General features: G+C 72.8%; 57 protein-coding genes and 2 pseudogenes (2 of these 59 cut by a window edge). 24 read left to right on the top strand and 35 right to left on the bottom strand.

From position 1 onward, the window contains the following. Positions 1 to 976: the 3' portion of an LOG family protein gene (locus GA0074694_RS07480; RefSeq protein ID WP_176737812.1), read on the top strand. The gene continues 242 nt to the left of window position 1, outside the view; 976 of the gene's 1,218 nt are visible here — the last part of the coding sequence; its start codon lies beyond the left edge, outside the window; it ends in the stop codon at positions 974 to 976. A 73-nt stretch (positions 977 to 1,049) separates the two neighbouring features. Here the strand turns inward: GA0074694_RS07480 and fbaA are convergent, their stop codons facing one another. Then, positions 1,050 to 2,075: a class II fructose-bisphosphate aldolase gene (gene fbaA / locus GA0074694_RS07475; RefSeq protein ID WP_091454505.1), complete on the bottom strand. Its 1,026-nt coding sequence runs from the start codon at positions 2,073 to 2,075 to the stop codon at positions 1,050 to 1,052. Between the two features lie 636 nt (positions 2,076 to 2,711). On the opposite strand from fbaA, the gene GA0074694_RS07465 reads away from it, so the two are divergent. From GA0074694_RS07465 to GA0074694_RS32180, 3 genes and pseudogenes are all read left to right on the top strand, one after another. Then, positions 2,712 to 2,924 carry a hypothetical protein gene (locus GA0074694_RS07465; protein WP_091454499.1) on the top strand — a complete coding sequence of 71 codons (213 nt, stop codon included), beginning with the start codon at positions 2,712 to 2,714 and terminating at the stop codon, positions 2,922 to 2,924. Between the two features lie 248 nt (positions 2,925 to 3,172). After that, on the top strand, positions 3,173 to 3,484 hold the full coding sequence (locus GA0074694_RS07460; protein WP_091454495.1) for an LPXTG cell wall anchor domain-containing protein: 312 nt from the start codon (positions 3,173 to 3,175) through the stop codon (positions 3,482 to 3,484). Positions 3,485 to 3,685: 201 nt separating this feature from the next. Continuing rightward, positions 3,686 to 4,387: pseudogene (locus GA0074694_RS32180) on the top strand (DedA family protein); the annotation flags it as partial. 793 nt (positions 4,388 to 5,180) lie between these two features. Here GA0074694_RS32180 and GA0074694_RS07450 read toward each other — a convergent pair. The 15 genes from GA0074694_RS07450 to GA0074694_RS07380 form a co-directional block, all read right to left on the bottom strand. Then, complete coding sequence (locus GA0074694_RS07450) at positions 5,181 to 5,558, bottom strand: ArsR/SmtB family transcription factor (protein ID WP_076468717.1); 378 nt, start codon at positions 5,556 to 5,558, stop codon at positions 5,181 to 5,183. Positions 5,559 to 5,614: 56 nt separating this feature from the next. Next, positions 5,615 to 6,154 (bottom strand): orotate phosphoribosyltransferase, encoded by a 540-nt coding sequence (gene pyrE / locus GA0074694_RS07445; protein WP_091454486.1) that lies wholly within the window; start codon positions 6,152 to 6,154, stop codon positions 5,615 to 5,617. Positions 6,155 to 6,320: 166 nt separating this feature from the next. After that, on the bottom strand, positions 6,321 to 7,145 hold the full coding sequence (locus GA0074694_RS07440; RefSeq protein WP_245714581.1) for an SDR family NAD(P)-dependent oxidoreductase: 825 nt from the start codon (positions 7,143 to 7,145) through the stop codon (positions 6,321 to 6,323). A gap of 10 nt (positions 7,146 to 7,155) precedes the next feature. Then, positions 7,156 to 7,767: a hypothetical protein gene (locus tag GA0074694_RS07435; RefSeq protein ID WP_091454480.1), complete on the bottom strand. Its 612-nt coding sequence runs from the start codon at positions 7,765 to 7,767 to the stop codon at positions 7,156 to 7,158. A gap of 74 nt (positions 7,768 to 7,841) precedes the next feature. After that, on the bottom strand, positions 7,842 to 8,699 hold the full coding sequence (locus tag GA0074694_RS07430) for a hypothetical protein (protein ID WP_091454476.1): 858 nt from the start codon (positions 8,697 to 8,699) through the stop codon (positions 7,842 to 7,844). Positions 8,700 to 8,829: 130 nt separating this feature from the next. Next, a complete protein-coding gene (locus GA0074694_RS07425) occupies positions 8,830 to 10,398 on the bottom strand; it encodes a polyamine aminopropyltransferase (protein ID WP_091454473.1) in 1,569 nt (522 codons plus the stop codon). Further along, positions 10,395 to 11,159 carry a hypothetical protein gene (locus tag GA0074694_RS07420; RefSeq protein WP_245714580.1) on the bottom strand — a complete coding sequence of 255 codons (765 nt, stop codon included), beginning with the start codon at positions 11,157 to 11,159 and terminating at the stop codon, positions 10,395 to 10,397. Before GA0074694_RS07420 ends, GA0074694_RS07425 begins: the two co-directional genes overlap by 4 nt. Then, complete coding sequence (locus GA0074694_RS07415; protein ID WP_091454469.1) at positions 11,159 to 11,581, bottom strand: DUF350 domain-containing protein; 423 nt, start codon at positions 11,579 to 11,581, stop codon at positions 11,159 to 11,161. The genes GA0074694_RS07420 and GA0074694_RS07415 overlap by 1 nt, the downstream gene beginning before the upstream one ends. Before the next feature lie 50 nt (positions 11,582 to 11,631). Next, on the bottom strand, positions 11,632 to 12,057 hold the full coding sequence (locus tag GA0074694_RS07410; protein WP_091454466.1) for a DUF4247 domain-containing protein: 426 nt from the start codon (positions 12,055 to 12,057) through the stop codon (positions 11,632 to 11,634). After that, positions 12,054 to 12,578, bottom strand: coding sequence for a DUF2617 family protein (locus tag GA0074694_RS07405; RefSeq protein ID WP_091454463.1), 525 nt, complete (start codon positions 12,576 to 12,578; stop codon positions 12,054 to 12,056). The genes GA0074694_RS07410 and GA0074694_RS07405 overlap by 4 nt, the downstream gene beginning before the upstream one ends. Position 12,579: 1 nt before the next feature. Further along, on the bottom strand, positions 12,580 to 13,218 hold the full coding sequence (locus tag GA0074694_RS07400; protein ID WP_091454459.1) for a DUF4178 domain-containing protein: 639 nt from the start codon (positions 13,216 to 13,218) through the stop codon (positions 12,580 to 12,582). An 83-nt stretch (positions 13,219 to 13,301) separates the two neighbouring features. After that, complete coding sequence (locus GA0074694_RS07395; protein ID WP_091454456.1) at positions 13,302 to 13,496, bottom strand: hypothetical protein; 195 nt, start codon at positions 13,494 to 13,496, stop codon at positions 13,302 to 13,304. Positions 13,497 to 13,560: 64 nt separating this feature from the next. Then, complete coding sequence (locus GA0074694_RS07390) at positions 13,561 to 13,932, bottom strand: hypothetical protein (RefSeq protein WP_091454453.1); 372 nt, start codon at positions 13,930 to 13,932, stop codon at positions 13,561 to 13,563. Positions 13,933 to 14,035: 103 nt separating this feature from the next. Beyond that, a complete protein-coding gene (clpB, locus tag GA0074694_RS07385; RefSeq protein WP_091454450.1) occupies positions 14,036 to 16,627 on the bottom strand; it encodes an ATP-dependent chaperone ClpB in 2,592 nt (863 codons plus the stop codon). Between the two features lie 86 nt (positions 16,628 to 16,713). Beyond that, on the bottom strand, positions 16,714 to 17,775 hold the full coding sequence (locus GA0074694_RS07380) for a beta propeller repeat protein (RefSeq protein WP_141713991.1): 1,062 nt from the start codon (positions 17,773 to 17,775) through the stop codon (positions 16,714 to 16,716). 78 nt (positions 17,776 to 17,853) lie between these two features. On the opposite strand from GA0074694_RS07380, the gene GA0074694_RS07375 reads away from it, so the two are divergent. The 3 genes from GA0074694_RS07375 to GA0074694_RS07365 all read left to right on the top strand — a co-directional run bounded on the left by GA0074694_RS07375 (position 17,854) and on the right by GA0074694_RS07365 (position 20,175). Further along, on the top strand, positions 17,854 to 18,354 hold the full coding sequence (locus GA0074694_RS07375; RefSeq protein ID WP_091458796.1) for a cation:proton antiporter regulatory subunit: 501 nt from the start codon (positions 17,854 to 17,856) through the stop codon (positions 18,352 to 18,354). A gap of 7 nt (positions 18,355 to 18,361) precedes the next feature. Next, positions 18,362 to 19,567 (top strand): cation:proton antiporter, encoded by a 1,206-nt coding sequence (locus GA0074694_RS07370; RefSeq protein WP_091454444.1) that lies wholly within the window; start codon positions 18,362 to 18,364, stop codon positions 19,565 to 19,567. Between the two features lie 182 nt (positions 19,568 to 19,749). After that, complete coding sequence (locus GA0074694_RS07365) at positions 19,750 to 20,175, top strand: hypothetical protein (RefSeq protein ID WP_091454441.1); 426 nt, start codon at positions 19,750 to 19,752, stop codon at positions 20,173 to 20,175. Between the two features lie 41 nt (positions 20,176 to 20,216). On the opposite strand, the gene GA0074694_RS07360 is transcribed toward GA0074694_RS07365, so the two are convergent. From GA0074694_RS07360 to dnaK, 5 genes are all read right to left on the bottom strand, one after another. Next, complete coding sequence (locus tag GA0074694_RS07360; RefSeq protein ID WP_091454437.1) at positions 20,217 to 20,447, bottom strand: hypothetical protein; 231 nt, start codon at positions 20,445 to 20,447, stop codon at positions 20,217 to 20,219. Positions 20,448 to 20,664: 217 nt separating this feature from the next. Beyond that, entirely contained in the window at positions 20,665 to 21,105 is a 441-nt protein-coding gene (locus GA0074694_RS07355) for a heat shock protein transcriptional repressor HspR (protein ID WP_091454432.1), read from the bottom strand. Between the two features lie 71 nt (positions 21,106 to 21,176). After that, positions 21,177 to 22,349 carry a molecular chaperone DnaJ gene (gene dnaJ, locus GA0074694_RS07350; RefSeq protein WP_091454428.1) on the bottom strand — a complete coding sequence of 391 codons (1,173 nt, stop codon included), beginning with the start codon at positions 22,347 to 22,349 and terminating at the stop codon, positions 21,177 to 21,179. Positions 22,350 to 22,434: 85 nt separating this feature from the next. Further along, a complete protein-coding gene (gene grpE / locus GA0074694_RS07345) occupies positions 22,435 to 23,106 on the bottom strand; it encodes a nucleotide exchange factor GrpE (RefSeq protein ID WP_091454424.1) in 672 nt (223 codons plus the stop codon). A 47-nt stretch (positions 23,107 to 23,153) separates the two neighbouring features. Beyond that, positions 23,154 to 25,010, bottom strand: a complete 1,857-nt coding sequence (gene dnaK, locus GA0074694_RS07340; RefSeq protein WP_091454422.1) for a molecular chaperone DnaK — start codon at positions 25,008 to 25,010, stop codon at positions 23,154 to 23,156. A gap of 196 nt (positions 25,011 to 25,206) precedes the next feature. Between dnaK and GA0074694_RS07335 the strand changes: the two genes are divergently transcribed. The 3 genes from GA0074694_RS07335 to GA0074694_RS07325 are packed head-to-tail and all read left to right on the top strand — an operon-like array spanning position 25,207 to position 29,952. Then, positions 25,207 to 27,009 carry a GTPase domain-containing protein gene (locus GA0074694_RS07335; RefSeq protein WP_091454356.1) on the top strand — a complete coding sequence of 601 codons (1,803 nt, stop codon included), beginning with the start codon at positions 25,207 to 25,209 and terminating at the stop codon, positions 27,007 to 27,009. Between the two features lie 17 nt (positions 27,010 to 27,026). Continuing rightward, positions 27,027 to 28,694, top strand: coding sequence for a GTPase (locus GA0074694_RS07330; protein WP_091458794.1), 1,668 nt, complete (start codon positions 27,027 to 27,029; stop codon positions 28,692 to 28,694). 46 nt (positions 28,695 to 28,740) lie between these two features. Beyond that, entirely contained in the window at positions 28,741 to 29,952 is a 1,212-nt protein-coding gene (locus tag GA0074694_RS07325; RefSeq protein WP_091454353.1) for a hypothetical protein, read from the top strand. An 18-nt stretch (positions 29,953 to 29,970) separates the two neighbouring features. On the opposite strand, the gene GA0074694_RS07320 is transcribed toward GA0074694_RS07325, so the two are convergent. Both GA0074694_RS07320 and GA0074694_RS07315 read right to left on the bottom strand, forming a co-directional pair. After that, positions 29,971 to 30,888, bottom strand: coding sequence for an NAD(+)/NADH kinase (locus tag GA0074694_RS07320; RefSeq protein WP_091454351.1), 918 nt, complete (start codon positions 30,886 to 30,888; stop codon positions 29,971 to 29,973). After that, complete coding sequence (locus tag GA0074694_RS07315; protein WP_091454349.1) at positions 30,885 to 31,946, bottom strand: SPFH domain-containing protein; 1,062 nt, start codon at positions 31,944 to 31,946, stop codon at positions 30,885 to 30,887. Before GA0074694_RS07315 ends, GA0074694_RS07320 begins: the two co-directional genes overlap by 4 nt. A gap of 73 nt (positions 31,947 to 32,019) precedes the next feature. On the opposite strand from GA0074694_RS07315, the gene GA0074694_RS07310 reads away from it, so the two are divergent. Then, on the top strand, positions 32,020 to 32,712 hold the full coding sequence (locus GA0074694_RS07310; RefSeq protein ID WP_245714579.1) for an NUDIX hydrolase: 693 nt from the start codon (positions 32,020 to 32,022) through the stop codon (positions 32,710 to 32,712). 3 nt (positions 32,713 to 32,715) lie between these two features. On the opposite strand, the gene GA0074694_RS07305 is transcribed toward GA0074694_RS07310, so the two are convergent. Beyond that, positions 32,716 to 33,279, bottom strand: a complete 564-nt coding sequence (locus GA0074694_RS07305; RefSeq protein WP_245714578.1) for a phosphatase PAP2 family protein — start codon at positions 33,277 to 33,279, stop codon at positions 32,716 to 32,718. On the opposite strand from GA0074694_RS07305, the gene GA0074694_RS33560 reads away from it, so the two are divergent. The 6 genes from GA0074694_RS33560 (at position 33,272) to GA0074694_RS07280 (ending at position 41,502) form a co-directional block, all read left to right on the top strand. After that, positions 33,272 to 33,907, top strand: a complete 636-nt coding sequence (locus GA0074694_RS33560) for a hypothetical protein (protein WP_141713990.1) — start codon at positions 33,272 to 33,274, stop codon at positions 33,905 to 33,907. The genes GA0074694_RS07305 and GA0074694_RS33560 overlap by 8 nt on opposite strands. Positions 33,908 to 34,507: 600 nt before the next feature. Beyond that, positions 34,508 to 35,689 (top strand): pyruvate dehydrogenase (acetyl-transferring) E1 component subunit alpha, encoded by a 1,182-nt coding sequence (gene pdhA, locus GA0074694_RS07295; RefSeq protein ID WP_091454341.1) that lies wholly within the window; start codon positions 34,508 to 34,510, stop codon positions 35,687 to 35,689. Then, positions 35,689 to 36,678 carry an alpha-ketoacid dehydrogenase subunit beta gene (locus GA0074694_RS07290; RefSeq protein WP_091454339.1) on the top strand — a complete coding sequence of 330 codons (990 nt, stop codon included), beginning with the start codon at positions 35,689 to 35,691 and terminating at the stop codon, positions 36,676 to 36,678. Before pdhA ends, GA0074694_RS07290 begins: the two co-directional genes overlap by 1 nt. A gap of 5 nt (positions 36,679 to 36,683) precedes the next feature. Next, a complete protein-coding gene (locus tag GA0074694_RS07285; RefSeq protein WP_091454337.1) occupies positions 36,684 to 38,108 on the top strand; it encodes a dihydrolipoamide acetyltransferase family protein in 1,425 nt (474 codons plus the stop codon). A gap of 215 nt (positions 38,109 to 38,323) precedes the next feature. Then, positions 38,324 to 38,467, top strand: a complete 144-nt coding sequence (locus GA0074694_RS31500; protein ID WP_176737811.1) for a hypothetical protein — start codon at positions 38,324 to 38,326, stop codon at positions 38,465 to 38,467. A gap of 344 nt (positions 38,468 to 38,811) precedes the next feature. Then, a complete protein-coding gene (locus GA0074694_RS07280; protein WP_091454335.1) occupies positions 38,812 to 41,502 on the top strand; it encodes an LppU/SCO3897 family protein in 2,691 nt (896 codons plus the stop codon). Positions 41,503 to 42,003: 501 nt separating this feature from the next. Here GA0074694_RS07280 and GA0074694_RS07275 read toward each other — a convergent pair. The 3 genes from GA0074694_RS07275 to GA0074694_RS07265 form a co-directional block, all read right to left on the bottom strand. After that, complete coding sequence (locus GA0074694_RS07275; RefSeq protein WP_091454333.1) at positions 42,004 to 42,198, bottom strand: DUF397 domain-containing protein; 195 nt, start codon at positions 42,196 to 42,198, stop codon at positions 42,004 to 42,006. Beyond that, positions 42,186 to 42,929: a DUF5753 domain-containing protein gene (locus GA0074694_RS07270; RefSeq protein WP_091458792.1), complete on the bottom strand. Its 744-nt coding sequence runs from the start codon at positions 42,927 to 42,929 to the stop codon at positions 42,186 to 42,188. The genes GA0074694_RS07275 and GA0074694_RS07270 overlap by 13 nt, the downstream gene beginning before the upstream one ends. A gap of 258 nt (positions 42,930 to 43,187) precedes the next feature. Continuing rightward, entirely contained in the window at positions 43,188 to 43,373 is a 186-nt protein-coding gene (locus GA0074694_RS07265) for a hypothetical protein (RefSeq protein WP_091454332.1), read from the bottom strand. Positions 43,374 to 43,412: 39 nt separating this feature from the next. Between GA0074694_RS07265 and GA0074694_RS07260 the strand changes: the two genes are divergently transcribed. From GA0074694_RS07260 to GA0074694_RS07245, 3 genes and pseudogenes are all read left to right on the top strand, one after another. After that, entirely contained in the window at positions 43,413 to 43,736 is a 324-nt protein-coding gene (locus tag GA0074694_RS07260; RefSeq protein ID WP_091454329.1) for a hypothetical protein, read from the top strand. Beyond that, on the top strand, positions 43,711 to 43,965 hold the full coding sequence (locus GA0074694_RS07255) for a hypothetical protein (protein WP_091454327.1): 255 nt from the start codon (positions 43,711 to 43,713) through the stop codon (positions 43,963 to 43,965). The genes GA0074694_RS07260 and GA0074694_RS07255 overlap by 26 nt, the downstream gene beginning before the upstream one ends. Positions 43,966 to 44,844: 879 nt before the next feature. Beyond that, positions 44,845 to 46,678, top strand: a pseudogene (locus GA0074694_RS07245) (NHL domain-containing thioredoxin family protein). 52 nt (positions 46,679 to 46,730) lie between these two features. Here the strand turns inward: GA0074694_RS07245 and GA0074694_RS07240 are convergent. After that, on the bottom strand, positions 46,731 to 47,690 hold the full coding sequence (locus GA0074694_RS07240; RefSeq protein WP_091454322.1) for a helix-turn-helix transcriptional regulator: 960 nt from the start codon (positions 47,688 to 47,690) through the stop codon (positions 46,731 to 46,733). Positions 47,691 to 47,751: 61 nt separating this feature from the next. Here GA0074694_RS07240 and GA0074694_RS07235 point away from each other — a divergent pair, with 61 nt between their 5' ends. Next, positions 47,752 to 48,336, top strand: a complete 585-nt coding sequence (locus GA0074694_RS07235; RefSeq protein WP_091454320.1) for a DinB family protein — start codon at positions 47,752 to 47,754, stop codon at positions 48,334 to 48,336. A gap of 1 nt (position 48,337) precedes the next feature. Then, positions 48,338 to 48,775 (top strand): VOC family protein, encoded by a 438-nt coding sequence (locus GA0074694_RS07230; RefSeq protein ID WP_091454315.1) that lies wholly within the window; start codon positions 48,338 to 48,340, stop codon positions 48,773 to 48,775. Between the two features lie 40 nt (positions 48,776 to 48,815). On the opposite strand, the gene GA0074694_RS07225 is transcribed toward GA0074694_RS07230, so the two are convergent. Genes GA0074694_RS07225 through GA0074694_RS07215 form a run of 3 tightly spaced genes read right to left on the bottom strand, consistent with a single transcriptional unit; the run spans position 48,816 to position 51,110 of the window. Next, positions 48,816 to 49,571, bottom strand: a complete 756-nt coding sequence (locus GA0074694_RS07225; RefSeq protein ID WP_091454311.1) for a LamB/YcsF family protein — start codon at positions 49,569 to 49,571, stop codon at positions 48,816 to 48,818. Beyond that, entirely contained in the window at positions 49,555 to 50,403 is an 849-nt protein-coding gene (locus GA0074694_RS07220) for a 5-oxoprolinase subunit C family protein (protein WP_091454307.1), read from the bottom strand. The genes GA0074694_RS07225 and GA0074694_RS07220 overlap by 17 nt, the downstream gene beginning before the upstream one ends. After that, positions 50,400 to 51,110 (bottom strand): 5-oxoprolinase subunit B family protein, encoded by a 711-nt coding sequence (locus GA0074694_RS07215; RefSeq protein ID WP_091454305.1) that lies wholly within the window; start codon positions 51,108 to 51,110, stop codon positions 50,400 to 50,402. Before GA0074694_RS07215 ends, GA0074694_RS07220 begins: the two co-directional genes overlap by 4 nt. Positions 51,111 to 51,259: 149 nt before the next feature. Between GA0074694_RS07215 and trhA the strand changes: the two genes are divergently transcribed. After that, positions 51,260 to 51,883 (top strand): PAQR family membrane homeostasis protein TrhA, encoded by a 624-nt coding sequence (gene trhA, locus GA0074694_RS07210; RefSeq protein ID WP_091458789.1) that lies wholly within the window; start codon positions 51,260 to 51,262, stop codon positions 51,881 to 51,883. 85 nt (positions 51,884 to 51,968) lie between these two features. Here trhA and GA0074694_RS07205 read toward each other — a convergent pair whose 3' ends face one another. After that, a complete protein-coding gene (locus tag GA0074694_RS07205) occupies positions 51,969 to 52,250 on the bottom strand; it encodes a DUF6458 family protein (RefSeq protein ID WP_091458788.1) in 282 nt (93 codons plus the stop codon). 118 nt (positions 52,251 to 52,368) lie between these two features. On the opposite strand from GA0074694_RS07205, the gene GA0074694_RS07200 reads away from it, so the two are divergent. Next, positions 52,369 to 52,926, top strand: a complete 558-nt coding sequence (locus GA0074694_RS07200; protein ID WP_091454302.1) for a SixA phosphatase family protein — start codon at positions 52,369 to 52,371, stop codon at positions 52,924 to 52,926. 39 nt (positions 52,927 to 52,965) lie between these two features. Here the strand turns inward: GA0074694_RS07200 and GA0074694_RS07195 are convergent, their stop codons facing one another. The 3 genes from GA0074694_RS07195 to GA0074694_RS07185 form a co-directional block, all read right to left on the bottom strand. Beyond that, positions 52,966 to 53,235, bottom strand: coding sequence for a DUF6458 family protein (locus GA0074694_RS07195; RefSeq protein WP_091454299.1), 270 nt, complete (start codon positions 53,233 to 53,235; stop codon positions 52,966 to 52,968). Between the two features lie 185 nt (positions 53,236 to 53,420). Beyond that, complete coding sequence (locus tag GA0074694_RS07190) at positions 53,421 to 55,277, bottom strand: acyl-CoA dehydrogenase (RefSeq protein WP_091458786.1); 1,857 nt, start codon at positions 55,275 to 55,277, stop codon at positions 53,421 to 53,423. A gap of 115 nt (positions 55,278 to 55,392) precedes the next feature. Continuing rightward, positions 55,393 to 55,410, bottom strand: the 3' end of a protein-coding gene (locus tag GA0074694_RS07185) for a PP2C family protein-serine/threonine phosphatase (RefSeq protein ID WP_091454297.1). It continues 1,110 nt past the right edge of the window; the window shows 18 of its 1,128 coding nt (coding positions 1,111-1,128); its start codon lies off the right edge, out of view; it ends in the stop codon at positions 55,393 to 55,395.

Raw genomic sequence — 55,410 nt, 5'->3', positions numbered from 1 at the left:
GAACGTGGTCCCGCCCTTCTCCGGGCTGCCCTACCCGACCCAGCCGTCGCACCTCTACACCCCGGAGGAACTGGCCGCCGGCTTCGCCGAGGGTGGCTTCGCCGGCATGTACGACACCCGGGTGTACGAGCACTTCCGGGCGCACGGCGGCGCGCTGCCGGACGTGAAGGAGGCGCTCGGCCAGCGGCTGCACGACCACGGCGTGGACAACGCGCTGGCCGACGCGACCCGCGCCTGGCTCGCCACGCACGGGCCGCAGTCGGTGGTGGGCGTCATGGGCGGACACGCGGTGGCGCGCGGCAGCGTGCCGTACCGGATGGCGGCGATGCTCGGCTGGGAGCTGGCGCGGGTCGACCGGTTGATCGTCACCGGCGGCGGGCCGGGGGTGATGGAAGCGGCGAACCTCGGCGCCTTCCTCGCCTCCCACCCGGCGGAGGCGCTGGCGGCGGCGATCGACCTGCTCGCCACCGCACCGGACTTCACCGACCACGACCGGTACACGGCGGTGGCGCTCGAGGTGCGCCAGCGGTTCGCACCGGCCGAGACGCTGCCCCGCTCACCCGGCGAACTCTCCAGCCTGGACTGGGCCCGCACCGGTGGGCTGGCCATCCCCACCTGGCTGTACGGGCACGAGCCGGCGAACCTCTTCGCCGGGAAGATCGCCAAGTACTTCTCGAACGCGATCCGGGAGGACACCATCCTCCGGCTGGCGCGGGGCGGGATCGTCTTCGCGCCCGGCCGGGCCGGCACCGTGCAGGAGGTCTTCCAGGCGGCGACGAAGACGTTCTACGGCACCGACGGGGCCAGCGGCGCGTACGTCTTCCTGGACCGGGAGTACTGGACCCGGGAGCTGCCGGTGGAGTCGTTGCTGCGTCCGCTGCTGGCCGCGTCGCCGTTCGGGGACCTCTCCGGCACCGTCCACCTCACCGACGACGTCGCCGAGGCGGCGCGCGCGCTGATCGGCGCTCCCGCCTGAGGTGTGAGCAGGGGCCCCTTGTTACTCAAAAATGAGTAACAAGGGGCCCCTGCTACCACCACAACCAGCTGGACTACCTGGCGAGCGTGGTGCCCGTCGAGCGGAGGTGCTCGCAGGCCTCGACCACCCGGGCGGCCATGCCGGCCTCGGCGGCCTTGCCCCAGACCCGCGGGTCGTAGAGCTTCTTGTTGCCGACCTCGCCGTCGACCTTCAGGACGCCGTCGTAGTTGCGGAACATGTGGTCCGCGACCGGGCGGGTGAAGGTGTACTGCGTGTCGGTGTCGATGTTCATCTTGACCACGCCGTAGTCGAGCGCCTCGCGGATCTCCGAGAGCAGCGAGCCGGAGCCACCGTGGAACACCAGGCTGAGCGGCTTCTCCTTGCCGTACTTGGCGCCGACCGCCTCCTGGATGTTCTTCAGCACCTCGGGACGGAGCTTCACGTTGCCCGGCTTGTAGACGCCGTGCACGTTGCCGAAGGTCAGGGCCGCCATGTAGCGGCCCTTCTCGCCGAGGCCGAGCGCCTCGACCATGGCCAGGCCGTCCTCGACGGTGGTGTAGAGCTTGTCGTTGATCGCGTTCTCGACGCCGTCCTCCTCGCCGCCGACCACGCCGACCTCGATCTCCAGGACGATCTTGCCCTCGGCCGCCCGGTCGAGCAGCTCGGCAGCGATCTCCAGGTTCTCCGCGACGGGCACGGCCGAGCCGTCCCACATGTGCGACTGGAACAGCGGGTCCTCGCCCCGGGCAACCCGCTCCTTGGAGATCGCCATCAACGGCCGGACGAACTTGTCCAGCTTCTCCTTGGGGCAGTGATCGGTGTGCAGGGCGATGTTGACCGGGTAGTTCTTCGCCACCTCACGGGCGTACGCGGCGAACGCGGCGGCGCCGGTGACCATGTCCTTGATCGTCGGGCCGGAGAGGTACTCGGCACCACCGGTCGAGACCTGGATGATGCCGTCGCTCTCGGCGTCGGCGAAGCCCTTCAGGGCGGCGTTGAGGGTCTGCGAGGACGTGACGTTGATGGCGGGGTACGCGTACCGCCCGGCCTTCGCGCGGTCCAGCATCTCCGCGTAGACCTCAGGGGAAGCGATGGGCATGTCAAACGCTCCTTAACTACCGCTCTCGGCCGTGCCGGCCGACTGTCTTCCATGGCTGCGAGACCGCGCTGTCCTCCGCGGGCAGTATCCCGTAGAAGCGCCACGCGGGCACAACCGACCCGGAACGCGCCCGGATGGTCGGATCGGCACCGCCCCCGCCGGTCCGTCCACCGCGCCCGGACGACGATGCTGATCAGCCGGCTGACCACCGCCACGACCGATCGCTTTCAGAGGGTTGGTCAGAACCGTCCAACCGGAACGACCGGCCGGACCGGCTGGCGATCCCGTCGGCGGTCCGCCCCGGCCGGCCACCCACCTCGACGCCGGACGCCGCCAGGGTGGCGGCCCGGAGCGCCGTGCTGGTGACCAGGCGGATCCGGGAGCCCACGGTCCCATCCTGGCACCGGGCGTCGGCCCCGGGTGGGCCAATCCGCCGACTCGCCCGCCGGGTCGGCGGCGGCCGGGACGCACGCGCTGGCCGCTCCCGGACGGTCACCGGATGTGTCGCCGGACGGGAGTGGAGCGGCGGGGAATTCGGTCGGGTGTCAGGGACGGGTCGTTTGGGGCCGCTCGCCGGTGGGCAGAAGTGACAAGCCGTACGGTGTGAGAGAGCCGGCACGACGCGAAGGAGGGACGATGGGTCAGCCCGACGAGGAGTTCGCCCCCGGCGACCACCTCACCCCCGACGAGCGGGATCCCGAGGCCACACCCGCCGACGCGGTGGAGCAGGCCACGGCGGTCACCCCGGACGACGGTGACACCGAACCGCACCGTGGCCTGGAGGTCGCCGACTGGGACGCGGTGGAGCAGTCCCGGGTCGTCGCGGTCGACGAGGACGACTACCGCTGAGCCACGCCGGGTCACCGGCGCTCGGCGGGACGTCTCCGGCGCTCGGCGCGACGCCGGGCCGGCCGGAACCTGTCCGGCCACCGTCCCGCGTATCCCGAACAGGGCACCGTGCTCCCGGACCGGCCGGAACGAAGCGGTGAGCTCGTTCGTCCGATTGGCTCGATCCACTCCCGCAGGACTGTGTGGCGCTCCCGTGGGCCCTTAGGCTCCACACGCTCCACCGGTACCCCACGGGAGGAAACCCTCACATGCTCAACCCGCACGCCCGGCGTCTGCTCGCCGGGCTCGGGGTGGTGGCTGCGCTCGTCGCGACCCCCGCCAGCCCCGCGTCGGCCGACCTGTCCGACGTCAAGATCGACTTTTACTTTCCCGACGTGACCGCCACCGTCCTGGTGAACGCAGCCGGCGGCGGAGGCGGCGGTACGGGTGACGGCGACGGCGGCCTGCCCGTCACCGGTGTCCAGACCGGCCTGATCGTCGGCGTCGGCGGGCTCCTGCTCGCACTGGGCGTGGGCGGCTTCGTGCTGTCCCGTCGTCGGCGGACCCGCTTCGTCGCCTGATCTCCCGACGCACCACCGGTGCCCCGCCGACCCGGTCCGGGCCGGCGGGGCACCGTCGTCGTACCGCCTCACGTGTCGGCACCACGACCGGCACGCTGCGACGTCCGGCACCGGGTGCCACGCGCGGCGACCTAGACTTACCGGAGCCGTCGCCGGTGGCGTACCCGCCACCCCCAACTGGCAGATCCCGGAGGTCACCTCGTGCCGACGCCCACCACCACCCTGGCCCTGGGCCCGGAATGGCTCGACCCGGAGTGGTTGATTTCGACGTTCGGGTTGCTCGGCATCCTGGCCATCGTCTTCGCCGAGTCCGGCCTGCTGATCGGGTTCTTCCTACCGGGTGACTCGCTGTTGTTCACCGCCGGCCTGCTCACCGCCGATGGCAAGTACATCACCTATCCACTGTGGCTGGTCTGCCTGTTGATCACCCTCTCGGCCATCGCCGGGGACCAGGTCGGCTACGCCTTCGGGCGCAAGGTGGGGCCGGCGCTGTTCCGTCGCCCCAACTCGAAGCTGTTCAAGCAGGAGAACGTCCTCAAGGCACACGAGTTCTTCGAGAAGTACGGCGCCCGCTCGATCGTGCTGGCCCGGTTCGTGCCGATCGTGCGGACCTTCACCCCGATCGTGGCCGGGGTCAGCCGGATGGACTACCGCACCTTCGTGATCTACAACGTGATCGGGGGCGTCCTCTGGGGCACCGGGGTCACCGTGCTCGGCTACTTCCTCGGGCAGATCCCGTTCGTCAAGGCCCACATCGAGATGATCCTGATCGGCATCGTGGTGGTCTCGGTGGTCCCGATCGCGATCGAGCTGCTGCGGGCGAGAATGGCGGCGAAGCGGGGCACGACGCCGGAGGAGAAGGCCGCCGCCGAGGAGGCGATCCGGGAGACCCGCGAGCACTACGCGGACCAGCAGTCGCCGTACGGCGGACAGCCGTACCCGAACGACGGCGCACAGCCGTACGGTGGCCAACCCCAGCCGGGTGGCGGTCAGGTCTACGGCGGCGGCGCGCAGCAGCACCGGGGCGGTCAGATCTACGGAAGCGGCCAGCAGTACGGCGGCCAGCCGTACCGGGAGGACCCGCAGCCCCACGGCGGTCAGCCGTACCCGGGGAGCGGCCAGCCGTACCCGGGCGGCGGTCAGCAGTCCTACGGCGGCGCGGCCTACGGCGGGCAGGAGCAGTACCAGGACGGCCCGCGGCCCGGGTACGACAGCACCCGACCGGTGTACGGCGGGCAGCAGCCCTACCGCGACGACCAGCCCTACGGCGGTGGACAGCAGCCCTACAGCGGCGGACAGCCCTACGGCAGTGGCCCGGCCCAGGGCCACGGGCAGGAGTACGAGGAGCGGCCGGCACCGCCGCCCTACGGCGGCCAACCCCACCACGGCGGTCAGCAGTACGGGCACCACTGAGGGCCGTACCGGCCGGAGCGGGAAGTCGCCCGACGCGTTCATCCGCGCGTCGGGCACCAGCCCCTCCCGCACGGCGCACGGGAGCCGGCCGCGGGCCGGCCGGGACGTCGGTCCGGGCGGCGCACCCGTGTGTCACGGGTACGCCGGAGACCGTCCCGACCGGCAGCGGGCATTCCGAGGACGGCCGCCAGGTTCGGCGGCCGGTCGGTACCACACCGGTCGAACCCTCCCGGCTGCCTGGCGCGCCTCTCCTAATGGAGCAGCACCAGACGACCGGGAAGGGTCAGCGAGCCTTCTTGGTGGCGCGCTTACGGGGCGGGGTCAGCAGGTCGGCGATCGTGGCGATCGCGGTCGGCACCAGCCGGTAGTACGCCCACACGCCGCGCTTCTCCCGCTCCAGCAAGCCGGCCTCGGTGAGGATACGCAGGTGGTGGCTGACCGTCGGCTGCGAGAGGCCGAGGGGCGCGGTCAGGTCGCAAACGCACGCCTCGCCCTCGGGAGCCGACTGGATCAGGCTGAGCAGCCGCAGCCGGGCGGGGTCGGCGAGGGCCTTGAGGACCCCCGCCAGCCGCTCGGCATCGGCACGTTCGATCGGCTCGCCGGCAAGCGGCGAGATCTGAGGCATAGTCATTTCAGCCAACGCAGTTCCCACGTTTTCCATCCTTCCACCAGCAGCATCGAAACGCCTGCATATCCGCAATCCGAATCGGCAGGCTTTTAGGCCACAAGGCCGAGGTCAGCCAACGTATAGGCCGCCCGGTAGGGCAATCCGGCGGCTCGCACGGCGTCACCGGCGCCTCGATCAACAATAACCGCTACGCCGACGACTTCAGCCCCTGCCTCATGTAACGCTTCAACTGCGGTGAGTACACTCCCACCGGTCGTTGAGGTATCTTCCACCGCCAATACCCGACGCCCGGATACTTCAGGCCCTTCGATGCGGCGTTGCAACCCGTGCGCCTTACCTTCCTTGCGCACGACGAAGGCGTCGAGCGGTCGTCCCGTACCCGCTGCGGCGTGCAGCATCGACAGAGCGACCGGGTCGGCACCGAGGGTCAGGCCACCGACTGCGTCGAACTCCCAGTCGGCGGTGAGATCCACCAGGACGCGCCCCACCAACGGAGCGGCCTGGTGATGGAGCGTGACGCGGCGCAGATCGACGTACCAATCTGCCTCGCGCCCCGAGGAGAGCATCACCCGCCCATGGACCACGGCCAGGTCGGCGATGAATTTACGCAGGTCGTCGCGGTCCCCCATGCCGCACAAGGGTACTGCTCAACTCTGGGAGCCGTGGGTCGGGTCCACCCTTGGTCAGCCCTGTGGGCGACGACGGGTGGTGATGTACGCCTACTCTGCGCGACAGGTCGGTGGGGTTCGGGTGATCACACCCGGCGAGGCCCCGTGGACCGGGGGCCGGACGCGGTCAGCGTCCGTCACGTCCCGCGAGAGTCCTGCCGCGCCGGGTGAGGCGGTGCAGCAGCCGCTGCGGGGTGTGCCGCAGCGCCACGACCGCGAGCTTGTACTTCCAGTCGGGAACGCTTACCAGGCGCCCTTTTCGCAGGTCGCGTAGGCCCTCGTCGATGACCTCGTCGGCGTCGAGCCAGATCCAGCCAGGCATCGACGACGTGTCGATGCCGGCCCGCTGGTGGAACTCGGTACGGGTGAAACCCGGACAGAGAGCCATCACCCGCACGCCATGGGGGCGTGCGGCCTGACCCACCGACTCGCTGAAGTTGGTCACCCAGGCCTTGGTGGCGGAGTACGTCGATCCGGCCTCGACCGCACCGAAACCTGCGACGGAAGAGACATTAATCACTGCCCCCTGTCGCCGGGCGGTCATCGTCGGCAGCACCGCATGGGTCAGTCGCATCACGGACACGACGTTCAGCCGCAGCAGCCGGGCCTCGTCCGCGACGGTGGTCCGCAGGAAGGACCGGGTGAGCGCGATGCCGGCGTTGTTGACCAGCAGGTCGACCGGACGCCCCTCGGTGAGTCGCCGTTCCACGGCGACGCAGCCGTCCTCGGTGGAGAGATCGGCCGGCAGGGTCTCCACCGTGCGGCCGTGCCGTTCGGTCAGCTCTGCGGCGAACCCGCTGAGTCGGGTGGCGTCCCGGGCGACCAGCACGAGGTCGTACCCGTCCCGGGCCAGCCGCCGGGCGAACGCCGCGCCGATGCCGGCTGTCGCTCCGGTGACCACCGCGAGCGGGTCGGTACGGCCGGGGGCAACCGGGTCGGGCGTCGCGGGCACGGGCGGATCCTCACCTGGACGGGACGGAATGGCCGGGGAACTCTCGTGGAGCGGGCCCCGACGCCGGACGTCGCCGGTGATGGGCATCGACCGACGGCAGGGCCAGCAGCACGGCTACCACAAGGTAACCGAGCACCTGACCGACCGAAAGCCCCGCATTGAGCGGGATCCACCCGTCCGGATAGGCGTCGGTGAGGGCGTTCAGCAGTTGGGCGGTGGTGCCTTCGTCGGCGTCCAGCCGGAACGGGACCAACCGCTGCCCGACCAGGAGGGCCAGCGCCCCGCCGCCGGCAAGCAGACCGAGCCCGCAGACGACCCAGGTCGTCACGCGCACCCCGGCGCGACCGGCGAGCAGCCCGACGGCGAGCGCGACGAGCAGCGCCCCGACCGCCACCGCGAGCAGCGCGGTCGACACTGCCGTGGTCCGTACCAGCGTCACCAAACCGTCCACCGCGCCCCGGTCGGGGACGTCCGTGGTGGTGGACCGGAGACGCGCGACCGTGCCGTCCAGTGTCACCAGGGCGGCGACCGCGTACGCGACCCCGGCGGTCGCCATGGTGACGAGCAGCCCGGCGGCGAACCCGACGACGGGTGGCCGTCGGGGCGGAAACTGTTCCGACACGAGACGATCCCTCCGGGTAGGCGTCGCGTTGCAACCTACTCGGAGGGATCGTCGTACGTCCCGCTTATCGGTGGTCAGCCCGCCGAGGGCGGCCGGTCAGCCGGCGGGTTCTGGTCGCCGGAGGGGCCGTCGGAGCCACCGGCCGGAGGCTGCTCCGGCTGGCCGGTCCCGGAGGGCGGCAGATAGCCGGGGGCGGGCGGGTAGCCCGGCTGGCCCTGGATCGGGTAGCCCGGCTGGCCCGACGGCGGCTGCCCCGGGTAGCCCGGGGCCGACGGGTAGCCCGGCTGACCGGTCGTCGGGTAGCCCGGCGTACCGGACGGGTATCCGGGGTAGGCGCCCGGGACCGGGGGCTCCCAGGCCGGCTGCTGCTTGCGGAAGAACTGGTTCGAGGCGGGCAGGGCCAGCAGCACCAGCGCCGCGATCAGCGCGAGCACCGCGAGCACGTTGACCAGCGTGCTGACCGGGGTGTACCAGGACGGAAGGGCCTCCTCCAGCCGGCGAGCGATCTCCTCCTGGCTGGGCATGTCGGCGCTGGAACCACCGACCGGGCCGCTGAACGAGCCGGCCGCCCCGCTGATCAGGCCGCCACCGCTGCAACAGAGGAGGACCCCGCCGAGCACCCAGGTGGTGATCCGGGCACCGTTCTTCCCCCGGTTGTTCAGCACTGCCAGCACCACCAGCCCCACCGCCAGGAGCAGGGTGACGATGCCCGCCCCCACGGCGACGACGGTGGCGAAGTCGGCGACCGCGTCCATCCCGTTGACCGAGCTGTCGCGGTACGCGTCCTCCAGCACCCGACGGGTGTCGCCGATGGTGGCGAGGGTGAGCACCAGGTTGATCACCTGGATGACGGCCACCAGGATCAGCAGATAGCTGGATATCGTCACGCTGCCCGGGCGCGCCCGGGCCGGGGTGCTGTGGGTTTCGGCCACGACTCTCCTTCCCTTGGATCGCCACCACACCGTAGCGGCATTCCGCCAGCCGTACGGGACGGACGGGACGGACCCGCCGGGCGACGCGGGTGCCCTACCCGCTCGCGTGCGGCGGCAACCCCGCAGCAGCTCAGTAGCCGCGCCACTCCGCGCGGGCGTACTTCAGCACCTTCGGTTCGAGCAGGGTGGAGGCGGGCACGTCGACCCGACGCCGGTCGGCGGGGAACGTCCCGGCCGCGGCCAGCGTGCCGGTGTCCAGGAACCGCAGCGACGGCGCGTCGGCGGGCAGTTCCAGCGGGGGCGGGGTGGGGCCGGGGGCGGCCAGCACGAACCCCCAGTCGCCGAACGACGGTACGTCCACGTGGTACGGCCGGGTGGCGAAGCCGGCCGCCCGTACCGATGCCTCGATCGACCAGTACGACCGGGGTGCGAAGTACGGCGAACCGGACTGCACCACCAACCGCCCCGAGTCGGCGAGCGCCGAGCGGACCAACGAGTAGAACTCGACGGTGTAGAGCTTCGCGGTGGCCGTCTCGTCCGGGTCGGGCAGGTCCGCCACCACCACGTCGAATCGTTCCCCGACGGTGCGCAGCCAGCCGAACGCGTCGGCGTGCACCACGCGTACCCGGGGGTCGGCGAAGGCGTCTCCGTTGAGCTGGCGCAGCTGCGCCTCGCTCCGGGCCAGCGCCACCACGGCCGGGTCGAGGTCGACCACGGTCACCCGGCGCACGTCCGGGTAGCGCAGCAGCTCCCGGACGGCCAGCCCGTCCCCGGCCCCGAGCACCAGCACCTCGCCGCGCGGGCCGCGCAGCGCCGGATGCACCAGCGCCTCGTGGTAGCGGTACTCGTCAACCGAGCTGAACTGGAGATCGCCGTTGAGGAAGAGCCGCAGGTCGGTGGCCTGCCGGTCCACCTCGGCCACCGACCGGGTCAGCACGATCTCCTGGTAGCGGCTGCGCTCGGCGTGCACCACCGGATCCCGGTAGAGCTGCTGTCGGGCGGTCACCTCGAAGTCCCGGGCGGTGATCCAGGCGTACGAGAGGCAGAGCGCGACCACGACGGACCCGACGGTGATCGTGACGTGCGCCCGGCGGCTCAGCTCCCGCCGGAACACCGTGACCACCAGGGCCACCCCGGCGACGGCGTTCACCGCGCCGACCACCAGCGCCCCCTTGAGCTGCCCGAAGACCGGGAGCAGCAGGAACGGGAAGGCGAGCCCGCCGAGCAGCGCGCCGACGTAGTCGGCGGCGAACAGGTCGGCCACCGCGCTGCCGGCGGACTGCTCCCGGATCCGTTGCAGCAGCACCATCAGCAGCGGGATCTCCGCGCCGATCAGCAGCCCGAGCACGAACGCTGTGCCGACCAGGGCCGGCCCGTAGAGGTCCAGCCAGGCGAAGGCCGCGTAGAGGCCGAGCACCGAAAGCCCGCCGAGCAGCGCCAGCAGCAGCTCGACCAGGGCGAACGCGGCGGCGGCCCGGGACTGGAGCGGCTTCGCGGCGAGCGCGCCGACACCCATCGCGAAGACCATCACACCGAGCACGATCGACGCCTGACCGACCGTGTCGCCGATCAGGTAACTGCCGAGCGCGACCAGGGCCAGCTCGTAGACCAGGCCGCAGGCCGCGCAGACGAAGACCGCGACCAGGACCGCCGAGCGGGCCAGTCGCCAACGCGGACGTTCCGGTGCCCCGGTGCTCACGGCCTCTGCCGGTCGTGCCGGACGCCCCTGCCCGCCACGCCCTGCGCAGCCGTCCGCCGTTCCTTGCCGCGCCGCACGAAACCGACGGTGAACAGGATCACGGTGACCAGCAGCAGGCCGGCGACGGCGACGAAGTAGCCCCAGCGGTCCCGCCACATGTCGTTGGCCGTGTCCGGCAACGGCGGGGCAGCCGTGTCCGGGGCGGCGGTGGCGACCGGGGCCGGATCGGCCAGGCCCCGCTCGGCCAGCAGCAGCGGCAGGACGACCGCGGCGCGGGTGGTGGCCCAGCCGGGTTCGTCGATGAACACCTCGTCGTCCAGCCCGAACCGCTCCAGGCCCTGCTCGACGACGAAGAGGTCGGTGCGGTCGAAGTCGCTGGAACCCTCGATGCTGACGAGGGCGTAGTCCTTGGACTCGCTGCTCTGCGGCGTCCAGGTGACGTTCGCAACGACCTGGACCCAGCGGAGGCACCGGGAGTCGTCGACCGGAGTGCCGTCGCCGAGGTTCGATCCCACGCTGACCGTGTGGCTGCCCTCCGCCAGCTGCCAGCCGTAGCAGATGCCCTGCGCCTCGGTGGCACGCTCCAGCACCGCCACGGTGTCGGTGCGCTCGGTCGCGGTGGGCGCCGGGACGAGGTCGCTGGTGCCGCCGTTGAAGACGGCGGGCAGCACGCATGCGGCGACCACCACGAAGGTGATCACCACCGTCCAGACGACCGCTGTCGTCGAGGAGGTCTTCCTCGCCGTCGTGGGGCCCGCCATCAGCTGATCGCGGCGGCGATGATGGCGCCGGTGGCGAGGTGGACGACGGCGCTGACCCAGACCGCCGGATGCGGCTCCGGGTCGACCAGGAGTTGACCGAGCTTCCCGGGCGTCGCCACGTCCAGCACCACGAACGCGGCGGCCATGATGACCAGTCCGAGAATCCCGTACGAGGCGGCACCGACGATGCCGAGGACGAAGTCGTCCTCGCTGGCCACGATGGCGGCCACCACGGTGATGCCGACGCTGGCCAGGTTGGAGGCGAGCAGCAGCGCCGCGTTCCGGTTGCGCTGCGTCCAGATCAGTTCGTTGAGCCGGCCGGGGGTGGCCACGTCGACGAGGACGTAGCCGACGGCCATGAGGACGACGCCGACCGCCCCGTAGGCGAGGGTGACCAGCAGATCGTTGACAAGGGTCTGCACGGTGGGACTCCGAGAATGAGGGGTTTGGGTCGGGGATACCGACGGTCAGATCACTTGCCGCTGCCCGGGCCGCCGCCACGGACGGTGCTGCCGCGCCCCCAGCCCCAGCTGTTACCCACCGTCGAGTGGTAGCGCGGGTAGGCGGTGGAGACGCGTTCGAGCAGGATCAGCGACCCGGCCGCCACCGGCAGGATCACCACCGAGTCGTCGTCGTAGCGGAGGTAGACGCCGCTGCTGTCGACGTACTGGTCGGCCGGCTTCCAGGCGTCGGTCACCTCGTCCGCCACCTCGCTCGGCCGCTTGGTGGAGCTGTACGCGAGCGCGTCCCTGCCGATGTCCTGGCTGGCGGCCCGGCTGTACCGGTCCTCGACGTAGCCGCGGGGCGAGAAGTTGCCGTAGAAGATCGCGAAAGCGGCGACCAGTACGCCGACCACGGCGAAGACCGCGCCCACCACGAACCACCGTCGGTACGTCACAGTGTCACCACCGTCTCGGTCAGGACCAGCTCATTGGTCTGCGGGTACGCGTGCCAGGTGCGCCAGCGCACCGAGTCCGATCCGGGGCCCGGGACGACCGCCAGGGCGGTCACCGCGTCCGGGTCACCGGGAAAGACGCCGACCAGGGCGTACGGGTCGTCGGCCAGCTCGCTGCGGAGGGCGGCGACCCGGCTGCTCAGGCCACCCGGCTCCGGCCGGAGCACGGTCGCGGAGAAGGAGTAGCCGTCCGCCGGCTCGTGCACCGTGCTCGGCAGGTCCGGTCGCCGCCCCGGCAGGCAGGCGACCGTCTCGGCCAGCACCACCGGATCGGGCGTGCCGGCCGTCGCGGTCCCACCCAGGAGCACCTGGTGGGACGCGCCGAGCAGGCGCAGCCGGATCGGCCGTCCGCCGGGCAGGTCCAGGTCGAGCACGTACAGGGCGGGTAGCTCCGGGTCGCCGAGCGCCAGGCTGAGGTCGGCGGCGCTGGTGTCGACGTACGGCGCGTCCAGACTGACCAGCACGTCAGCCCACCTTCTCCGGGCCGGCCTGCGGGTAGACCATCACCTCGGGGCGGCGCAGCAGCTCGCCCCGGGCCACCTCCCAGCCGGCGTCGCCGTACTTCTCGAAGGAGAGCCGGGCATCGCCGGAGGCCGTGTAGTCGTGGTACCGGACGCTGCCGGTGGGGGCGAGCCCGGTGGTGCCGGTGGCGGTCCACCGGGCCTGGCCCGACTCGTCGCTGCGGTACCGCCGGCCGTCGAAGTCGACGGTCTGCGGGCCGGGGGTGACCGTGGCATCCGGCTCGGCGGTCCAGAGCACCAGCTCCAGGTCCGGGTCCTCCTCCACGGACAGCCAGCGCTTCGTGCCGTCGGCGGTGTCCAGCAGGTGCTCGTCCCAGCTCCAGCCACCCTCGGTGAGGTGCAGCGAGCCACGCACCGCGTAGGTCACCTGCCGGATCTCGACGAGGTCGCCGGGACGCAGCCGACGCGGGTCGCCCCGCAGGGCGTCGGCGTCGTGGTCGCGGAACGGGTCGGCGGCGGTCGGCGAGGTCGGGACGGGCGGGCGTCGACGGGACCTGGAGAGGGCGACGACGATGACGACCGCCCCGGCCACGCCGACCAGGCAGCCAACCGCCGTCACCAGGTACGCCAGTGTCCCGCTCACCCTCGCCTGCCTCTCGTCGCGCCGGCGCCTGACGGTAACAACCGCGCGCACCTGCGCAAACACCAGTGCCGTTGAGCGACCGGTCAGCTACCGGGAGTTGCCGGGGCGGTGTCCGACGGCTCCTCGGGCTCCGGGGGCGGGGGCAGGTACACCGCGGCGGCGACGGTCAGGCCGACCACCACGAGCAGCACACCGACGGCGGCGAGCTGCCACCAGAAGGCGACGGTCACGGTGGTGGGCCCGGCCGGACATACCGGCCCGTCGACGGTGGCGGTCACCGACGGTACGGGGACGCGGCCACCCGGGGCAGGCCCGTTCAGCCGGTGCCGGCCGTACTGATGATCATTCCGCGGCGAGCTGCTCGGTGGCGTACTCGCGCAGTGTCCGGTGGCCCATGATGCAGCCGGCGAAGGTGACGAACTCCCCGTCGGAGCCGGCGAGCCGCCGCCAGGCGCTGCGGGCCGCCGCCGGGTCGATCTCCTCCAGCAGCGTCGCCGCGTACGCCCGACCGGCCGGCGAGCCGTGCTCCAGCAGCCAGTCGACCCGGACGCGGACCTCGTCCGGGTGCTCCGGCAGGGCCGCCTCCAGCCGGCGGTACGCCTCGGTCTCGGGCAGGATCCGGGCCGCGAACCCGACCCCGGCGAAGGCCACCGTGTCCGTGCCGGCCAGCTGCTCGGCGTCCCGCTCGATCTGCGACCGCTTCCGTCTCCACATACCGGTTCCTTTCCCGGTCGGGCCACCCCGACCGGACGGTCGAGAGTTTCGCGTCCCGGCCCGGTCGGGCCGGGACGCGAACCTCCGGTTCGACGCGGGTGGATCAGGCGGAGGTGACGGTGAGGGCTTCCTTGGTGTCGGCCAGGTCGACCCGGACCGTGTCCCCGTCGCGGATCTGGCCGGCGAGCAGGGCCCTGGCGAGTTGGTCGCCGATGGCGGACTGGACCAGGCGGCGCAGCGGGCGGGCGCCGTAGATCGGGTCGTAGCCGTGCTCGGCGAGCCAGGCACGGGCCGGCTCGGTGATCTCCAGGCCGAGGCGGCGGTCGGCGAGCCGCTTGCGCATCCGCCCCAGCTGGATGTCCACGATGGACCGGAGGTCGTCACCGTGCAGGGCGGCGAAGACCACGATGTCGTCCAGCCGGTTGAGGAACTCCGGCTTGAAGTGCGACCGGACCACCGCGAGCACGCCCTCCCGGCGCTGCTCCTCGGCGAGCGTCAGGTCGCTGATCACCGACGAGCCGAGGTTCGAGGTGAGGATCAGGATGGCGTTGCGGAAGTCGACGGTGCGGCCCTGACCGTCGGTGAGCCGACCGTCGTCGAGCACCTGGAGCAGGATGTCGAAGACGTCCGGGTGGGCCTTCTCCACCTCGTCCAGCAGGATCACCGAGTACGGCCGGCGACGCACCGCCTCGGTGAGCTGGCCGCCCTCCTCGTAGCCGACGTAGCCGGGCGGGGCACCGACGAGCCGGGCCACCGAGTGCTTCTCGCCGTACTCGCTCATGTCGATGCGGACCATGGCCCGCTCGTCGTCGAAGAGGAACTCGGCGAGCGCCTTGGCCAGCTCGGTCTTGCCGACACCGGTCGGGCCGAGGAAGAGGAAGCTGCCAGTGGGGCGGTCCGGGTCGGCGACCCCGGCGCGGGCGCGACGGACCGCGTCGGAGACCGCGCCGACCGCCTCGGACTGGCCGACCACCCGGGCCCGCAGCGACTCCTCCATCCGGAGCAGTTTCGCCGTCTCGCCCTCCAGCAGCCGGCCGGCGGGGATGCCGGTCCAGGAGGCGACCACGGCGGCGATGTCGTCCGCGCCGACCTCCTCCTTGAGCATCGCGCCGTCGGCCTGGAGCCGGGCCAGTTCCTCCTCCGCCTTCGCCAGGTCGGCCTTGAGCGCGGGAATCCGGCCGTACCGCAGCTCGGCGGCGCGTTCCAGCTCACCGTCCCGCTCGGCCCGCTCGGCCTCGCCGCCGAGCCGTTCCAGCTCCTCCTTGGCGGTGGAGAGCTTGGTGATGTGGTCCTTCTCCAGCTTCCAGCGGTCGGAGAGCGCGGTGAGCTGTTCCCGCTTGTCGGCCAACTCCTTGCGCAGCCGTTCGAGGCGTTCGGCGGAGGCCGCGTCCGGCTCCTTGGCCAGCGCCATCTCCTCGATCTCCAGCCGGCGTACCGCCCGCTCGATCTCGTCCACCTCGACCGGCCGGGAGTCGATCTCCATCCGCAGCCGGGAGGCGGACTCGTCGACCAGGTCGATCGCCTTGTCCGGCAGGAACCGGTCGGTGATGTAGCGGTCCGACAGGGAGGCGGCGGCGACGAGGGCGGCGTCGGTGATCCGTACCCCGTGGTGCACCTCGTAGCGCTCCTTGAGGCCGCGCAGGATGCCGATGGTGTCCTCGATGGTCGGTTCGCCGACCAGCACCGGCTGAAAGCGCCGCTCCAGGGCCGGGTCCTTCTCGATGTGCTCGCGGTACTCGTCGAGGGTGGTCGCGCCGACCATCCGCAGCTCACCCCGGGCCAGCATCGGCTTGAGCATGTTGCCGGCGTCCATCGAGCCCTCGCCCTTGCCCGCGCCGACCACGGTGTGCAGCTCGTCGAGGAAGGTGATGACCTGCCCGTTGGAGTTCTTGATCTCCTCCAGGACGGACTTCAGCCGCTCCTCGAACTGGCCCCGGTACTGCGCGCCGGCGACCATCGCGCCGAGGTCGAGCGAGACGAGCTTCTTGTCCCGCAGCGACTCGGGCACGTCACCGGCGACGATCCGCTGGGCCAGGCCTTCGACGATCGCGGTCTTGCCGACGCCGGGCTCGCCGATCAGCACCGGGTTGTTCTTGGTACGCCGGGAGAGCACCTGGATGACGCGACGGATCTCCGAGTCCCGGCCGATGACCGGGTCGATCTTGCCGTCGCGGGCGCTGGCGGTCAGGTCGACGCCGTACTTCCCCAGGGCCTGGTAGGTCTGCTCGGGGTCGGCGGTGGTGACCCGCCGGTCCCCGCCCCGGATCGTCGGGAAGGCGGCGACCAGGTTCTCCTCGGTGGCCCCGGCGGCCTTCAGCGCGTTCGCCACCGCGCCGCCGACCCGGGCCAGCCCGGCGAGGAGGTGTTCGGTGGAGGTGTACTCGTCGCCGAGCGGCCGGGCGATCTGCTCGGCGGCCCCGATGGCGTTGACGAACTCCCGGGACAGGCTCGGCTCGGCGATGCTGGAGCCGCGCGCGGCGGGCAGGCCGTCGATCGCCCGTACGGTGGCCCGGCGCAGCTCGACCGGGTCGGACCCGGCGGCGCGCAGCAGGCCGGCGGCGGTGGAGCCGGCGGTGTCCAGCAGTGCCAGCAGCAGGTGCCAGGGTTCGACGGTGGCGTGCCCGCGCTGGTTGGCGACGGCGACGGCACCGGTGATGACCTCGCGGCTCTTGGTGGTGAGGCGTTCCGTGTTCATGGGCTCCCCCGGAATCGGCGTGTCCACTGAGAGAGACACAACCAGAGTTGAGCCTATTCCACTCAACTTCTAAGGTGTGAGCCGAGTCACACGTAACGGTCAGCCGTGGACGAGAGCGACCCTGGTCCAACGCGGCGCGCCGAAGGAGAAGCTGGCCAGGACGACGTCGTCCGGCCCACGGCGCAGAGCGTCCCGTCGGCGAGCACCATGAGGTGGTGCTCCGCGGTGAGCGGCCAGTTCATCCGGTGGTACCGGCCGCCTGCCACCATCCCGGCCCCGTCCGGCCCGGTCACCACGACCATGCCGCCGCCGACCGGAACCACCGACCGGATCCGCTCCGGCCGGTCCTCGGGTTGCACCAGCTCCCAGCCCGGGCCGCCCTCCCGCCACAACGCCGGGAAGGACGTCCGGTCCGGGCGCTCCCCGACCAGCCAGGCCGTGCCCGTCGCGTCGATCACGGCCCGGAGCACGCCCACCTCGCCGTCGGGCGGGGACACCGCCAGCCGCCACCAGCGCCGACCGCCGTCGGGCGAGACTGCGGCGACCGGCCGGCCGTCGTGCACCCCGGCCACGACGATCCGGTCGTCCCGCGAGGCGACGGTGTTGATGCCGGGTACGTCCGGCTGCTTGGCCAGGGGACGCAACCGGCGGCCGTCCCACTCGGCGACCTTCCCGGTGGACTCCACGATCTGGAACCGCCCCTGTGCCCCGACCCAGAGCGGGGGCGTGGAGCGGGAGTGGGTGAAGGTGGCGCCGCCGTCGGTGGAGGTGTACCAGCCGTGCGGTTCGCTGAGCAGCACGAGCAGGCCGGGGGCGGTGTAGAGCTGCTGGTTGGCGGCGCTCGGGCGGGGATGCCGCAGCTTGCGCCAGGACCGGCCGCCGTCGGCGGTGCCGTAGAGCAGGGCCGGGCAGGCGGGAGCAGCCGGCTTCCCGTCGCACACGGCGAAGAGGGCGTAACCGTCCCGCGCGTCGGCGAACTCGACGTACGGCCGGTCGTACCGTTCGGACACCGCCACCCGCACCCGGCGGACCTCGTCGAAGGAGGCCGGCAGCGGCCCCGGTGCGGTCGTCGCCGGGGCCGACGGGGTCGGCGCGACCGGTGGACGCCTTCGGACGTCGCCGATCGAACACGCCGTCAGAACAGGCACGACCAGCAGCGTGACCAGCGACCGAGAAGATCTTCCGAGCATGGCCCTCCTTGGCGCCGGTGCCGTAGCGTGGCGCGCGTGCGAGTACGTGTCGAACAGACTGCCCTACCGGGGATCGGTGTACGTCACGACCTGTTGACGGAGTCCGGACGCCGGCTCGGCGTGGTCTCCCACCGCAACGGCCGGCGTGACCTCGTCCTCTACGACCCGGACGATCCCGATTCCTGCCAGCACGACATACCGCTGACCGACGACGAGGCGGAGGCGCTGGCCGACATCCTCGGCGCGTCGCTGATGCTCGGGCAGCTCACCGGGCTGCGGGAGCAGGCCGCCGGGCTGCTCACCGAGCAGATCGCCATCCCGGCCGGCTCGAAGTACGTCAACCGACGACTCGGCGACACGAAGGCCCGGACCCGCACCAGCGCCTCCATCGTGGCGGTGCTGCGCGGTGGCGAGGTGATCGCCTCGCCCGGACCCACCTTCCGCTTCTCCGCCGGTGACGTGGTGGTCGTGGTCGGCACCCGCAAGGGGCTCGACGGGGTCACAGCCATCCTGGCCGACAGCGACCCGGACGGCTGAGGCGCGGATGCACGACTCCACCACGCTGCTCGTCGAGGTCGGCGCGCTGCTGTTCCTGCTCGGCCTCCTGGGCCGGCTCAGCCGCCGCATCGGTCTCTCCCCCATTCCGCTCTACCTGCTCGCCGGCCTCGCCGTCGGTCACGGCGGCATCCTGGAGATGCACGCCAGCGAGGAGTTCTTCGCCGTCGGCGCGGAGATCGGCGTCATCCTCCTGCTGGTCATGCTCGGCCTGGAGTACTCGGCGAACGAACTGGTCGGCAACCTGCGCTCGGCGGCCCCGGCGGGTCTGATCGACGCCCTGCTCAACGCGCTGCCGGGCGCGGCCTTCGCGCTGCTGCTCGGCTGGGACTGGATCGCCGCGGCGGTACTCGCCGGCATCACCTGGGTCTCGTCGTCCGGGGTGATCGCCAAGGTCCTCGCCGACCTGGGCCGGGTCGGTAACCGCGAGACGCCGGTGATCCTCTCCGTGCTGGTCATCGAGGACCTGGCCATGGCGCTCTACCTGCCGCTGGTCACCGCGCTGCTGGCCGGGGTCGGACTGCTCGGCGGCGGGATCGCCCTGACCATCGCGGTCGGGACGGTGCTGCTGGTGCTGGTCGTGGCGATCCGGTACGGCCATCTCATCTCCACCGCCATGTCCGCGAAGGACCCGGAGGCGCTGCTGCTCGGGGTGCTCGGGATGACCCTGCTGGTCGCCGGGATCGCGGCGAAGCTCCAGGTGTCGGCGGCGGTCGGCGCGTTCCTGGTCGGCATCGCGCTCTCCGGTCCGGTGGCGCACCACGCCACCGAGCTGCTCACCCCGCTGCGGGACCTCTTCGCCGCGGTCTTCTTCGTCTTCTTCGGTTTGGTCACCGACCCCCGGGACATCCCGCCCGTCCTGCTGCCGGCGCTCGCCCTGGCCGTGGTCACGATGGGGACGAAGACGCTCACCGGCTACCTGGCCGCCCGACGGGCCGGCATCGCCGAACCCGGCCGCTGGCGGGCCGGGCTCGCGCTGGTGCCCCGGGGCGAGTTCTCCATCGTCATCGCCGGGCTGGCGGTGGCCAGCGGTGAGGTCCCACCGGGGCTGGCCGCGCTCGCCACCGCGTACGTGCTGATCACCGTGGTGACCGGTCCGATGCTGGCGCGCCTGCCGGATTTCGCCTGGTTCAAGCAGTGGTTGCGACGTCGGGCGGCGGCCCGGCGGCTGGAACCGCTGCCCACCCCGGACTGACTCGCGGTCGGCCGGGTGCGGTCCGCCCGTACGGGGAACCGGCCCGGCCGACGAACGCGATATCCGTCCCGCCGAGGTCTTCCGCCGCCGCGCGGGGCCACGCTACCGTTTCGCCCCAGCACACCAGGTCCCCGCGGACACCCGGTTCGCCCCCGCGGGCGCGAGCGGAAGGCTGCCGGTACGTGCCCGAGTCGACGTTTCCCGGCTTCGCCAACCCCGTCGACCCGTCCCCGGCGGAGCTAGGGGCGTGGGCGTACCAGCCGGACTCGGTTCCGCTGACCGCGATGCCCCCGGACTGGGACCTGCTCGTCGCCGGCGACCACCTGGTCCCGACCCTGTTCGAGCTGGCCATGGACCCGGCGTGCGCGGCCCGGCGGTTCGCCCTGCACTGCCTCTACATCTACGCCGCCGACGGCATCCGCACCCGGTTCCGCGCCCACTCGAAGCGTCGCCTGCGCAAGCTGGTCGAGCAGGCCGAGCTGACCGGGGACCAGCTGGTGCGCACCTGGGCCTACAACACCCGGGTGCTCATGGAGCGGCCCCACCTCTTCGACTACCACGACTGGTGTGAGGGCGGGCTGGTCCGGGAGAACCGCCGGATCGGCTGAGCGGGGCGGGCCGGAACCCCCCGTGGATTCCGGCCCGTGACTCAGGCACGTCCCCCGCGCTTTCGGCCCTTCCGCCGTGGTCCCGGCGGTGGTGCCGTCCGGTCCGGACCGGTCTCGTCACCCCCGTCGGCGTCCCGGCGTTCGACGGCCGGGCCGGGCCTCCCGGCGAACCGGCTTCCGGTGATCGCGTCGAACCGCTCCCGCACCATCCGGGCGACCCGGTCGAAGCGTTCCTCCGCCTGCCGGGCGACCTTCCTCGCCGGTTCCGCCATGACTCCCCCTCGCCGTCACCCGCCGGACCGGGCACGCTCGGCCGCGACGGTGGGCCCGGCTGGTGCGGACGGGACCTGGTTCCGAGGCTAGTCGGCGGGACCGGTCGGCGCGGCGGTTCCACGGAACGTGACCGCCGCCGTGGTTGCAGGGGACCCCTGCTCATCAGAAAGCGGTAACAGGGGACCCCTGCAACCACCACAGCGGCGGGGTTCGAGGTCAGTTGCCGGTGGAGCGGCGGGGCCGCCAGACCACCAGCGCGGTGGAGGTGCGGGTGGTGGGGACGATCTCCCGGCCAGGGAACCGGGCCATCGCCTCCAACTCGGCGATCCGCCGGTACGCGGCGTCCAGCTCCGCCTCCATCTCGGCGAGCCGGGCCTGAGCCTGCTCCAGGAGCTGCTCCAGACCGATGATCCGCTTGATGCCCGCCAGGTTCACCCCGTCGTCCTGGCTGAGCCGCTGCACCTCACGCAGCAGCACCACGTCCCGGACGCTGTAACGGCGACCGCCCCCGGCCGCCCGCCCCGCCTGCACCAGCCCGAGCCGGTCGTACTGCCGCAGCGTCTGCGGGTGCATCCCCGCCATCCGTGCCGCTACCGAGATCATCAGCACCTTGGCGTCGTAGGCAGGGTCACCCGAGCCGACGAACCCGTCCGCCATCCCGCTCACCTCCGCGTGTACTCCACCTGGCCAACCGAAGCGACGCACTGCTAACTGAAGCGACGCAACTGCTAACTGAAGCGACGCACCCGCGCGTCGAGATGTTCCCGAGCCGCCGGCGGGGTGTGCGCGGCCAACGTCTCCAATGCCGTACGGGCCTCGTCGGAGAGCCGGGCCGGGACCACCACGTCCAGGGTGACCAGCAGGTCACCGGCCTGCCCGTCGCGGCGGACCACGCCCTTGCCCCGGGCCCGCAGGACCCGGCCGCTCGGCGTGCCCGGCGGTACGCGTAGGGTCACCGCACCGTCCAGGGTGGGCACCCGGAGGTCGGTACCGAGCGCCGCCTCCGCGAAGGTGATCGGCACGCTCAGGGTCAGGTCGTCCCCGGTCCGTCCGAACAGGTCGTCCGGGCGCACCTTCACGTGTACGAAGAGGTCACCCGCCGGGCCGCCGCGCTCGCCCGGCTCACCCCGGCCGGCCAGCCGGATCCGCTGGCCGTCGGCCACTCCGGCAGGGAAGCGGACATTGAGGGTGCGGGTCTTGGTGACCCCGCCCGTGCCCCGGCACTCGGGGCACTTCTCCTCGACGATCGTGCCGACGCCCTGGCAGTTGCGGCACGGCTCGGCGAAGCTGAACGACCCCTGGTTGCGGGTCACCATCCCGGAGCCGTGGCACTGCGGGCAGGACACCGGCCGGGTGCCGGGCTTGGCCCCGTCCCCGTGGCAGGTGTCGCAGACCCCCGGGGCGCGCAGCGTCAGCGGGATGGTCACCCCACGGACCGCGTCGGAGAAGTCGAGCGCGACCTCCGCCTCGACGTCGCGCCCCCGCGCCGGGCCCCGCCGCGCCGGGCCGGCCCCGCCGCCGCCGGAGAACACCGAACCGAACAGGTCGGAGAAGTTGGCGCCGCCGAACCGGCGGTCACCGCCGCCCGCACCGCCGAACAGGTCGGAGACGTCGAACGGCGCGCCGCCGCCCGCGCCCCGGGCGCTGCGCCGGAACGCGCCCGAGCCGAACAGCGTGCGCATCTCGTCGTACTCCCGGCGGCGCTTGTCGTCGGAGAGCACGTTGTACGCCTCGGAGGCGGCCTTGAACCGCTCCTCCGCCCCGGGGTCGTCCGGGTTGTGGTCCGGGTGGGACTCCCGGGCCAGTTTCCGGTACGCCTTCTTGATGTCGTCCGAGGAGGCGGACTTGTCCACGCCGAGTACGGCGTAGAAGTCCTTCTCCAGCCAGTCCTTGGAACTCACCGGTCCACCCCCTTCCACCCGACGTGCACCGGGCCCCCCGCCCACCCGGTGTCGGTGGACGGGAGGACCCGGTCACGGTCTCGTACTACTCCGGATCGGCGACCGCGACCATCGCGGGCCGCAGCAGACGCTCGCCGAGCTGGTAGCCCCGGCGCATCACCTGGACGCAGGTCGGCTCGCTGACCTCGGCCGAGGTCTGGTGCGCGACCGCCTCGTGCCGGGTCGGGTCGAAGGGGTCGCCCTGCTCGCCGAAGACGGTGAGTCCGAACTTGCCCAGTGCCGTGGTGAGCTGCTCGGCCACCGTGCCGAACGGACCCACCAGGTCGCCGTGCTCGCGTGCCCGGTCGAGGTCGTCGAGGATCGGCAGCAGCGCGGTGAGCACCGCGCCGGTCGCCTGCTCGCCGACCAGGGCCCGGTCCCGCTCGACCCGCTTGCGGTAGTTGGCGTACTCGGCCGAGACCCGTTGCAGGTCCCGGGTGCGTTCCTCCAGCTCCGCCCGGAGCGCCTCCAGCTCGGCCCCGAGCGGGGCGGCCGGACCGCCGTCGGCCGGTCTGGCCGGGGCGTCCACCACCGGCGCGCCGTCCGCTGGGGACTCGGTGACGGTCGAGGAGACCTCGTCGACCATCACCTCGGTCTCCTCCACCAGACCCGCCGCGGACTCGGCACCGTCCCCGGTGGAGTCGGCCGGCGTCCCGGAGGCACCCGCCACCGAACCGGGGGTCTCCTCCGGGTCGACGGCTCGTGGCTTGTCCGTCATGCGGCTACCTCAATCCCTCTGCCGTGGGGTCGTGACGGGGCGGGACGTCACTTCTTCCCGTCCTCGTCGACGATCTCGGCGTCGACCACGTCGTCGGCACCGGCCTGGGCACCGCCCGGCGCGCCACCGGCGGCCCCGGCCGCGCCCGGCTGCTCGCCCTGCTCACCCTGCTGCTGGGCGTAGAGCAGCGAACCGGCCTGCTGGGAGACCTGCGCGAGCCGCTCGTGGGCCGACTTGATCTTCTCGAGGTCCTGGCCGCCGAGCGCGCCGCGCAGCTCGCCGAGCGCCTCGTTGATCTGGTCGCGGGACTCACCGGGCAGCTTGTCCCCGCTCTCGGCGAGGAACTTCTCGGTCTGCCACTGGAGCGCCTCGGCCAGGTTGCGGGTCTCGGCGTCCTCGCGACGGCGCTTGTCCTCCTCGGCGTGCTCCTCGGCGTCCCGGCGCATCCGCTCGATGTCATCCTTCGGCAGCGACGAGCCGCCGGTGATGGTCATCTTCTGCTCCTTGCCGGTGCCCAGGTCCTTGGCGTGCACGTTCACGATGCCGTTGGCGTCGATGTCGAAGGTGACCTCGACCTGCGGCACGCCGCGCGGCGCCGGCGGGAGCCCGGTCAGCTCGAAGGTGCCGAGCTTCTTGTTGTAGGCCGCGATCTCCCGCTCGCCCTGGAAGACCTGGATCAGCACGGACGGCTGGTTGTCGTCGGCGGTGGTGAACACCTCGGACCGCTTGGTCGGGATGGTGGTGTTCCGCTCGATCAGCTTGGTGAAGATGCCGCCCTTGGTCTCGATGCCCAGGCTCAGCGGGGTCACGTCGAGCAGCAGGACGTCCTTGACCTCGCCCTTGAGCACACCGGCCTGGAGGGCCGCGCCGACGGCGACGACCTCGTCCGGGTTGACGCCCTTGTTGGGCTCCCTGCCGGTGAGCTGCTTGACCAGGTCCGTCACGGCCGGCATCCGGGTGGAGCCGCCGACCAGGATCACGTGGTCGACGTCGGAGACCTTGATCCCCGCGTCCTTGACGGCCTGCTCGAACGGGCCCTTGCAGCGGTCCAGCAGGTCCTGCGTCATCCGCTGGAACTCGGCGCGGCTGAGCGTCACGTCCAGGTGCAGCGGGCCGGCCGCACCGGCGGTGATGTACGGCAGGTTGATGTTGGTGTTGGTGGCGGCGGACAGCTCGATCTTGGCCTTCTCGGCGGCCTCACGGAGCCGCTGGAGGGCCATCTTGTCCTGGGCGAGGTCGATGCCGTGCTCGCCCCGGAACGTCTTCACCAGGTGGTCGATGATCCGCTGGTCCCAGTCGTCGCCACCGAGCTGGTTGTCACCGCTGGTGGACTTGACCTCGACGACACCCTCGGCCAGCTCCAGCAGGGAGACGTCGAAGGTGCCACCGCCGAGGTCGAAGACCAGGACGGTCTGCTCCTTGGAGCCCTTGTCAAGCCCGTACGCCAGGGCGGCGGCGGTCGGCTCGTTCACGATCCGCAGCACGTTGAAGCCGGCGATCTCACCGGCCTCCTTGGTGGCCTGGCGCTGGCCGTCGTTGAAGTACGCCGGGACGGTGATCACCGCGTCGGTGATCTGCTCGCCCAGGTACGCCTCCGCGTCCCGCTTGAGCTTCATCAGCGTGCGAGCCGAGATCTCCTGCGGGGTGTACTTCTTGCCGTCGATGTCGACGGTCCAGTTGGTGCCGATCTCCCGCTTGACCGACCGGATGGTCCGGTCCGGGTTGGTCACCGCCTGACGCTTGGCGACCTCACCGACGAGCACCTCGCCGTTGCGGGCGAACGCGACGATCGACGGGGTCGTACGCGAGCCCTCAGCGTTGGCGATGACGGTGGGCTCACCGCCCTCGAGAACGCTGACGCAGGAGTTCGTCGTGCCGAGGTCGATACCGACCGCACGTGCCATCTTCGCTTCCTCGCTTCGTAACGTTGAGCAGGTGACGGGCACCGCCCGGAGAGCACCCACCGCAAGTTGAGTGGACTTGACTCAATAGTGCCATGCCCGTCGCGATCGTCAAGTCGAGGTTGAGTCGACCCGACGCAACCTCCACCACAGGGACCCGCTGTTGTCTTCCCTTGCCCCGGTCGGGCACGCTTTAGCGGTGACGACGCACGGGGATTCCGCCACCCACTCCGGCGCGCCCGCCGTCGCCGCCCGCACCGGACCAGCCACCGCCGCGGAGGACCCGCCCGGGACACCCGGGGGCGACCTGCCGGCCGCCCTCGCCGGCCTGCGCGCCGCGACCGAGGCTGCCCGGTTCCCGCTCGCCCTGCCCTCGGCCGAGCCGGCCCGGCGCAACGCGGCCGCCCTCACCGACCAGCTCGACGACTACCTCCTGCCCCGGCTCGCCCGACTCGACGCCCCGCTGCTGGTGGTGGTCGGCGGTTCCACCGGCGCGGGCAAGTCGACCCTGGTCAACAGCCTGGTCCAGGCCCGGGTGAGCGCCGTCGGGGTGCTCCGGCCCACCACCCGGTCCCCGGTGCTGGTCTGCAACCCGGCCGACTCGGTCTGGTTCCGCCAGGGTGAGCTGCTGCCCGGACTGACCCGGACCAGCGAGCCCAGCGAGGACCCACGCGCCCTGCAACTGGTCACCGCGCCCGCCCTCCCGCCCGGCCTGGCCTTCCTCGACGCACCGGACATCGACTCGGTGGTCGACGCCAACCGGGCGCTGGCCGGGCAGCTCCTCGCCGCCGCGGACCTCTGGCTCTTCGTCACCACCGCCGCCCGGTACGCCGACGCGGTCCCCTGGGAACTGCTGCACAACGCCCGCGCCCGGGGCGCGGCCATCGCCCTCGTCCTGAACCGGGTGCCGCCGGAGGCCGTCGAGGAGGTCTCCGCCCACCTCGCGGAGATGCTCGCCAGCCACGATCTCGGCGCGGCCCCGCTCTTCGTCCTTCCGGAGACGCAGGTCGACGGGCAGGGATTGCTGCCGGAACGGGTGAGCGCGCCGTTGGGCGAGTGGTTCGCCCGACTCGCCGCCGACGCCGAGGCCCGCGCCGCCGTGGTCCGGCAGACCCTCGACGGCGCGCTCGCCGCACTCGGCCCGATCACCGGGGCGCTCGCCGAGGCCGCCGACGAGCAGGCCACCGCCGCCGACGCGCTCGACGACCGGGTCCGCGCCGCGTACCGCGGTGCGCGGCGCACCGTCGAGCAGGGCCTCTCCGACGGCCGGCTGCTCCGGGGCGAGGTGCTCGCCCGCTGGCAGGAGTTCGTCGGCACCGGCGAGTTCTTCCGCACCCTGGAGGCGCGGATCGGCCGGCTCCGCGACCGGCTCGTGGCGACGGTCACCGGGCGACCGGCCCCCGCCAGCGAGCTGCGGGACGCCATCGAGAGCCAACTGGTCACCCTGCTGCGCGGGGTGGCGGCCGAGGCGGCCGAGAACGCGTACACCGGGTGGCGGGCCCACCCCGCCGGGGCGGCGCTGCTCGACCCGGAGCTGGCGCACGCCTCCGCCGACCTGCCCGAACGCGCCGAGCGGCTGATCCGTGACTGGCAGCGGGGCGTGCTGGAACTGGTCCGCACCGAGGGCGGGGACAAGCGGTTCGTGGCCCGGACGGCGGCGTACGCGGTGAACGCCACCGGCCTCGCCGTGATGATCGCGGTGTTCGCCTCGACCGCCTTCGTGCCGACCGGACTGGAGGTGGCCACCGGGGCGGGTACCACGGTCGCCGCACAGGCCGTCCTCCAGGCGATCTTCGGCGACCAGGCGGTCCGCACTCTCGCCCGGCAGGCCCGGGGCGACCTGCTGGACCGGGTCGACGCGCTGCTCGACGAGGAGGCCGGGCGGTTCCTCACCCGTACCGCGAACGCGAGGCCGGAGGCGGACACCGCCGCCGGCCTGCGGGCCGCCGCCGCGCGGGTGGCCGAGGCCCGGGAGCACAGCGACCTGGACGTGACCCGGTGACCGGGATCGTCGGCCGGATGCGGGAGGCGCTCCGGGGCGGGCAGCGGGTCGACCCGGACGACCTGATCACCCGCCTCGACGCGGTCCGCCGGTTCCTCACCGCCGTCGACGGCCATCTCCCCGACGAGCGGCTCGTCCCCGCGCACACCCTGGTCGAGCGGGCCGGCACCCGGCTCGCCCTCTCCCGCGACCACACCGTGGTCGCCCTGGCCGGAGCGACCGGCAGCGGCAAGTCCAGCCTGTTCAACGCGCTCGCCCGGCTGGACCTCTCCCCGGTCGGGGTACGCCGCCCGACCACCGGCGTGGCGCACGCCTGCGTGTGGGGACCGCTGGACGGCGCGAACCGGCTGCTCGACTGGATCGGCGTGCTGCCCCGGCACCGGTTCATCCGGGAGAGCGCCCTCGACGGCGACGACGAGTCCGCCCTGCACGGCCTCGTCCTGCTCGACCTGCCCGACTTCGACTCGGTGCAGCATGCCCACCGGCTGGAGGTGGACCGCCTGCTCGGCCTGGTCGACCTGGTCATCTGGGTGGTCGACCCGCAGAAGTACGCCGACCGGCTGGTGCACACCGGCTACCTGCGCGAGTTCCACCGGCACCGGGACGTCACGCTGGTCGTGCTCAACCAGGCCGACCGGCTGCCCCCGGCCGAGCTGCCCCGGGTCCTCGACGACCTGCGCCGCCTGCTCGACGCCGACGGCCTGCCCGGGGTGCCCCTGCTCGCCACCACCGCCGTGGACCGATCCAGCACCACCGAACTACGGGCCGCCCTGGAGGAGACGGTCGCCGAGCGGCAGGCGTCCCTGCGTCGGCTGGCCGGCGACATCGACACGGTCGTGGAGCGCCTCGCCGACCTGGTCGAACCGGAACCGGTTGGCACCGGGCCGGACGCCGCGGGCACCCGTGCCCTGACCGGCGCACTGGCCGCGGCGGCCGGGGTGCCGGCGGTGACCACGGCGGTCGAGGCGGCGTACCGGCACCGGGCGGCGGGCGCCACCGGCTGGCCGGTGGTGCGGGGCTGGCGTCGGCTACGGCCGGACCCGCTGCGCCGGCTGCACCTGCCCGGCGGCGGCGAGCAGACCGACGGGGCCGTGGAGAAGCCGCTCGCCGCGACCTCCGTACCCGATCCCACCGCCGCCCAGCGCTCGGCGCTGGGGCTGGCCGTCCGGACGGTGGCCGACCGGGCCGGCGGCGACCTGCCGGCACCCTGGCCGGCGGCGGTCACCGGCGCGGCGCGGTCCCGCCTCGGCGACGTGCCGGACGCGCTGGACCGGGCGGTCGCCGGCACCGACCTCGGTGTGCCGGAGCGGCCCGTGTGGTGGCGGCTGGTCGGCGCGGTCCAGTGGCTGGTCACCCTCACCGCCCTCGCCGGGCTGGCCTGGCTGGTGCTCGGGTACGCGTTGAACGCCCTCGGCCTGCCCGACCCGGACGAGCCGATGGTCGGTGCGGTGCCGCTGCCGACGCTGCTGCTGCTCGGCGGGCTGCTCGCCGGGCTGCTGGTCGCGGCGGTGACCCGGCCGGTCGTCCGCTGGGCGGCCCGGCGGGCCCGGCTCCGCGCGGAGCGCCGGCTCGCCGCCGCGGTGGCGGCGGTCGGCGAGGAGCACGTGCTGACCCCGGTCCGCGCGGTGCTCACCTCGTACGTCGAGGCCCGGAACGCGCTGCGGGTGGCGGCCGGAAAGAAGTGATCCCGGCCTTCCTCCCGCCGGGGTTCCGGCGGCGTAGGGTCGATCCATGGCCACGACTCACACCCCCTACGACGCGGTACTGCACGCAGCCCGCGACGTGAGCCGGCTCGACTGCGCCCTCGACGCCGAGATGCTCGGCACGGCGCTGCTGGGCAGCGTATACGCGGTCGCGGAGTCCGACCGCAGCACGGCCGTACGGCAGTTCGTCAGCGGTTTCCTCGCCGCCACGTCCCGTCGGCGGACCGCCTCGGCCACCACCATCCGGCAGGTGTTCGCCCGACTCGTGCCGGACGCCGAGGGCGCCGACCGGGTCAAGCCCGGCGCGCAGGCCCCGACCTGGTCCGACCAGCTCGGCCGGGTGCACCTCACCGGCTGCTGGGCCTACGGCGACGTGTACGGCGACCAGACCTCCTACCTCGCCACCTTCGCGTACGACGAGGCGGCCGGCGGACCGGAGCACGCCATGGTCGCCCTGGTCGACCACAACATCGGCATCACCAAGGACATCTTCGTCGGCGGACCGGCCGAACGGATCCTGGAACAGGTCCGGCAGATGTGCGCCACCGACGAGCTGACCTGGTTCCGGACGGAGGACCCGGCCCGGCTGCACAGCGAGGTGTCCCGCCACCTGGCGATCACCGACGACCTCGGCGACCTGCCCGGCGAGGGGTCGCTCGCCACCGACCGGACGATCGCCGGGGCCCGGCTGGCCCTGCTGCCCCGCCCCGTCCGGGCCCCGGTCGACCCGGAGCCGCTCACCCCGGCGGAGCGCACCGAGCTGGTACGCCAGTTCCTCGCCTCGCCGGAGGCCGCCCGGTTCGAACTGGACGCCATGGACGGTCCGGAGCTGGCGTCCCTGCACTTCTGCCTGAGCCTGCTCCTGGACCACGCGGCGAGCTTCCCGGACGCCGACCCGCTGCGGTGGAGCCCGACGGTGGCCGAGCTGTTCCTGCTCGACTGGGTGCACCGGCGGGCCGTACTGGACATGGACGACGCCGCCCTGCTCCCGCGGGTGCTGCGCGGCTGGGCCGGGTACGCCGCCCGGCGACGTGGCCTGCCCGAACCGGCGGCCAGCCAGACGGACACCGCGATCGAGGAGATGGTGCCGGAGTTCGCCCGCCTCTACAGCACCGGCGAGCGGCGCAGTCCCGCCACGGCGGCGGTGGCCCAGCTCATGGCCGACGGCGTCGACCCGGACGACCCGGAGGCCCTGCACGCCTGGATCGAGGCCAACCGCCACCACCTCACCGACGACTGAGCCGCGCGGCGTCCACCACTAGTGCGCCCCGGTGACCAGTGTCAGGTGACGGGGGGCGACGGAGAGGGTGATCCGCTGCCCCCAGGCGAGGGCGAGCCGGTCGGCCTCCAGGCCGTCGGCGAAGGCGACCAGCCCCTCGGACTCGGCGGTCAGTTCCAGGGTGCCGGCGGCGCCCAGCCGTCCGGCGGTGAGGCCCGCCCCGGTGGCCGGGGACGGCCATGCCTCCCGGACGAACCAGCAGAGCGCCGGCTCGTCCGGAGCGGGCAGCCGGGGCGGCTCCGCGCGGTCCCGGGCGATCGACGCACACCAACCGGTCGCGCCGGTGCCGCTGCCCACCACGAGCCCGGAGGAGGACTGCCGCTCCCGGCGGGTCCGCCCGTCGGCGGTCTCCGCGAGCAGGTAACGGGCGGACTGGTGGGAGACGTGCCCGACGTAAACCTCGTTGAGACCGATCAGCTCCTGACCGTCGTCGAGCACGGCGCGCACCATGGTCCGTGTCTCGGTGCCGGCCCGCCCGGCGGCGACGGCCCGCAGCAGGCCGGCCACCTCGGCGGGCGTGGAGCGGACCAGCACTCCGGCGTTGCGGCCCGGATCCGGGTCGACGCCGATCACCGGCTGCCGGTCGAGGTACTTGGCGACGTTGGCGACCAGCCCGTCCGGGCCGACCCCGACCACGACGTCCTCCGGGGCGAAGAGGAAGCGGGGCAGGTCCTCCCGGGTGACCGTACCGCGTCGCCAGTCGACGGGGACGGCCGCGGCGACCGTGGTCAGCGCCGCCTGGAGCAGTTCGTGCCGGTGGACCACCTCGGCCAGGTCGCCGCCACGGGCCTTCAGGTACCAGGCCGCCGCCGCGCGGGTGCCGTGCCGGGCGAGCAGCTCGTCCAACTCGCTGCGCCGGCTCACCACCACGACGCGGGGCGCGAGGGTGGCGCTCACCGGTCACCGCCGAGCTTGGCCAGCAGGTCGGTGAGCAGGTCCGGGGTGACGGTGAGCTGGCTGATCTGCGGGAGCTGCCCGGCCAGGTCACGGAGCGCGAGGGCGTGCAGCACCTCGACCGGGAGCTGGGCGTACGCGGCCAGCTTCGCCGTCTCCGCCTCGGCCTCGGCCTGACCGAGCACGCGCACCCCGTCGGCCTTCGCGGCAGAGAGGGTGCGCTCCTTCTCGGCCTCGGCGGCGGAGAGCACCCGGGCGCGTTCGGCGGCGGCCGCGTTGGCGACCGTCTCACGTTCCGCCTTGCCCTGGGCGGCGGCGAGTTCGGCGGCGGCGTCCAGTTCCGCGCGGCGGCGGGTGTTCGCTCCGTGCTGCTCCACGAGCTGCTGCTCCCGGCGGGCCAGCTCGATCTTGTTCTGGAGTTCGTTCTCCGCGATCGACCGCTCCTGTTCGACGGCCTGCGCCCGGCGGGCGTACGTGGCCCGGTCGGCGTCCACCTGCACCGCCTCGCGGGTGGGGGTCTGGAGTGCCCGTTCCAGTTCGGGTTCGGGGCGGATGGCGACCACCCGGGCGCTGACCACGGCGACCCCGATGTCGGCGAGTCGGGGTTCGGTGCCGAGGGCGGCCGAGACCGCCTCCCGGACTCCGGCGATGGTGGTGAGCGCCTCGGCCAGCGGAACCCGGGCGAGCAGGTCGAGGGCGGGTTGCTGGGCCAGCTCGGCGAGGAGCGTGGCGACCTGGTCGAGCGGTCGCGCCCGGGCAGCGCCGGTGCGCGGGTCGATCGAGAAGTCCAGCCGGGTCGCGGCGAGCGCCGGGTCGGCCACCCGGTAGGTCACGGTGGCCTGCACGGTGACGTCCGCGAAGTCGCTGGTACGGGCGTGGAAGAGCAGGGGCAGCTCCCGGTCGTCGACCGGCACCTCACTGAGGACCGCGTGCAGCGGCCGGTACCAGAAGGACAGCCCGGTGCCCTCCCGACGGACCCGACCGCCGGTGGAGTGCCGCACCCAGCTCGTCGGGGTGCCGCGCAGATGGCGCAGGAAGAGCCGCCGCGAGACGTCAGCCATGATCGTCCTCCCCTTTTTCGTCTTCACGACGATAAAACGCCTGCTAGGTTATCGTCAAGGTGGTGATAAAGACGTGGCCGACTACCCGCCGTTCGCGGTGACCGCCGACCTGGTGGTGCTGACCGTCCGCGCCGACGAGTTGCACGTCCTGCTGGTCCGGCGGGGCGTGCCACCGTACGAGGGTCGCTGGGCACTGCCCGGCGGATTCGTCGGCATCGACGAGGACCTGGTCGACGCGGCCGTCCGCGAGCTGACCGAGGAGACCGGGCTACCCCAACCCGCCGGGCACCTGGAGCAGCTGGGCACGTACGGCCGGCCGAGCCGGGATCCGCGCGGCCGGGTGGTCACCGTGGCCTGGCTCGCCCTCCTGCCCGACCTACCGACCCCGGTCGCCGGGTCGGACGCGGCCGCCGCCGACTGGGTGCCGGTCAACCGGCTCGACCGGGCACGGCTCGCCTTCGACCACGGGCGGATCCTGGCCGACGGGCTGGAACGCGCCCGGGCCAAGCTGGAGTACACCGCGCTGGCGACCGCGTTCTGCCCGCCCGAGTTCACCGTCGCCCAGCTGCGCGCGGTCTACGAGACGGTCTGGGACACCGCCCTCGACCCGCGCAACTTCCACCGCAAGGTCACCGGCACCCCGGGGTTCGTCGAGCCGGCGGGACGGAGCACCGAGGGCGGGCGGGGCCGCCCGGCCCGACTCTTCCGGCGCGGTCCCGCCACCCTGTTGCACCCGCCGATGCTCCGTCCGTCGGCCCGGACCTAGGGATCAGGGCTCGTGCAGGGGCGTGAAGACGGTGACCGCGACAAGGGCACCGAGGCCGGCACCGGTCACCACCTGGCCGACGGTGTGGTTACCCAGGCGCACCCGCGACCAGCCCACCAGGACGAGCAGGGGCGAGCCGACCAGCAGCCGCGGACCGAAGGTCGACGCCAGGACGACCAGCGCGCCCGCGGCCACCGCCGAGTGGATCGACATCTTCCACCAGTGGCTCACCGACGACGCCACCACCAGCCCGATCACTCCGGCGGCGACCAGGGCGAGCACCGGTCGGGGCGCACCGAGAGCGGCGAGCAGGGCGAGTCCGCCGGCCGCTGACGCGAGCCCGACCAGCAGCGGGATCCGGCGCTGCTCACGGATCCTGACGTGATGGTCGGTCAGCCGGCCCCGGCGCACCCCGCCGAGGATGTAGGCGATCGGGATGCCGCTGGCGAAGACGGTGGCGAGCAACCCCCAGCCCAGCCCGCCCAGCCCTGTGGGGGCGCTGCGCCAGCCGACCGTGACGAGCAGGACGGTGACCAGCACCGCCGGGGCGGTGGCCTCGGTGACCACGCGCGCCAGCCGCCCGCCCGCGCCGGGGCGCGCCGTACCGTCCGGGGTCGCGGCCCGGTCCTCCGGGGTCCTCAGGGCCGGTCCTCACGTCCGGTGGCGACGTCGACCCCACTCGATGTACGCCTCGCTGGTCGGCCACCCCGCCCGGAGCGTGGACGGCGACGGCGAGTTCGGGGACGGCGACGGGCCGCAGTTCGGATCGGGTGACTCGGCACAGGTGTCGCTGGGGGTTGGCGTGGGCTTCGGAGTGGGCGTGGGTTCCGGCACCGGGGAGGCGGTCGGGGACGGTGTCGTCGGCGCGGGGCGGGGCGTCCGGGAGGGTGTGGGCTCCGGCGGCGACGGCCGGTCCGGAGGTGCGCCCGTCGGCCGGTACGAGGTCGGCGACGTGCCCCCGACCGGCGCGGCGGAGGGGGCACGACCGCCCGGCGAGCGGGTCGGGACGGGCATCACGGTCGGGGCCACCGGCCGGGGCGGCCCGACCACCACCGGCCCCCGGGAGGGTGTCGGGATGAACGGCGTGTCGGCGTTCGGCACCGCGGTGCCTCCCACGGTGGCCGATCCGGCGCTGATCGCGGCGAGGATCGGCATGGAGGCGGTGCCGGCGAGCAGGGCGACGGTGAACAGGTAGCCGCGCGGCGGGCCGGACGAACCCGGGACCCGGTGCGTACCGATGACCCGGCGGTAGCCGGCCGATCCGGCGGCACGGTGCCGGCCGAGCAGCGGAGGACCGGGAGCGTCGCTCTCGGACACCGTGGCCCCTCCTCCCGGTCGGGTCGCAGGACGATACGGGACGAGCCGCCCTCCGGCGGTCATCTCTTCCCCGAATCAGCCTGGACCAGTCACCCTCCGTCCGCCACCCTGCACAGCGTGTCGACACACCCTTTCGTCCGGCACCCGCGCCGCCCGCGCCCCGGAGTCCCGCGGAGCCGTGATTCCGACCGCCCGTTGTCGATCAGGGCGGGCGTAGTGTGGGCCCGCTCACCACTCTCTGCGAATATGGACCCACGACGGCGACGCAGCCGTGGCCCTCGCACACCCGCGGAGGCCCGGCCGGCTGCCGTCGCTCCCGAACCGGGTTCGGCCAGAATCCGGCTCACGCCGCACGGCAACCCCCACAAAGGGGCCAGGGGCGGCTGCCAGGAGACCCCCCGGCACCTGCCGGGCGGGCGCACGAGTTGCGCGGTCGGGCAATCCCCGGTGCCGGCGCAGACACGACAGGGAGAGACGGATGGCAAAGGGCGACCCCGGGGTCACCACCCGCAGCAGACGGGCGGCACCCAGATCCAAGCGGGCCGCAGCGAAGGGCGCCGACCCCGAGCTGGTGCAGTTGCTCACCCCCACCGGGGAGCGGATCGAGAGCGTCACCGGCCCGGACGGTGTCGAGTACCGCGTCGATTTCACCGACGAGGAGTACCGCGGGCTCTACCGGGACCTGGTGCTGGTGCGCAAGCTGGACGCCGAGGCGACCGCGTTGCAGCGACAGGGCGAGCTGGGCCTCTGGGCCAGCCTGCTCGGCCAGGAGGCGGCCCAGGTCGGCTCCGGGCGGGCGCTGCGGCCGCAGGACATGGCCTTCCCGACCTACCGGGAGCACGGCGTCCTCTACTGCCGGGGCATCGACCCGATCATGCCGCTCGGCCTCTTCCGTGGTGTCGACCAGGGCGGTTGGGACCCGAACGAGTTCAAGTTCAACATGTACACGATCGTGATCGGGGCGCAGACCCTGCACGCGACCGGGTACGCCATGGGCGTCGCCATGGACGGCCGGACCGGCGGCGACGACGGCGAGGCGGTGATCGCCTACTTCGGTGACGGGGCGACCAGCCAGGGCGACGTCAACGAGGCGTTCGTCTGGTCCAGCGTGTTCAACGCGCCGCTGGTCTTCTTCTGCCAGAACAACCAGTACGCGATCTCCGAGCCGCTGGAGCGGCAGACCCGTGTGCCGCTCTACCGCCGCGCCGCCGGCTTCGGCTTCCCCGGCGTACGGGTGGACGGCAACGACGTGCTCGCCTCGTACGCGGTGACCCGGCACGCGCTGGACAACGCCCGGAACGGGCAGGGCCCGAGCCTGATCGAGGCGTACACCTACCGGATGGGGGCGCACACCACCTCCGACGACCCGACCCGGTACCGGATCGCCAGCGAGGTCGAGGCCTGGCAGGCCAAGGACCCGATCGCCCGGATGAAGGCGTTCCTGGAGAAGCAGCAGATCGTCGACGCCGACTTCTTCGCCGAGGTCGACGAGCAGGCCCGCCGCGAGGCGGTGCACCTGCGGGAACGGGTGCTGGCCATGCCGGACCCGGAACCGGTGACGATGTTCGACCACGTCTACCCGAACGGGTCCCCCGAGCTCGACGAGCAGCGGGCGCGGTTCACCAGCTACGAAGCCTCGTTCGAGGGGGGTGCCCACTGATGGCCACGGAGACGCTCTCCATCGGCAAGGCCCTCAACACCGGCCTGCGCAGGGCCTTGGAGCAGGACTCCAAGGTCGTCATCATGGGCGAGGACGTCGGCAAGCTCGGCGGCGTCTTCCGGATCACCGACGGGCTCCAGAAGGACTTCGGCGACCAGCGGGTGATCGACACCCCGCTGGCCGAGTCCGGGATCATCGGCACCGCGGTCGGCCTGGCCATCCGGGGCTACCGGCCGGTTTGCGAGATCCAGTTCGACGGCTTCGTCTACCCCGCGTACGACCAGATCGTGTCGCAGGTGGCGAAGATGCACTACCGCTCGCGCGGCAAGTTGAACATCCCGATGGTGATCCGCATCCCGTTCGGCGGGGGCATCGGCGCGGTGGAGCACCACTCCGAGTCGCCGGAGGCGTACTTCTCGCACACCGCCGGGCTCAAGGTGGTCTCCTGCGCCACCCCGCAGGACGCGTACGTGATGATCCAGCAGGCGATCGCCTCGGACGACCCGATCGTCTTCCTGGAGCCGAAGCGGCGCTACTGGGAGAAGGGTCCGGTGGAGCTGGACGCGCCGCTGTCGGAGGCGTACCCGCTGCACGCGGCCCGGGTGGTGCGGCCCGGCACGGACGCCACCGTGCTGGCGTACGGCCCGATGGTGCGGACCTGCCTGGACGCGGCGACCGCCGCCGCCGAGGACGGCCGGGAGCTGGAGGTCGTCGACCTGCGCACGCTCTCCCCGCTGGATCTCGCCCCGGTGTACGAGTCGGTAGGCCGCACCGGTCGCTGCGTGGTGGTGCACGAGGCCCCGGGCAACCTGGGCCTGGGCTCGGAGATCGCGGCCCGGATCACCGAGGAGTGCTTCTACTCCCTGGAGTCCCCGGTGCTGCGGGTGACCGGCTACGACATCCCCTACCCGGCGGCCCGGGTGGAGGAGGAGTACCTGCCCGACCTCGACCGGGTGCTCGACGCCGTCGACCGCACCTTCGGCTGGTGAGCGGCATGTCGCGGATCAAGGAGTTCAACCTGCCCGACCTGGGCGAGGGGCTGACCGAGGGCGAGATCCTGGCCTGGCTGGTCAAGGTCGGGGACACCATCGAGCTGAACCAGCCGATCGTCGAGGTCGAGACGGCCAAGGCGGCGGTGGAGATTCCGGCGAAGTGGGCCGGGCAGGTCCGGGCGATCTTCCACCCGGAGGGTTCCACGGTCGAGGTCGGTACGCCGATCATCGCGATCGACACCGACCCGGGCGCGGGGCCGGTGGAGGAGGAGGCCACCCCCACCCCGTCGGCCGCCGCGCTGGCGGCGGTGGACGTGGCCCCGAGCGAGGGCGCGGTCGAGCCCGGCCTGATCGGCGGCCCCGCCCCGGGCGGACGGACCGCCGTGCTGGTCGGCTACGGGCCGCGCAGCACGGCCGCCAAGCGCCGCCCGCGCAAGACGACCGCGCAGGTACCGGCACAGGCCACGCCGCCGGCACAGGCACCGGCCGCGCCCCGTACCGCTCCGGCGGCCAACGGGCACGCGACGACCGGTGGGCTGGTGCTGGCCAAGCCGCCGGTGCGCAAGCTCGCCCGGGACCTCGGGGTCGACCTCACCACGGTGACCGGCTCGGGTCCGCTCGGTTCGATCACCCGGGAGGACGTCCAGCGGGCGGCGGACGGGACCGCGGCGACGGTCCCGACCGTGGTGACCGCCGCCCCGGCGACCACGGCGGCGGCCTTCGGCGCGGACCGCGAGCGGCGGATCCCGGTCAAGGGAGTGCGCAAGCTCACCGCCGAGAACATGTCCGCGTCGGCGTTCACCGCCCCGCACGTCACGGAGTTCCTGACCGTGGACGTGACCCGGGCGATGAAGGCGCTGGACCGGCTCCGGACCAGGCGGGAGTGGCGGGACGTCCGGGTCTCGCCACTGCTGCTGGTCGCCAAGGCGGTGCTGCTGGCGGTGCAGCGGCACCCGATGGTCAACTCGACCTGGGCCGGCGACGAGATCGTGGTCAAGGAGTACGTCAACCTGGGCATCGCGGCGGCCACCGAGCGCGGCCTGATCGTGCCGAACATCAAGGACGCCGGCCGGCTCTCGCTGCGGGAACTGGCCGACGCGATGACCGCCCTGGTGCAGACGGCGAAGGCGGGGAAGACCTCCCCGACCGACATGTCCGGTGGCACGCTGACCATCACCAACGTCGGCGTCTTCGGGGTGGACACCGGTACGCCGATCCTGCCTCCGGGCGAGTCGGCCATCCTGGCGTTCGGCGCGGTCCGCGAGATGCCCTGGGTGCACAAGGGCAAGGTCCGGCCGCGTCAGGTGACCACGCTGGGTCTCTCCTTCGACCATCGGATCATCGACGGCGAGCTGGGCTCGAAGTTCCTGCGGGACATCGGTGACTTCCTGACCGATCCGGAGGCGGCGCTGCTCGCCTGGACCTGACGGGTCCGTGCTCTCGACGGCCGGTGCGCCGGGGTTACTCCCGGCACACCGGCCGTCACCGTCCGGCCACAGGAAACCTCGGCGCACCCCCCCGTCCACCTTCGATCGTTAGGTCGGTGGCTCATCTCACCTTTGATTCGTTGGAGTTTGGCGTCGATCTGCGCTTCAATGGAGACACGACGGGCTGACAACCGAATAGCCAGGAGGAGAGACCCGTGAGCATGATCGAGCGAATCCGCAACCGCCGCAACGCCAACCGCCGCGCCCGTGCCATCGAGCACGCGCTGCGTTCCGCCAACTCGCCCTCGGTCCGCGACGAGATCCTCGCCATCGCGCAGCGTCACATCAGCATGCGCTGACGGCGACGCCACTCCTCATCTCCTCCAGACCGACGACCCGCCCGGACCCCCGGGCGGGTCGTCGGCTTTCAGACCCTTCGGCACCGGGATTCCGCCCTCGCACGAGCGCCCGGTACGGTGGGGCACGGTCGTTCCCGCCCTGCCGGAGGACGTCGAGCGGATAGAAACCGCTCGACACCATACGGCGACGCGGAGTGACGGCCGGTGCTCCCCGAGTGCCACGGGCGGCCACCGGATACGGTGCGGGGGAGCGCGGCACAGCCGGCCAGCCGGCTATGCCGGCGACCAAGCCGACGGCACCCGATCGGCGTCGGCGGCCGACATGTGATGGAGGAGGCGCAGCCATGACGTCCGAGGGCCCGCACCACCCCGGCCAGGAGCCGGACGAGGTGTCGCCGGGCGCCGGTGGACCGGCGCCGTACGGCGACCGGTCAGCGCAGCAGGAGCACGGGTACGGCACAGCCGCCCCCGACCTGGGCTGGGCACCGCCACCGCCGGCCGCACGACCGAATTCCCCCGCTCCGGCCTGGAGCGCGCCCGGTGAGGCACCGCCGACCGTGGGCTGGAAAGCACCCGGCGAGCCCCAGCCCGGCCCGTGGGGGCCGCCGGCCGGGCAGGGCCAGCCGTGGGGTGGCCCGGCCGGGCAGCAGCCGGGCACCTGGAACCCCCAGGCCGACCAGCAGCAGCCGACCACCGCATGGGCGGCCGCGTCGGTGCCGCAGCAGCCGCCCCGGGGCGAGGCCCCGCAGGGTGGCGGACAGCCCGGTTGGAGGGCGCAGGGCGAGTCCGCCCCGCAGAACTGGCCGGGGCCGGGCACCACGCAGCAGCCGTGGCCCGCACCCGGCGAGCAGCCGCCGGCACGGAGCCCGCAGCAGCCCGCACCGTGGGGGTCGGCCGGCGACCAGCCGCCCGCCGCCGGGTGGAGCCCGCAGGGCACCCTGCCCCAGCCCGCGACCTGGGGTCCGCCCAACGAGCAGCCGGCCGAGTGGGCTCCGCAGGGCGACCAGCCGCAGCAGGACGCCTGGGGTGCGGCCCCCGTCCCCCAGCAGGACGAGCAGCCGCCGGCGGCCCGGGGTGCGGCGTCCGTCCGTCCCCATGGCGACCCGCAGCCGGCTGCCTGGGGCGCGGCCCCAGCCCCGCAGCCGACCAACCAGCAGCCCCAGCCGTGGACCCCTGCCGACGAGCAGCCGCCGACGGCCGCCTGGGGTGCCGCGTCCGTGCCGCAGCAGGCGGAACCGCAGCAGTCCGGCTGGGACGCGCCGGGCGACCAGTCCCGCCCGACCGAGGCCTGGCCGCCGGCCGAGCCGCCCGCACCGCCGGCCCGCGCCACCGCCTCGGTGGGCCGCGCTGACGTCCCGGCGTGGGGTGCCGGAGGCGCCCGCCCCGGTGACGACGCCGTCCCCGCCCGTCCGGTCGTCCCGGAGGGGGAACCATGGTCGGCCGACGAGGTGTGGGGCAAGGCCGGGGGTGCGGAGCCGGCCCAGGCCGAACCCGCCGCGCCGGCCTGGGAGCCGTCCCGCGCCGAGAACCCGCCGATGTACCAGCCGGCACCGGGGCCGGGCATCTCGCCCGCCAACGCCGTACCGCTGCCTCCGCAGGAGGCGCGAGTGCCCGGTGCCAGCCTGGCCGCGTCACCCCCCGCCGACTACGCGCCGCCGGCCCCGTTCGCCCCGCCCGCCGACCAGCCGCCATACGGCGAGCAGCCGCCATACGGCGAGCAGGCCGGGCGCGAGGGCGGGTACGACGCCCCGCAGCCGGGTGACGGTTGGGGAGCCGAGGCCGCCCAGGCCAGCGCACCGGCCATCCCGCACCCGCGCACCTCACCCGAGCCGACCGGGGGCGACGCCGGTGGCAGTGTCTCGGCCAGCGCCTCCGTACCGGTCTCCAGCCGGGTGATGCCCCCGGCCGACCAGGCCCTGCACCAGCCCTCCATGCCGGCCCCGCAGCCCCGGGTCTACGGTCGACCGGCCCGTCCCGCCGACGGTCCGGACCAGATCGACCACGGTGGCCAGCCGGAGTCCCACCGCTTCGGCCCGGATGGCGAGGCCGGCGGCCGGTTCGACGGCGAGCCCGAGTCCCGGTTCGACGGCGGCCCCGGCCGCTTCGACGGCCCGGCCGACTCCCGCTTCGACAGCGGCCCCGGCCGCTTCGACGGCCCGGCCGATCCCCGCTTCGACGGGGGCCAGCCCTCCAGGTTCGACGGCGGGCCTGCCGACCGCTTCGACGCTGGCCCCGGCGAGCGGTTCGACGGTGGACCGGGTGACCGCTTCGACGGCCCCGGGCGGTTCGACAACGGACCGGGCGCCCGGTTCGACGAGCGCGACCAGCCGGGCTTCGGTGACGGGCATGCCGCTGCCGCCGCGCCGCCGGTCCCGCATCCGGCGTTGCAGCCCTTCCCGCCCGGAGTGCCCACGTTCAACGACCCGGTGACCAACCAGCGCCCGGTCAACGGCACCAAGCCGCACGGCGAGCCAGCCCCCTCCGGCGACCGGTACGGCGGTCCGGCGGCACCGGTCAGCCCCGGTGCCATGGGCCACGATCCGGGCCACGGATCGCCGGACGCCACGCGGGGCTTCCCGGCGGCCTTCCCGACCCCGGGCGACCAGCCGGAGCGTCCCCTCTGGGACCTGGGCGACGCCCCCCAGGGCGACCAGGGCCGGTTCGACTCCTTCAAACCGGAGGCGACCGAGAGCAAGCCGGCCGAGCAGCCGACCCCGAAGGTCCGCAACGGAAGGGTGCTGATGGCGGTCCTCACCGCTGCCGTCCTCATCCTGGTCGTGCCGCTCGGCGCGCTCTGGGCGCTCGGCAAGCTCGGCGGCTCGGACGCACCCGCCTTCAACCCGGCCGTCGGCTCCTGCGTCAAGCAGTCCGGCGAGGGCGCGGTGGCCGCCAACTGCGGCGAGCAGGGCGCATTCAAGATCATCTCTAGGGTCGACGACAAGGCCAAGTGCACCGACCAGACCCAGCCCCGCGTGGAGCTGCCCGGCAGCTCCCCGACCCGGGTGCTCTGCCTGGGACCGGCCAAGGCCGGCTGACCAGCGGACGACGGACGACGTGCGGCGGACCGGGAGGTCCGCCGCACGTTCCTTCTCGGGCTGTGGAAGCCCGAAGGCACGGCTCCCTCCGTCGAGAGCAACTGACCGTGGCGATCCGTTCGGTGCCCAGCACCAAGCGATGACGCCAGGGCGCGTACATATGCATTAAGTGGGGAACCCGGCGCGGGATGATGCGCATCGACCGGATGCCAGCCCTGGATATGACGTATGCGCATGTGACCGTTACCGGCGTCATCTGGCAGCCCCAGGTGAAGGGATAAGACCACCGCCGGGCAGGACCGTTGGAGATTCAGCTGCCGGCAGACCGCGCGCGCAGTTGCCGAACGGCCGGGACGTGTGCCCGTACTCGGCCTCCTGGCGGCCTCCGAGGCGGGCGAACCTGCCGATCGGTCACAACGAGCCTGACCCAACGAGACCGGGGCCGCTAACCAGCGCCCGCTCGTGTGCAGCATGGGCACTCGGAAGATCGGCGGATCTGGTTCAGGCTCGCTCGGCGAGTTGGGCGATGAACGCGCGCCACGCTGCCGGGCTGAAAGTCAAAGCCGGACCGGCTGGGTTCTTGGAATCGCGGACAGCGACGATGTCCAGCAGGTTGTCCGCGACCTCGACACAGTTGCCGCCATTCGAGCTGCTACGAGTGCTCTTGCGCCAACGGGCGTGGATCAGGTCAGCCATGCTCGTGCCCTCAGATAGTCGATGGTCTGGTCGCGCGGAAGAGCTAGCGACCTCACGGTATCCCAGACTGCCCAAAGGGGACCAACGTCATTCGTGATGCGCCCGGCGGCCTGGTCATCCAGGTAGCCGACGTCCTCGTCGCCAGTGGTCGCGATGACAAACGGTCCGGCCTGACCCGGATGTAGGCCCGCACCGAGAGGAAGCACGTGCACCATCACACTCGGCCGCTGGGCCATCGCGACCAGGTGGTCAAGCTGCGGATGCAGGATCTCGGGATCACCTCTGCGGAGAGCGGCTTCATCCATGACGAACACCGTCAGCGGAGGGCGGGGCCTCTCGAACACGTCTGTCTGCCGACGCAGGCGCGTTTCGACGTAGCTGCCCACTTCCGCAGCCAGTGGGCCGCTCGCCAGTACGGCGCGGGCGTACGCCTCGGTCTGAAGGAGTCCCGGAATCACGGAGGATTCGTAGCACCGCAGGCCGACAGCTTCACGTTCGACATCGGTCCATGGCCGGAACCAGGCCGGCTCGCGACGCTTGAGTGCGTCCGGCCACAGCTCATCGATGTCCTTCCCGAGAATGGCAGCAACCTGGGCGCGATGCCGGGTCTGGGGAATCCGTCCGTGTGTGACCCAGCGTTGGGCGGTTTTGGGGTCTACGCCTATCTGACCTGCAAGGCTGTCGGCCGTCTCGCCGGCCTCGTGCATCGCGACCATGACGGCCCGATTCATCCTGCCTCCGTCCTCGAACGTCCCGGACGTCGCCCACTCCATTTGCAACGCAGTGTATTCATCCGGACACGGTCGGAAAGCTGGGGGCATGTCACGATCGCCACGTCCGGTTCCGTTCGCCCCGCGTCACCGTCCGGTACTCCGCAGGTGGCGGCTCGCCTGCTCGTGTGGGCTGCCGTCGTGGCGGCGCTGCCCGGACCGCCGGCATCCGACCCCACCCGGTCCACTCGCCGCGCCGCCTGATCCCGGCCGCCACCATCACGCCAGGGAGAAGAAGCCGAAGCCCAATCCGAAACCCGCGCCGGAGCCCAAGCCGGTCCCGCCGATGGTTCCCTGGCCGCCCCTTCGTCCGATCGGGCCCTTCTCGATGTCCGCCGCCGCACGGCGGGCAGCCGGGTCGGCGGAGGTCACGCAGATCATCTGGCCGAACGCCGCGACGTTCACGACGCTGGCCCAGGACCGGCGTGGAAACGGGGGCCGGCGGTGGTGACGGAGATCCGGCTGAAGCCGGTCGACCTGACCCTGGTCCACCGGCGCGGCTGGCTGACGCTGCACTGCGAAGAGTGCGCGAGGCCCTGGCCGTGCCCTACGTTCCGCGACGCTCTGGCGCTGACCACCCCCGCCGAGCGGACCGTGGCGGTGCTGCGGATGACGGAGGAGGCCCGGCTGGTCCGGACGGAACTGATCCGGATCAGCGCGCTGGCCCTGATCGGTCGCTTCCTCTGGTGGCTGAGGCTCAACCGCGCCGACGCCCGGATGCTCGCGGGGGAGGTGTGGCCGGATGACGGCGTACCGCCGAGGGCGTGACCACGTCGCCGCCCGCCCGTCCTGGCGATGCCGGGCGTGCGGTGCGCCGTGGCCGTGCCAGCCCGCGAAGCTGCACCTGTTGGACCTGTACGCGGACGACCGGCTCGGCCTGGTGGTCGACCTCGGCGTGACCATGGCGGCGGCCCTACCCGACCTGCCCTACGACGAGAACCTGCTGGATCGATTCGTTCGCTGGGCTCGCCCGCCCCGGCGCAGGATCGACGGGTGACCCGCACGCACCGAGCGAGAGCACCGCCGCCGCGCACCTAGACTTAGCCCGCCCGTGAGCTGCCCGGATACGAAGATCGGAGACGGTAGATGCAGGTTACCGAGGTGCTGGACGCCCTGGCAGCCCTGTACGGCGCGTGCGACCACCCGGACGTGGTGGAGGTGTCCCGATACGGCAGGGACACCAAGCCGGGTGGCCAGTCTCCGCCCGGTGTGAAGGTCACCTACCGGTCGGGATCCTCCGCGATGCTCTCGGCCACCGTCGAGCCGCGCCCGGCACCCGAGCCGGTGCCGCTTCCGGCGGAGATGCCACCCCCCACGCAGCGAGCAGTCCGGATGCTCGTCTTCACCACGCAACTTCTCGATCACGCGCGCCCACCCGTCTTCAGGAGCTGGGAGACGTGTGACTTGGCCGGAGTGTGGTTGTCACCGTCTGCACTGCGGATCAACTGCGCGGACGGTTCGACGGTCTACCTTCACGTAACCGTCGCGTCCGGTGCCAGCCGCGAGCCGGAGACCGACCCACACCCCGATTACCGATTCCCCGAAGGAGTCCGTACATGGCCCCCGGTAGTCAGTGCTCAGTCTGCGCTGCCCGAGTAGGCGTCGCTCCCGGCAAGAACTGCCCCCACACCAGGCGATGGGAAGTCGAGGCACCTGCCCTGGCTCTGGCCGGCCCACCGCCTGACGCTCCAGGCCCGCCCGTCCTGGCCGTCTTCCCTCCCAGGGGAGACGGCCGGGCGGGCTTCGCCGTGCAGGGCACGAGGGCGGCAAGGAGGGCGGGAGCTGCTCAGCGCTTCCCCAGCTTCCGGAAATGGTGTACGCCTCTCCCTCCCCCCGCCGGGCTGGCTCAGGGCCGCTGGTACGGCACGATGGGGTGATGAGCGCACGCGTACGCGCCCCCGAGCTGCGGGGCCGCCAGTGGTTGAACACCGGCGGACGGAACCTGACCCTGCGGGATCTCCGAGGTCGCTGCGTCTTGTTGGATTTCTGGACCTTCTGCTGCATCAACTGCCTGCACGTGCTGGACGAGCTGCGTCCGCTGGAGGAGAAGTACGGCGACGTGCTGGTCGTCGTCGGGGTGCAACTCGCCGAAGTTCGAGCACGAGAAGGACCCGGATGCCCTGGCGGCGGCGGTCGAGCGGTACGGGGTGCACCATCCCGTCCTGGACGACCCCGAGCTGGACATGTGGCGGCAGTACGCGGCGAAGGCGTGGCCGACGCTGGCGGTGGTCGACCCCGAGGGGTACGTGGTCGCGACCATGGCCGGCGAGGGCCACGCCGAAGGGCTGTCCCGGCTGATCGACGAGCTGATCGCCGTACACGAGGCCAAGGGGACGCTGCATCGGGGCGACGGGCCGTACGTGCCGCCGGTGGAACCGGAGACCACCCTGCGCTTCCCCGGCAAGGCCGTGGTGCTCGACGGCGGAAATCTGCTGGTCTCGGACTCGGCCCGGCACTCGCTGGTGGAGCTGGCCCCCGACGGCGAGACGGTCGTCCGCCGGATCGGCACCGGCGTGCGGGGCAGCGCCGACGGCCCAGCCGGCACCGCGACCTTCTCCGAGCCGCAGGGCCTCTGCCTGCTGCCCGCGCACGTCGCCGAAGTCGCCGGGTACGACCTGGTGGTCGCGGACACCGTCAACCACCTGCTGCGCGGCGTACGCCTCGACAGCGGCGAGGTGGTCACCGTCGCGGGCACCGGACGGCAGTGGCGTTCCACGGTCGACGACCACGCGCACGACGCCCGCTCGATCGACCTCTCCTCCCCCTGGGACCTCGCCTGGTACGAGGACCGGACCGTGGTCGCGATGGCCGGCATCCACCAGCTCTGGTGGTTCGACCCCATCAAGCGGACCGCCGGCATGTACGCGGGGACCACCGTCGAGGCACTGCGGGACGGCCCGGTGGCCGAGGCGTGGATGGCCCAGCCGTCCGGGCTCTCCGTCTCGGCCGACGGCCGGCGTCTCTGGGTGGCCGACAGCGAGACCAGCGCCCTCCGCTACGTCGAGAACGGCGTCCTCGGCACGGCGGTCGGGCAGGGGCTCTTCGACTTCGGGCACGTCGACGGCCCGGCCGGGCAGGCGCTGCTCCAGCACCCGTTGGGCGTGTGCGCGCTGCCCGACGGCTCGGTGCTGGTCGCCGACACGTACAACGGGGCCGTCCGGCGCTTCGACCCGGCGACCAGGATGGTGTCGACGGTCGCCGACGGGCTCGCCGAACCGAGCGACCTGGTGCTGACCCCGGACGGTGACGTCCTGGTGGTCGAGTCGGCCGCGCACCGGCTGACCCGGCTCGCGCCGGGCGCGCTCTCCGCGGTCGGGGCGAGCACGGTGGACGGCCCGCGGCACCGGACGGAGCGTCCGCCCACCGAGATCGGCTCCGGCGAGGTCACCCTGGACGTGATCTTCACGCCCCCGCCCGGCCAGAAGATGGACGAGAGCTTCGGTCCGTCGACCCGGCTGGTGGTCTCGGCGTCTCCGCCGGAGCTGCTGGTGGAAGGGGCCGGCACCGGGACGGAACTGTCCCGTCGCCTGGTGGTGGACGGGTCCGTCAGCGCCGGTGTGCTCCAGGTGACCGCTCAGGCCGCCACCTGCGACGTGGACGACGAGCACGGTGCCTGCCACCTGACCCGGCAGGACTGGGGCGTGCCGGTACGGGTGGTCGACGATGGCCCGGCCCGCCTGCCACTGGTGCTGCGCGGTCTGGATGCCTAGCTGTCGCGGGGCCGGGTGAGCAGGTCCGTCAGCCGGCCCCGCCCAGCGCCGCTCAGCCGGCCCCGCCCAGCGCCGCGAGGCGACGGGCGAGCAGGGCGGCGGCCTCCCGTAGCTCCGGCGGCTCCAGCACCTCGGCCTCGTAGCCCAGTCGGGCCACGTGCGCGGCGAGCCAGTCCAGGTGGTCCCCGCCGACGATGAGCACGCACCATCCCTCGCGGTCGTCCTCGACGCGCCCCACCTGGGGTGGCACCAGTTCCCGCACCTGGTCGGGCCGGGCGTGCACCCGTACCCGGGCGAGATACCGGTACGGTGCCCCGGTCACGGACCGCTGCACGTAGGCGACCGGGTCCGGATGCTCGCTCGGCCGGAAGCGCCAGGTCGTCGCCGTCACCTCGCGCATCCGGTCCAGCCGGAAGGTGCGCCAGTCGTCGCGTTCGACGTCCCGGGCCATCAGGTACCAACGTCGGCCGGTGGTGACCATCCGCACCGGCTCGACCGTACGCTCGCGCTCCTCGCCGTCGCGGCCGGCGTACCGGAACCGCACCCGTACGGCGTCACGGCAGGCCCGCGCGAGCGTCACCAGCACCTCCGCGTCGATTTCGATTCCGGGGCCGACGAGGGTCTCGGTGGCGCCGTGCACCGCCCGCACCTCGGCGCGCAGCCGGGACGGCATCACCTGGTCGACCTTCGCGAGCGCGCGCAGTGCCGCCTCGCCCGCCCCGGCGACCGTGCCTCCCGCCGCCAGCCGCAGGGAGACCGCCGTGGCGATCGCCTCCTCGTCGTCGAGCAGCAGCGGTGGCAGCCGGGTGCCCGCGCCGAGCTGGTAGCCGCCGCCGACGCCGGCCGTCGCGTGCACGGGGTAGCCGAGCGCGCGCAGCCGCTCCACGTCGCGACGCACCGAGCGGTCGGTGACCCGCAGCTCGGCGGCGAGTTCGGCGGCGGTCCAGGACGGTCGTCGTTGCAGCAGCCCCAGCAACCGCAGCACCCGTTCGGTCGTTGCCTCGACGGTCACATGCTGATCGTTCCACGGATCACGGAACGATCCTGTCCGCTATTCGCGGGAGGCTGGAACCATGAACGACCAGAACTGGAACTCCCTGCTCCGAGAACAGATCGCCTGGCACTGGACCAACCACCTGCGCCCCCGTCTCGACGGGCTCACCGACGACGAGTACCTCTGGGAGCCGACGCCCGGCTGCTGGAACGTGCGCCCGCGCGGCACCGGCACCGCACCGGTGCGGGCCGGGTCCGGTGCGATGACCATCGACTTCGCGTTCCCGGAGCCCGACCCGGCACCGGTCACGACGATCGCCTGGCGACTCGGGCACGTGATCGTCGGCGTGCTCGCGGTACGCAACGCCGCGCACTTCGGCCGCGCCCCCACCGACTACCAGTCGTTCGAGTACGCCGCCACCGCGGCCGGGGCGCTGGCCCAGCTCGACACGGAGTACGCCAGGTGGCTGGCCGGGGTCGAGTCGCTCGGCGGGTCCGGTCTCGCCCGCCCGTGCGGGCAGGCGGAGGGGCCGTACGCCGAGCGTCCGCTGGCAGCGCTGGTGCTGCACATCAACCGCGAGCTGATCCACCATCTGTCCGAGGTGTGCCTGCTCCGCGACCTCTACCCGCACACCCACCGGTCGACCCGACAGGAGGCGAGCTGAGATGGCCCGCGACGTCCAGATCACTTTCGACTGCGCCGACCCGGCCGCCTTGGCGGCGTTCTGGGCCGAGGCCCTCGGCTACCGGTTGCAGGCCCCGCCCGGGGGATTCGAGTCGTGGGAGCAGGCACTGGAGGCGATGGGCGTGCCGCCCGAGAATCGCAACGACGCCTCGGCGGTGGCCGACCCCGACGGCTCCGGGCCGCGCCTGTTCTTCCAGCGGGTGCCGGAGGGCAAGCAGGCCAAGAACCGCGTGCACCTCGACGTGCGAGCCGCCCCCGGGCTCCAGGGGGACGCACGGATGGCGGCCCTGGAGGCGGAGGCCGAGCGGCTCGTCTCCCGCGGCGCCACCCGGCTCCGGCGCTTCGAGCCCGCTCCCCCGCTCGGCACCGGTCACATCGTGATGGCCGACCCCGAGGGCAACGAGTTCTGCCTCGACTGACCCGCCGAGCGCGGACGATCCGCCCGGCTCACCGGCCGATTCACGACGTGCTGAACGGGCGTAGTGGCACCCCGGCGTCGATGAGGGCGGCGCGCACCAGGGCTGCCGCCTGCACCGCGCCGGGGGTGTCGCCGTGCAGGCAGATCGACTCGACCGGGCAGGGGACGACGCTGCCGTCGACGGCGGTCACGGCCCGCTCGGTGGCCATCCGGACCGCCCGTTCGGCGATCTCCTGCGGGTCGGTGACCAGGGCACCGGGGGCGGAGCGGGGCACCAGGGCACCGTTGGCGAGGTAACCCCGGTCGGCGAAGCCCTCGGCGACCACCCGCAGCCCGGCCCCGGTGGCGAGCTGGGCGAGCACCGAACCCGGCGGGCAGAGCACCGGCAGGTCCGAGTCGTAGTCGCTGATCGCGGCGACCACCGCGGCGGCCTGCGACTCCTGGCAGGCGGCGGCGTGGTAGAGCGCGCCGTGCGGCTTGAGGTAGCGGACCCGGGTCCGGTACGGCCGGCAGAACGCCTCCAGCGCGCCGAGCTGGTACGTGATCTCGTCGCGCAGCTCCTCGAAGGCGTACGCGATGTGCCGGCGGCCGAAGCCGGCGAGGTCCCGGTAACCGACCTGGGCCCCGATCGCGACTCCCCGCTCGGCGGCGGCGGCGCAGACGCGACGCATGGTGGACGGGTCACCGCCGTGGAAGCCACAGGCCACGTTGGCGGAGGTGACGAGTTCCAGCAGCGCCTCGTCGTCGCCGAGCCGCCAGATGCCGAAGCCCTCGCCGAGATCAGCGTTGAGGTCCATGGAAGCTGACGGTAGTACCCGGACGGGCCTGCGCGAGCGGGGTGACGTCGTCCACCACCCCGACGACGGGGTATCCGCCGGTGGTGGGGTGGTCGGCGAGGAAGATCAACGGTTGCCCGTCCGCCGGGACCTGCACCGCCCCGAGCACGACCGGTTCGCTGGGCAGTTCGCCGGCCACCGCGCGGGGCAGGGGCGCGCCGAGCAGTCGCGCACCGATCCGGTCGCTCATCGGACTGACCTGGTACGCCGTGTGCAGCAGCCGGTGCCAGGCGACGGGGGTGAACCAGTCGTCCCGGGGGCCGGGACGCAGCGTCAGCCGCAGTTCGGCGGCGGGAGCCGGGGCGGCGGTGAAGTCCACCGGGGCGGGCGGGCCGGTGACCGGGCCGAGGGGGAGCCGGTCACCGTCGCGGACCGGGGGCGGGCCGAGGCCGGAGAGGGTGTCCGTGGCGCGGCTGCCGAGCACCGTTTCGACCGTGATGCCGCCGGAGACGGCGAGGTAGCTGCGCAGACCGTGGCGGGCGGGGCCGATCCGCAGCACCGCCCCGGCGGGCAGGGACAGCGGGCGGCCAGGGTCCGCCGGCCGCCGGTCGACCCGGACGTCGGCCTCCGCGCCGGTGACCGCGACCGTGCCGGCGCGGTGCAGGCGCAGGTCGCAGCCGGTGAGCGTGATCTCCAGGCCGGCGGCGGCCTCCGGGTTGCCGACCAGCCGGTTGCCCAGCCGCAGCGCCGCCGGGTCGAGGGCTCCCGACCGGGGTACGCCGAGGTGCGCCCAGCCGGGTCGCCCCTGGTCCTGGACGGTGGTGAGCGCCCCGGCGCGGAGGACCTCGATCACGTTGTCACCAGCAGGACCCGGGTGCCGGGGGCGAGCGTGGCGGGCGGGTCGGCGCGCACGTCGAACAGGGGCAGGTCGGTCCGGCCGACCAGCAGCCACCCGCCGGGGGAGGCGGTCGGATAGATCCCGGCGTACGGACCGGCGAGGGCGACCGAGCCGGCGGGCACCCGGGGACGGGGGGTGGCCAGGCGGGGCACGGCCCACTCCGCCGGCAGCCCGGTGAGGTACGCGAATCCGGGCGCGAAGCCACAGAAGGCGACCCGGAACTCGGTGCCGGTGAGCCGACGGACCACCTCGGGCACGTCCACGCCCCAGTGGCCGGCGACGCGGGGCAGGTCCTCCCCGTCGTAGGTGACGGGCACCCGGACGGCGCGGGCGGTGTCCGCGCTGCTGTCGGCGCGATTGGCGGTGTCGGCGCTGTCGACGGGTCGCGGGGTCCAGGTGGCTATCCGGGCGGCGGTGGCCGTCGGGTCCGGTACGCCGTCGAGCAGCACGGTGGTGGCGGCCGGGACGATCTCGACGGCGGTCAGCTCACCGGCCTCCCGGCGTCGCCAGAGTTCGGCCCGCCAGGCCTCGACCTGCCCGGCAGGGTCCACCACGGACCGGACCGCACCGCCGGAACCGGGCTCGGGCTCCGGGTCGGAACCGGGCTCGGGCTCGGCACAGTCGAGCAGCAGCGCGTGCGCACCGACGGGACGGATCCGCATGCCGTCATCCTGGCGGACGGGGGTTCGACCGCGTACGGGTGGACGTGACACATTCCACTACCTGGAAGTAACTTACGGTGCCGTAACCTGAGGAGGTGACCACCCCGACCAACGTACGGATCAGGCCGGTCGACATCGGCAAGCCGCGGATGCGCGGCTGGTTGCACACCTACGCGTTCTTCGTCGCACTGGTCTGCGGCATCGTCCTCTGCTCGGTCGCGGCGACCCGGCCGGGTTGGGCGCCGCTGGTGAGCTGCCTGATCTACAGCGTCACCGTGTGCGGGCTCTTCGGCACCAGCGCGCTCTACCACCGGCGGGTCTGGTCGGAACGGGGCTTCCAGATCATGCGCCGGATGGACCATTCGATGATCTTCCTGTTCATCGCCGGCACGTACACCCCGTTCTGCCTGCTGCTGCTCGACGACCGTAAGGCGACGATCATGCTCGCCCTGGTCTGGGGCGGGGCGCTGGGCGGGGTGGCGTTGAAGGTGGTCTGGCCACACGCGCCGCGCTGGGTCTCCGCCCCGCTCTACCTGGCGCTCGGCTGGGTCTCGGTGGCCATCCTCCCGGACATCCTGCACCGGGGCGGGGTGACCGCCCTGGTCCTGCTGGCGGTCGGGGGCGCGGCCTACAGCATCGGCGCGGTCTTCTACGCGCTGCGCCGGCCCAACCCGTGGCCGACCGTCTTCGGGCACCACGAGTTCTTCCACGCCTGCACCCTGGTGGCGGCGATCTGTCACCACATCGCGATCTACTTCGCCCTCTTCGCCTGAGCCTCGCCACCACCACACCTCCGGTGCCCGGACGTGCTTCCGGGGGCTCCGCGGCGTACGCGCAGCCCCCGGGTGAGCGGTGGGATCAGACCTGGTGACCGGGGCGGCGCACCTCGCGGTACTCCTGGACCACGCGGTCGTCCTGCGCCGGCACCACGCGCTCCTCGACGACCCGTTCCCGCGGCGCGGCCACGACGGTCCGACGGCGGGTGTTCCAGAAGTAGGCGGTCATGATCAGGCCCACCAGGCCGGCGAGCATCAGCACCCAGCCGACGGTGTTCAGGCTGAGCCAACCCAGGTTGGCGTCGACCGCGAATGCGAGGATCGCGCCCAGCGCGATGAGGAAGATACTGCTGCCGATGCCCATCGTGTCGCCCTCCTTGGCGTTCTGCTGGCGTTCGGTTACCGCCGCGGCCACTGGATGAGGTTGCGGCACACACCGACTTACCCGAGCGCGGAGATCGCCAATCAGGCAAGCTGGGACCATGACGCAGGGTAGGGTCACCGGACACACACTCGTGCTGCTCCGGCACGGAAAGGCGGCGACCCCGGAGGGTGACGTCGCCGACCGGGACCGGGCGTTGACCGTACGTGGGCAGGCCGACGCCGCCGCGGCCGGCGCGTGGTTGGCCCGGCACGGCTTCCGGCCCGACGTGGTGGTCTGCTCGCCCGCGCGGCGCACCCGGCAGACCTGGCAGGCGGCCGAGGGCGGGATGGCCGGTGTGCCAGCCGAGGGCGGGATGGCCGGCGCGCCGGACGGAAGCGACCGGGCACCCCGGGTCCGTCACGAGCCGGCCGTGTACGCGGCGGATACCGCCGACCTGCTGGATCTGCTCCGGGCCGTCGAGCCGGACGCCGGCACGGTCCTGCTGGTCGGCCACAACCCGGGCATCTCGCTGCTGTCGATCGCCCTCGACCGGGCCGGCGCCGACCGGGAGGGCCTGCGGACCAGCGGTGTCGTGGTGCACCGGGTCACCGGGGCCTGGGCGGACCTCGGCACCGTGCCCGCACCGGTCGTCGAACGACACACCGCCCGCGCCTGAGCGCGGGCGGTTCGATCGCGTTCCCCCGGACCCGGCGGCTCAGGAGGGTGGCGCCGTCGGCGGGGGCGGATCGGGCGGCGGGGGCATCATCGCGGTCGGGTGGGAGAGCCGGTTCTCCTCCACGATGAGGGTCCGGGCCCGCTTCCGCCGGTCCTGCCAGAACCAGAGGGTGGTGAGCAGGACGGCCAGGCCGGCGAGGATGAACACCCAGCCGACGGCACGCAGGTCGACCCACCAGACGTTGGCCCGTACGGCGAACGTCAGGATCGCCCCCAGGGCGATGAGAAAGATGCCGCTACCAATGCCCATGTGCGCTGCACTCCCCCGTGCGGTGGCTCTGGGCTTTCTCCGGACACCGTCGCGTACGCGGACGATGCTCCGGCCACGCATACCCGCGATGGCGGCCCCTACCCCACCCGCTGGGAACGGTGACGGCCGGCACGCAGGTGCGCGCCGGCCGTCGAAAGGGAATCAGGATGGTCGGAACATCCGGCTCAGAACGCCTCCTCCGGGAGGTCCATCAGGTCGAGGTCGGTGTTCTCGATGATGCGCCGGTCGGCGCCGATGCGGGGCAGCACCTCGCGGGCGAAGAACTTCGCCGCCGCCACCTTGCCGGTGTAGAACGCCCGGTCGGTGGCGGACACCTCGCCGCCCAGGGCGCGCAGGGCGACGTCCGCCTGCCGCTGGAGCAGCCAGCCGACCACCACGTCGCCGAGCGCCAGCAGCAGGCGGCGGCTGCTCAGGCCCACCTTGTACACGGCACGCGGCTCGCTGGCCTGCGCCTCGCCCAGCCAGCCGGTCAGCACGCCGAGGATGGTCTGCACCTCGGCGAGCGCCTTGCCGAGCGCGGCCCGCTCCTCCTTGAGCTGTCCGTTGCCGCCCTCGCTGGCGATGAACTCCTGGATCTCGCCCGAGACGGTCATCAGCGCCTTGCCCTTGTCCCGGACGATCTTCCGGAAGAAGAGGTCGAGGCTCTGGATGGCGGTGGTGCCCTCGTACAGAGTGTCGATCTTGGAATCCCGGACGTACTGCTCGATCGGGTAGTCCTGGAGGAAGCCGGAGCCGCCGAACGTCTGCAGGGACTCGTGCCCGAGCAACTCGTACGCCCGCTCCGAGCCGACCCCCTTGACCAACGGCAGGAGCAGGTCGTTGACCCGCTTCGCGGTCTTCGTCGCCGCCTCGTCCCCGGCCGCCTCGGCGATGGCCACCTGGTCCTGCCAGGAGGCGGTGTAGCAGACCAGGGCGCGCAGGCCCTCGGCGTACGCCTTCTGGAGCATCAGCGAGCGGCGGACGTCCGGGTGGCGGGTGATGGTGACCCGGGGTGCGGTCTTGTCGGCCATCTGGAGCAGGTCGGCACCCTGCACGCGGCTCTTGGCGTACTCGAGGGCGTTCAGGTAGCCGGTGGAGAGGGTGGCGATGGCCTTCGAGCCGACCATCATCCGCGCGTTCTCGATGATCATGAACATCTGCCGGATGCCGTCGTGCTTCTCGCCCAGCAGCCAGCCCTTGGCCGGTACGCCGTGCTCGCCGAAGGTCATCTCGCAGGTGTTGGAGACCTTCAGGCCCATCTTGTGCTCGACGTTGGTGGCGAAGACGCCGTTGCGCTCGCCCAGCTCACCGGTCTCCTCGTCGAAGTGGTACTTCGGCACCACGAAGAGCGAGAGGCCCTTGGTCCCCGGGCCGCCGACGCCCTCGACGCTCACCGGGCGGGCCAGCACGTAGTGGACGATGTTCTCGCTCAGCTCGTGCTCACCGGAGGTGATGAAGCGCTTGACGCCCTCGATGTGCCAGGAGCCGTCCGGCTGCGGGATGGCCCGGGTCCGGCCGGCGCCGACGTCCGAGCCGGCGTCCGGCTCGGTGAGCACCATAGTGGAGCCCCACTGCTTGTCGACGAAGAGCTTCGCCCACCGCTTCTGCTGCTCGGTGCCCTCGACGAACAGGACGTGCGCGAAGGACGGGCCGGAGGCGTACATCCAGACCGGGGCGTTGGCGCCGAGGATCAGCTCGGCCAGCGACCACCAGAGCGCCCGGGGCGCATTGCCCCCGTCCAGCGCCGGGGGGAGGTCCAGCCGCCAGAACTCCGAGTCCATGAAGGCCTGGTACGACTTCTTGAACGGTTCCGGCAGCGGCGCGGTGTGCGTGGCCGGGTCGAAGACCGGGGGATTGCGGTCACTGTCGGTGTAGCTGGCGGCCAGATCCTCGCGGGCGAGCCGGTCCATCTCCGCGAGGAAGCTCCGTGCGGTGTCGACGTCGAGATCCGAGTACGGCTCCTGGCCGAACGCCCGGTCCACCCCGAAGACCTCGAACAGGTTGAACTCGAGATCCCGCAGGTTGCTCTTGTAGTGGGTCATGATCACTGGCCCCGCTTCCGGACAGGTGTTACCGATCAGTAACCCCGACTGTATTACTCGCGGGTAGGCAGCGACAAGCCGCTGATGAAAGTGACAGCGGACACACACCGGGCATTCAGCCCTCGGTGGCGCC

The organism is Micromonospora inyonensis, from assembly GCF_900091415.1.
Taxonomy (GTDB): Bacteria; Actinomycetota; Actinomycetes; order Mycobacteriales; family Micromonosporaceae; genus Micromonospora; species Micromonospora inyonensis.
This window is presented reverse-complemented; position numbering and strand designations above follow the sequence as displayed.

What these genes read in the sequence shown, in the direction of transcription:
- pyrE (WP_091454486.1), bottom strand. Translation starts at nt 6,154, where the DNA reads ATGGGGGACCGCGACGACCTGCGTAAATTCATCGCCGACCTGGCCGTG.
- GA0074694_RS07460 (WP_091454495.1), top strand. Translation starts at nt 3,173, where the DNA reads ATGCTCAACCCGCACGCCCGGCGTCTGCTCGCCGGGCTCGGGGTGGTG.
- GA0074694_RS07370 (WP_091454444.1), top strand. Translation starts at nt 18,362, where the DNA reads ATGCACGACTCCACCACGCTGCTCGTCGAGGTCGGCGCGCTGCTGTTC.
- GA0074694_RS07230 (WP_091454315.1), top strand. Translation starts at nt 48,338, where the DNA reads ATGGCCCGCGACGTCCAGATCACTTTCGACTGCGCCGACCCGGCCGCC.
- GA0074694_RS07205 (WP_091458788.1), bottom strand. Translation starts at nt 52,250, where the DNA reads ATGGGCATCGGCAGCAGTATCTTCCTCATCGCGCTGGGCGCGATCCTC.
- GA0074694_RS07215 (WP_091454305.1), bottom strand. Translation starts at nt 51,110, where the DNA reads ATGCGGATCCGTCCCGTCGGTGCGCACGCGCTGCTGCTCGACTGTGCC.
- GA0074694_RS07390 (WP_091454453.1), bottom strand. Translation starts at nt 13,932, where the DNA reads ATGTGGAGACGGAAGCGGTCGCAGATCGAGCGGGACGCCGAGCAGCTG.
- GA0074694_RS07255 (WP_091454327.1), top strand. Translation starts at nt 43,711, where the DNA reads ATGACGGCGTACCGCCGAGGGCGTGACCACGTCGCCGCCCGCCCGTCC.
- GA0074694_RS07420 (WP_245714580.1), bottom strand. Translation starts at nt 11,159, where the DNA reads ATGGCGGGCCCCACGACGGCGAGGAAGACCTCCTCGACGACAGCGGTC.
- GA0074694_RS07315 (WP_091454349.1), bottom strand. Translation starts at nt 31,946, where the DNA reads ATGGCTGACGTCTCGCGGCGGCTCTTCCTGCGCCATCTGCGCGGCACC.
- GA0074694_RS07360 (WP_091454437.1), bottom strand. Translation starts at nt 20,447, where the DNA reads ATGGCGGAACCGGCGAGGAAGGTCGCCCGGCAGGCGGAGGAACGCTTC.
- pdhA (WP_091454341.1), top strand. Translation starts at nt 34,508, where the DNA reads ATGGCAAAGGGCGACCCCGGGGTCACCACCCGCAGCAGACGGGCGGCA.
- GA0074694_RS07325 (WP_091454353.1), top strand. Translation starts at nt 28,741, where the DNA reads ATGGCCACGACTCACACCCCCTACGACGCGGTACTGCACGCAGCCCGC.
- GA0074694_RS07290 (WP_091454339.1), top strand. Translation starts at nt 35,689, where the DNA reads ATGGCCACGGAGACGCTCTCCATCGGCAAGGCCCTCAACACCGGCCTG.
- grpE (WP_091454424.1), bottom strand. Translation starts at nt 23,106, where the DNA reads ATGACGGACAAGCCACGAGCCGTCGACCCGGAGGAGACCCCCGGTTCG.
- GA0074694_RS07195 (WP_091454299.1), bottom strand. Translation starts at nt 53,235, where the DNA reads ATGGGCATTGGTAGCGGCATCTTTCTCATCGCCCTGGGGGCGATCCTG.
- dnaK (WP_091454422.1), bottom strand. Translation starts at nt 25,010, where the DNA reads ATGGCACGTGCGGTCGGTATCGACCTCGGCACGACGAACTCCTGCGTC.
- GA0074694_RS07235 (WP_091454320.1), top strand. Translation starts at nt 47,752, where the DNA reads ATGAACGACCAGAACTGGAACTCCCTGCTCCGAGAACAGATCGCCTGG.
- fbaA (WP_091454505.1), bottom strand. Translation starts at nt 2,075, where the DNA reads ATGCCCATCGCTTCCCCTGAGGTCTACGCGGAGATGCTGGACCGCGCG.
- GA0074694_RS07355 (WP_091454432.1), bottom strand. Translation starts at nt 21,105, where the DNA reads ATGGCGGACGGGTTCGTCGGCTCGGGTGACCCTGCCTACGACGCCAAG.
- clpB (WP_091454450.1), bottom strand. Translation starts at nt 16,627, where the DNA reads ATGAACACGGAACGCCTCACCACCAAGAGCCGCGAGGTCATCACCGGT.
- GA0074694_RS07190 (WP_091458786.1), bottom strand. Translation starts at nt 55,277, where the DNA reads ATGACCCACTACAAGAGCAACCTGCGGGATCTCGAGTTCAACCTGTTC.
- GA0074694_RS07275 (WP_091454333.1), bottom strand. Translation starts at nt 42,198, where the DNA reads ATGGCTGACCTGATCCACGCCCGTTGGCGCAAGAGCACTCGTAGCAGC.
- GA0074694_RS07330 (WP_091458794.1), top strand. Translation starts at nt 27,027, where the DNA reads ATGCGGGAGGCGCTCCGGGGCGGGCAGCGGGTCGACCCGGACGACCTG.
- GA0074694_RS07450 (WP_076468717.1), bottom strand. Translation starts at nt 5,558, where the DNA reads ATGGAAAACGTGGGAACTGCGTTGGCTGAAATGACTATGCCTCAGATC.
- GA0074694_RS07465 (WP_091454499.1), top strand. Translation starts at nt 2,712, where the DNA reads ATGGGTCAGCCCGACGAGGAGTTCGCCCCCGGCGACCACCTCACCCCC.
- GA0074694_RS07225 (WP_091454311.1), bottom strand. Translation starts at nt 49,571, where the DNA reads ATGGACCTCAACGCTGATCTCGGCGAGGGCTTCGGCATCTGGCGGCTC.
- GA0074694_RS07200 (WP_091454302.1), top strand. Translation starts at nt 52,369, where the DNA reads ATGACGCAGGGTAGGGTCACCGGACACACACTCGTGCTGCTCCGGCAC.
- GA0074694_RS07285 (WP_091454337.1), top strand. Translation starts at nt 36,684, where the DNA reads ATGTCGCGGATCAAGGAGTTCAACCTGCCCGACCTGGGCGAGGGGCTG.
- GA0074694_RS07270 (WP_091458792.1), bottom strand. Translation starts at nt 42,929, where the DNA reads ATGAATCGGGCCGTCATGGTCGCGATGCACGAGGCCGGCGAGACGGCC.
- trhA (WP_091458789.1), top strand. Translation starts at nt 51,260, where the DNA reads ATGCGCGGCTGGTTGCACACCTACGCGTTCTTCGTCGCACTGGTCTGC.
- GA0074694_RS07280 (WP_091454335.1), top strand. Translation starts at nt 38,812, where the DNA reads ATGACGTCCGAGGGCCCGCACCACCCCGGCCAGGAGCCGGACGAGGTG.